We start from the raw sequence: 57671 nt of genomic DNA on the forward strand, positions 1-57671 counted from the left end.
TCATCTCTCCTTCAGTAAATCAAGACTCCCAAACTATTTTAGCAAAGGCTAGTTTTGATAATCGTCAAGGATTATTTAAAGATGGTCAATTTGTCCGGGCTGAAGTAGTTTGGAAACAAAAACTAAATGCCGTTGTAATTCCGATGACCGCCGTTCAATTTCAAGGTAATCAACGATTTGTATTTTTGGCAGAAGGAGAAGAAAAATTAACCGCCAAAAAACAACCGATTAAATTAGGTTTAATTCAAAAAGATCAGGCGGAAATTTTAGAAGGACTCAAACCAGGACAAAAATTGATTATCTCCGGTACACAAAAATTATCCGATGGTGCAGCTATTAATATTTTACCTGCTAATTCCGAGGGTAAACGTTAAGGACGGGTGTTGACTGCTGATTGAAGCCCGGTCGGGCTTACTACAATTATTAATTTAATATGTTTACTAATTTTTTCATTAAAAGACCTGTTTTTGCTTCGGTTTGTTCGTTGCTGATTATTATTTTAGGATTGGTGGGTTATACTCGCCTTCCGGTGCAGGAATATCCTAAGATTGATCCGCCAGTTGTGACCGTCAGTACCAGCTATCCGGGGGCTAGTCCCCAGGTCGTAGAAACAGAAGTTACAGAGATTTTAGAGGCACAACTGAACGGAATTGCTGGAATTAAAACCTTAACTTCCAATAGTAGAGAAGGGAGTAGTTCTATTTCGGTTGAATTTGAATTAGATCGGGATTTAGAAGTCGCGGCCCAAGAAGTTAGAACTCGGGTCGGAAGGGCGGCTAGAAGATTACCTGATGAAGTCGATGAACCAACCGTAGAAAAGCGCTCTGGAGATGATGAAAGAATTTTATGGGTGGGATTCTTTTCCGAGAATTTATCTCCTTTAGAGTTAAGCAATTATGCCGATCTTTATATTAAAAATACTTTAGAGACAGTTGATGGTGTAAATAGCATTTTTATTGGGGGAGAACGCCGTTATGCCATGCTCTTATGGTTAGACCCGGTGCAAATGACAGCCCGTCAAATTACCGCTTTAGATGTTGAACAAGCCCTAAGACGGCAAAATATTGAAATTCCCAGTGGTCGAATTGAAGGTAAAGAAACGGAATATCCCGTGAGAACATTAGGAAGATTACAAACCCCTCAAGATTATGAAGACCTAATTATTAAGCGCAATGATAATGGTTCCCAGGTTAAAATCCGAGATATTGGACGGGTAGAAATCGGAGCCAAAGATGATCGGATTGTGGCTCGTTTTAATGGCAAACCTGCGGTTTCTTTGGGAATTAGTAAACTTGCCGATGCTAATTTAATTGAAGTGGTTCAGGGAATTAAAGCTCAATTAGCAGAATTAGAAAAAAGTTTTCCTGAAGGACTCAGATATGAAATTGCGGTAGATTATTCTGAATTTGTCGAACTGGCGATTAAAGAAGTTTGGATTAGTCTGTTAATTTCGATTGGACTGGTGGTTTTAATTATCTTTTTATTCTTGAGAAATTGGAGAGCTACTTTAATTCCAGCAATTACGATTCCCATTTCTTTAATTGGGGCATTTAGTGTGATGTTTTTCATGGGATTTTCGATTAATACCTTAACCCTATTTGCCCTGACTTTAGCAACGGGTTTAGTCGTAGATGATACGATTGTGGTCTTAGAAAATATCATCCGTTATATGGAAGAAAAACGGCTAGATGCTTTTCCAGCTACTTATGCCGCCGTGGGAGAGGTGGTCTTTGCTGTAATTGCTACAACGGTGGTTTTAGTGGCGGTATTTGTTCCCGTCGCCTTTGCCGGGGGAGCAACGGGACGATTATTTAATGAATTTGCCTTAACTTTAGCGGGTTCAGTTGTTTTTTCTAGTATTGTGGCTTTAACCTTAGCTCCTCCCATGGCTGCCCGTTTATTGCGGCATGAAACCCAGCCCAGGGGATTGATGAAAATTTTCTCTTTCCCCCTAGATGTCTTTGAATGGGTTTTGAATAAAATTACTGCTATTTATGCTTGGACATTAAGCCTATTAATGGGAATTAAACCCGTTGTTATTTTAGGATTTATTGCTAGTTTAGGATTAACAGCTTGGTTATTTTTACAGTTACCCCAGGGATTTTTGCCTACCGAAGATCGAGGGCGCATTTTTGCCCCAATTACGGCGCCAGAGGGAGTGAGTATTAACTATACTAACCGGGTGGTTCAACAGGTGGAAAATATATTTAATCAAGTTCCCGAAATTGAAAATTATTTTGCGATCGCTGGTTCGAGTCGAGGAGTATCCCAGGGTAATAGAGGATTTTCTTTTGCCCGTTTAAAACCTTGGTCTGAACGCACCGAACCCGAACAGTCCCAACAATCTATTGTGAGGAAATTATTAGGTAAATTTTCAACAATTACTGATGCTTTAGTCTTCGCTACAAATCCAGGGGGATTACCCGGAGGCGGTCAAGGTCAACCCATACAATTTGTCTTACAAGGTAATGATTTAGAACAATTGGCACAAGTTTCTCAAGACTTTGTAATTCGCGCTAGGGATTTACCTGAATTAGTTAATATTGATACTAATTTGAAACTGAATAAACCGGAATTAACTATTAGTGTAGATCGTTCTCAAGCAGGAAATTTAGGAGTTTCTGTACAGGATATTGCCCGAACCTTACAAATTTTGGTTGGCGGTCAGGAAATTACTAATTTTAATCAGGGAAATCAACGCTATGAAGTTGTGGTTCGTGCTGAGGAAAAATATCGCTCAAATCCAGAGGATTTAAAGCAATTATATGTGCGTTCCCAACAGGGAGAAATGATTGCTTTGAGTAATTTAGTTACGATTTCTACCGCGACAACACCCCCTCAAATTAACCATTTTAATCGCTTTCGTTCTGCAACTTTAGAAGGAAGTCCGGCCCAGGGAGTTAGTTTAGGAGTCGCTTTAAATGCCTTAGAAAATTTAGCCAAAGATATTCTACCCCCTGAAATGCGAACCTCTTTTTCTGGGGAGTCTTTAGAATTTAAAGAAGCGGGTCAATCGACTAATTTTATTTTCGCCCTCGCCTTAGTTTTTATTTTTCTGACCTTAGCCGCCCAATTTGAAAGTTATATTGACCCGGTGATTATTCTATTAGCGGTTCCTCTGTCTTTATTAGGAGCATTTGGTGCTCTGTGGATAGCACAATTAGAGTTAAATGCTTTTAGTCGGATTGGGTTAATTATGTTGATAGGATTATCGACAAAAAACTCTATTTTAATTGTGGAATTTGCTAACCAATTACGAGAACAGGGATTATCAATTCAACAGGCGGCAATTGAAGCCTGTCGCTTACGATTTCGACCAATTATGATGACGGCATTATCTACTATTTTAGGGGTAATGCCTCTGGCTTTTGCGACGGGGGCAGGAGCCACAAGTCGGGTAGCAATTGGCATGGCGGTGATGGGTGGAATGTTTGTTTCTACATTTTTGAGTCTGTATATTATTCCGGTTTTTTATGTGATTGCCACCAGTATCCAGTCCCGTTTGATTGGGCATAATTCTCAACACCAAAATTTAGAAAATGTCGCGCCGAATACAGACAACGGATCTCATTATAATGGAAATATTCATAGTAATGGTAAGGAAACTGTGACATCCCATCGGGATCATCTGACCAAATCTTCACAAAGTTCTGATCAAACCCAGAATTTGTAAAGGAATCTTGTTGATTATTCTGGCAACTTATCTGCTTGTGGCAAATGGGATAATATGTGTATAATTTAGTTAACATAACTTAATTCATAAATTGTTAAGTTATGATGATTTGATAACATCACAAGATTAACGATTCTTGTCAGGGTTGCAGAGAGAACGGTCAGGATAAGTCTATCCAACGTCAGAAAGATAGATCACGTTCCCGATTTCTAATCGAGCTTTTGATTCCTACCCTCTCCCTTAACTGAAAAGCTAAAAACTTTCAAAATAGTCCTTTAAAACCTAACTTTAATAAAACATCATGCAAACCGTAAAATTGGCTGTAGATTCGATTAAGACTGAAATTTTGTGCGGTTATAAAAACCCCACTAAACAGGTGCAAATTCTGCGTATGGAAACTACAGTTCAGGGTTATTTTGAACGGGTTATTTTTCCAGGGGAATATTGCTTATTTGTCGGAGAATCTAATCAGGATTTGGAGGTTTATTCTAGTGGAGATCCCACCCGAATCGAACTAGAAAAAATCCCCTGTGATACATTAAAAGTTGAAGAAACCGAATAATTCCCTAACTTCGTAGTGAGGCGTTTACGCCTCAATTCTTACTCAAAGATAAAGAGGAGGCGTGAACGCCTCACTACGCGGAAATGGAGTTATATTACAACAGTTGGTATTTTGAACGAGCAAATTGATATAATTTTCGCCAGATTAAACGGTTGGTTAAGACTACTAATAATGACATCACAGCCGTAGAAGCAAACAACAGAGGATAGTTACCTGTTTCTGTTGCTTGAGAAATTAGTGATCCTAACCCTGGTGTGATTAAAGTTTGGTTTTGAAACTGAACATATTCGCTAACAATACTGGCATTCCACGCCCCACCAACGGCCGTAATCATCCCTGTAATTAAATAGGGAAAAATTCCGGGTAAAATCACAGTTTGCCATCGCAGCACTAACGAGAGTTTATAAATACTAGCTGCTTCAAATAACTCTGAGGGAATTGCCTGCGCCCCGGCAATTACATTAAATAAGATATACCACATTGTTCCTAACATCATCAGCGCCACAGAACCGATTTGTAAACCTCCTCCTAAACGCGCTAAAAATAGTAATAAGACGGGAAATAAAGCTGTTGCTGGAACTGATGCAGCAATTTGAACTAAGGGTTGTAAAGTTTGGGCTAGTCGAGGATTTCGGCCAATAGCAACTCCCACAGGTACAGTCCATAATAAGGATAAAAATAAGGCGATAATAACCCGTAAAGCGGTTAAAATAGCTCCGGTAATCACTTGTTTCCAGTCTTGAAAATCTAGTTTTTGTAATAATATAACTCCTTCCCAAGTTCCCCATAAAACCATAAATCCAAACCCAGTTAAAAATATCCGACTCCACCAATTTTGATCGGATTTTGATGGTAAAACTGGGGTGGAGGTGGGATTAGCTTTGACGATGCGCTGAGAAATTTTATCTGACCAAAGCTGCCCAAAACGTTCGGTTACAATTCGCCAAGTAGGAGAACGTCGCAGGAAATCTAATACAATTGATTGGGGAATATTTTGGGATTCAACGGTTTCTAACTTGAATTTTTCTGCCCAAGCAATTAATGGTTTCCAGACCAAAAAATCTAGAAGAATAATAATTCCAATTAAAACTGCTACTCCCCAAGCAATAGCAATAAAATCACCTTGATCAGAAGCCTGAGCTAAAAATGATCCTAAACCGGGAAGGCGAAAACTGCGATCGCCTAAGGTAAAGGATTCAATTGCCATCAAAAAAAACCATCCTCCGGCAACGGACATCACACTATTCCAAACTAATCCTAAGATTCCCGATGGTAATTCCACTGACCAAAACCGTTGCCAAGAATTGAGATGATAGACTTTTGCTACTTCCAATAATTCTTTAGGAATACTCGATAAAGATTGATAGAAACTAAAGACTAAATTCCAAGTCATTCCCGTAAAAATTAACAGAATAGCTGCCAGTTCAATTCCAATTCTTTGACCGGGAAACAGGGCAATTAAAGCGAGTACAACCCCAGGTAAAAATGATAAAACTGGAATGGATTGTAAAATATCTAATAAGGGAATTAAAACTTTAGCCGCCAAGGGAAAACGATAAGCAGAATAGGCATAAACTAAACTAAAAATTAAGGATAAAAAATAAGCTACTCCCATCCTTAATAATGTTTGGGCGGCATAACTTGGAAGTTGATCTAAATCAGTGGAGATGATGACATCGGGTTGATAGTCTCCGGTTAATTGGGAAGCCGTGCGAACAATTACTAAAAGTACAGTAATAACTGCTAGAATTAATAAGCCATCTTGCCATGTTAAACGAGAGCGATCTAAGGTTTGATTTTTAGGGGTAAGAGAACGAGTCATATAGTTTATACCTCCGGTGTTGTTGAACTAAAATCAGATGTTTCTAAAAAGATTTCTCCACTGGGTTCATCATAGGCATAAAGTTCTGCATAACGTCCCCAGTCAATGGCTGTATTTAACTGTCGTTGCGCTTCTTTAGGACTAAAATGATTATTCAGAACATCTAAGACTAAATCTTCGGGAATACGACGATTTTGTTTAGATTGACAAAGGGTATAGATTTGTTGAACTAGGCGAATATGACTCAGTAATTGTTGACGAATAATTTGTTTTCGCTGGTCAATATTTCCCTGAATAAACTCTAGGGCGATTGGTTTTAGGTTAAAATCTCCTTCTCGAATTTCGATTAAATCCATAAATTTTGCGGCTTCTAAAATGGGGAGTAAATCATCAACATCCAGTTGCAGTTCTTGCCCTAAACGATATAAATCAGGATTTTGTCGATCTTCTAAAAGTTCTAATAAACCCGCAATAGAACCAATGCGGACGTAGGGTAAAGATTGATATTTATTCAGAGTATTTTTAACGGTTGTTTGAGGTTCTATGGTTTCTAATTCTGGGTTGGTGAGAATTTTATAAACTTGATCGACTAAGGCTTGGAAACTTGCACTTTTGCGATCGCGATAATGACTTAATTTAATTGATAAATTTGCCCGAATTCGCCCAGGATTTCTACCTAAAACAATTACCCGATCTGCTAAGGTGATCGCTTCTTCAATCCCATGAGTTACAATTAAAATTGCTTGGGTAGGAATACGTTTTTCTAACCACAAATCTAACAGTTCAATTCGCAAGTTTTCTGCGGTTAAAACATCTAAAGCGGAGAAAGGTTCATCCATACATAATAATTCCGGTTCAACGGCTAAAGCCCTAGCAAATCCAACCCGTTGTCGCATTCCCCCTGATAGTTCTTTGGGATAAGCATTTTCAAATCCATCTAAACCAATAATATCGATCATTTTTAGGGCTTTTTGTTGTCGCCAGTCTACAGGAAATCCCCCGGCTTTTAATCCTAATTCGACATTTTCTAAAACCGTTAACCAAGGGTAAAGGGCAAAACTTTGGAAGACAATTGCTACCCCGGGATTAATTCCAATTAATGGTTTTCCATGACAGAGGACTTGTCCTTGGGTTGGATAAATTAACCCGGCAATTATTCGCATTAAGGTGGATTTTCCTGAACCAGAAGGCCCTAATAAAGCGATGATTTCGCCCCGGCGCAATTCTAAGTTAATGTTATTGAGAATCGGAATTTCTTGACCATTGGGCTGTTGATAGGATTTACCAACGCCTTTGAGGATCATTAAAGGTTCTGTTTTGGAATCACTCATAGTCGGTTCTCAATAATTCTTCTTCAATCTGCTTCTATTGTGCTATTTTTGTTAACCAGAGAGTCATTTTAACATGAATTATGACCCAGCAAAAATATATTTTTAAGTTAATAATAGGTTAAGTCCATTCGCTATTTTTGTTTGGCTATATGAATAATAAAAATTAGCAATAGATCGCTTATTCTTCTAAATCATAAGATTCTTCTAATTCTAAATCTAAAGACAACTGTGCTTCTAATGATTCTAATTTTACATCTTCTCGCTTTGAAACATAATCAACTAATTTAATCCAGTCGATCTGGTTATTTTTCATAAAATAACGCATAAATTCTTGCGTCATTTCGTTAATTTTAGCTGAATAAGTTGCTTTGAAAATTTCATCTTTTTTCTTTGCTTCTATATCAATGGGTACAATCATCTCTTGGTATAAATTATCATCTTCTGAGATAAAATTCCAAAAATCTTGGCCCGCATATTTAAAATATACTTTATCTGGATCTTGATTCGCTTTTAAAGGGTTTTTATCTTTTCCATACATACAACCATTCACAGCAACAATTTCCTGAGTTATTCCTCGTTCTCTTAAAATCATTCTGGCTTTTTTAAAGTTATCTTTCATTCGATTAATTTGATCGGAATTACCCCAGCTTATTCCTGATTTAATCCCAACAATATAATAAATTCCTCCTCTCTCAAATTCCAAATCAATACTATTAAGAGTTGATTTAACTCCTCCGTATAGTGTTTCTGAGATATATATAGCAAAACCTTCTAATAAATTTCCGAAAATTGTTTCTTCTTGGGAAGATAGAAAAGCATCGACAATACTCTTTACAAATTCTCCTGCCAATTCAATATTTTTAGCCTTAAACAAATAAGGATTTTTACGCTTAATAATATCTCTAATCTGAAGTTGTCTCAACTTTTCAAATCGTTTGTCATAGAAGGGGTTTAAAATATTCTCAATTAGATATTTAGAATAAATTTGATGATTCGATTCGCTCATGGCTATATTATTAACTTCTTGTGTTTGATTGATACAATTAAAACTTTGATTTTGACAATTAAATAGGGTTTTTTCTATATTAATTAAAGCCCCCTGATAATATTCTTCTTTAATCTCAATACCAATATAACGTCTACCTAACTCTTTCGCTACCATCGCAGTTGTTCCCGAACCCAAAAAGGGATCAAAAACCGTATCTCCTGGTTCTGTAAATAATTGAATAAACCATGAAGGCAGAGATTTAGGAAATGTAGCACTGTGACTTTTATTGCTGCATTCCGTTGCTAAATGTAAAACATTGGTAGGATAAACCATTGTCCGTCCCAACCAATTAGATACATTTTTGCCAAATCCACTTTCGACCTTAGAATTATCCCGTATTTGATCAATTTCACTCAAATTTTTTAAGCGAGTTTTAGCCCAATCTCCCATAGGAACCATAACCCTTTCTTGATACATTTTGAATTTTTTCTGCTTATTGAACTGTAGACAACGTTCCCAAGCATCACGAAAACGATTAGGCCATTTACCAGGATAGCTATTCTTTTTGTGCCAAATATATTCTTCTGTCCATAACCATCCTTGTTGTTGCATTTCTAAAATTAACTTAATAACGTAGTTATGCCTTTCTCCATTAACAACTTTTTCTTTGATATTAATAATAAATGTTCCATCTTCTTTTAAAACTCTGTACAGTTGTTTAGAAATGGGAAGAAACCATTGAACATAATCATCTGGATTAATCCCGCCATAGGTTTTCTTCCGGCTATCTGCATAGGGAGGAGATGTTACAATCAGATCTACTATATTAGAAGGAATTTTCTGCAAAACCTTCGAGCAATCACCTAAAATAATTGTGTTGTGCCAATTTTTTTCAGAGGTAATTATATCCTGCTGATTGGGATTTGATATTAGTTTGAATTCTAAAGGGTGAATACTCAATTTAACTTTCCTCGCAGGTTGGCTTTCTTCCAAAGAAGCGATCGCTTTTTCTAAATCAAACTCTATCAGTTGTGCTGATCTCGAATCAATTTGTTAAGAAAAGAAAGAAGGAGCCCGGTCGGGCTCACTACGGTTTAACGGCGTCTTCTGCTGCCACTTCCCGAGTATGAACGACTGCGGGAACCACTGCCGAAACTGGGTTTGCGTTGTTGGGTGGAACCTTTATTTGGGGAGGTGCGTAAATCCGTTGACCCGAACCCAGAACCCGTTGAACGGCTGGAATTGGGGGAGGTGGAACGCTTACCGGAGGAATTTGGGTTGGAGTTGCGAATATTTCCGGTGGTGCGGAGGGTGGTACTATTTTTTACCGCCGCTGGGGGGCTATTGTATCGAGTCCGATAGTCGTTGACGGCTTGATTATAATTGGAACCGTAACCGCCATATCCGGTCATCATACCGCCGGATTGATACATCGGAGGTACATAATAGCGGGGGGAAAATAAGCTATTAGCGATCGCACTTCCGGCGAAAGATGCGGCAAAAGGTGTCCAGAAACTCGATTCTTGTCGCACGACAACGGTTTGCGGTTGACCTGTGGCGGGGTTGGTTTGAGTTTCGGTAACGTTATGAACATATTCAATCCGAAAGTCTTCGGTTAAATACAAAACGGGTTGATCATTGGTAATATTTAAGGTACTTTTTTCTCCCGCTTTAATTTGTTCCTCGCTTAATTGCGCCATTTGTAAATCCGTTGTCCGGTAGGTGGCAGATTTCCCCGCCGGAGTATTTAATAACATTAGGGTGTACTCCCCATCGACGTCATTATATTGGGCTTGCTGAACGGGATATTTACCCTCAATAACTTGATTTTGGGGCGCCGACGTGGTGCGAGTGGATTGTTGGGTATTCGATGAAGTAGTTGCAGACCCACAAGCAACTGTTGTCCAACAAAATGTTACCGAAATCAACAGAATTAAGAATTTTTTCCACATAAACCAATTAACTTTTTTCAACATTTATATCTCCTATTCTAACAAGAAAAATCTGAATTGGTCACTGTTTTTTGATTTTAATATCAACCGATACTATTCCTTAAAGGGGAATCAGTTCGGGAAAGTTCTCTAATAATTGATCACGGGTTAATTCATCTCCTAAAACAGCCGGGGAAAAATGCACTTGAATCCCTCGGAGTCTGTGTTGATAATGCAGATTAATAATTGCTTTTAATCCATTATTCATCGCCTCCAAACTTGCTAAATCCGTTTCTAAATCGGGAACTTCTCCTTCACTTACTATTGTAATCATCACAATTAAATTGTGGGTAATTGGTATAGATAGGTATTGACTTTCATCCAGGGGTTGAGATAAATCCGGCTGGCTTAAATACCGTTGGCCTGAATCCGTGAACAGTTCGTTAAAGTAGTCCGCCGCTTCTCCCTCACTCCAGACCACATCCCCTTCGTTGGAGCCTGAGAGCCAATAGGTGTCATACTGAAGCAGACTTTCGCAGACTTCTACTAACGCCTCTCCTGTTACCTGCAAGTCTCCCTCTGCATCAATGGTATTTCTAGCTGCTCGGTTAAGTACCCCTAATAGCGGGGCGACCTGATCACCCCCTAAATGCAGAAACAAACGACTGACGACAAATCGGGTTTTCCCCATCATCCGATTAAAGCGATCGCCTAAAGCAGCCATAGTTTGACTTCTCCCTAATTATTTGTGATTCAATCAGCTTATCATTTTAAGATATCCTATTGTTAGCCATCGGGTTTTGATTTTAAGCTGACAATACTCTTTAATATTAATACAAATGAACTCAGATACTTCTCCAACTGTTTCTCCGCACCAAAAGCTAAATTTATCGACAAAATTAGCTTTTGGTGCGGGGGATTTAGGCCCAGCAATTACTGCTAATATTTCTGTATTTTTTGTTTTGGTTTTTCTGACTAATGTTGCGGGTTTATCTGCCGGATTAGCCGGAAGTGTATTAATGGTGGGAAAAATTTGGGATGCGATTAATGATCCGATTGTGGGAGTATTAAGCGATCGCACAGTTCACCCTTGGGGAAGGCGTTATCCTTGGATGGTTTTTGGTGCAGTTCCCTTTGGGATTCTGTTCTTTTTACAGTGGATTGTTCCGAGTAATAATCAATGGTTTTTATTTGGGTATTATGTGATTATTGGGATTTTATTTAATACCGCTTACACCGCCGTTAATTTACCTTATACTGCCCTAACTCCCGAATTAACATCAGATTATAACGAACGTACCAGTCTCAATAGTTTTCGCTTTTCTTTTTCTATCAGTGGTAGTATTTTTTCCTTGATTTTAGCACAAATTATTTTTAGTTTGTTTCCCGATTCTCCCTATCAAAAATATTTAATTTTAGGGGCAGTTTGTGCGATTATATCGGTTCTTCCTCTGTTTTGGTGTTTCTTGGGTACCAGAAAGCGAGTATTGTCGGGAAATTTAGTCGCAGACAATCAGGATAATTCCGATAGTATTCCCATTACTGAACAAATCAGAATTGCCTTGAGTAATCGACCATTTTTATTAGTGATTGGAATTTATCTTTGTTCCTGGTTAGGAGTTCAACTCACTGCTTCAATTTTACCCTATTTTGTAGTCAATTGGATGCAGATGCCGGAAGCAACTTTTCCCCAGGTGGCAATTGCAGTTCAAGGAACAGCTTTAGTAATGTTATTTGTCTGGAGTTCTATCAGTAAACGCTATGGGAAAAAGTCAGTTTATTTTATGGGAATGGGAGTATGGATTATTGCCCAAGCGGGTTTATTTTTCCTCCAACCTGGACAGGTTGGCTTAATGTATATTCTAGCAATTCTAGCCGGATGCGGGGTCTCAACAGCCTATTTAGTTCCCTGGTCAATGATTCCCGATGTCATTGATTTAGATGAATTAAATACTGGACAAAGACGGGAAGGAGTTTTCTATTCTTTCATGGTTTTATTACAAAAAATTGGGTTAGCCGTTGGCTTATTTTTAGTCGGACAAGCCTTAGATATTGCTGGATTTATTTCCACAGTTCCCGGTCAACCCGCCCCCATTCAACCGGACTCGGCTCTGTTAGCCGTGCGGTTTGCTATTGGCCCTTTACCAACTATTGTCCTAATTATTGGGATGATTTTTACTTTTTTATATCCGATCACAAAAGAGGTTCACACCGATATTTTACTACAACTTAGCGAGAAAAAACGGCAGGAAAATCTCCATTAAAACCTGGGTACAGATATTATAGCAACCGCCAAGGCAGTTAGGACACCAGACGGATCTTGGAACCCAGACGGTGAAGTATTTTCCCCCAGATCCGGCGTTCCCTCCCCCCTAGCCCCCCGTGCACCGGAGGTTTGGGGGGCTGTTCCGGTGTTCCCTGCTATAACTAAAATGTCTCTACTTACAATTTTTCAATTATCAGATAATGTGGTAATATAATAGATAAGTAATATTAATAAAGCCACTGAGTCCTAGCCATCACTAACCCCAGTTTAAAATCCATGCAACTGACTTCAACCTGCGATTATTTACAATTATCTCCCGCCGCCCTAGCATTAATGGCAGACTTTTTTAAAGTGTTATCAGAAGTAAGTCGCTTACAAATTATTTGCTGTTTAAAATCTGGAGCTAAAAATGTTACCCAAATTATTGAAGCCACCGGGTTAGGACAGGCAAATGTTTCTAAACATTTAAAACTTTTAGCCCAAGCTGGAATTGTGACTCGCACCCAACAAGGGGTTAGTGTTTATTATGAAATTGCTAATCCACTTTTATTTGAAGTTTGTGATTTAGTCTGTGAATCTCTAGTTGCTCAAATGCAGCAACAAAACCAACAGTTAGAGCAACTTCGAGCCATTAAATCTGCTGTTTAGTTTATTTTTTTAATCGGAATAAAGGATAATATTCATGTTCGGGATGGTTTTCTAAATGACGAAAAACCTTAATATAACGCCAATAACCAATTTTTTCCGATAAATAAACCGCGAAAATAATCCACTCCGGTTTAAAGAACGTATAAGTCCGGTTTTTAGTTAAATAGCCTAAATCTAAGGATAAATTAAAATCCGACATCGCCTTATTAATAAACCCCGCATGACGAGCTTCATCTCTAGCTAATAAATGAAACGCTTCTGATAATAAAGGGTTGCGATTTCTCCTGTTTTTAGTCTTAGGAAAAATTTAATCTTATTTATCCATAAAACCCATCCAAATATTAGCAAAATTTATTTCCCTGAACTCAACCACAAAGCTAATTTAGAGAAAGACTTAAACTTTTATTATGGAGAACATTGGCCAGATAATATTACCGCTTCTCCCGCCGCCCAAGCTTATGTTTCCCGACTTCGTGAACTTTCTTTAGAAATATTGCCTTTTTATTTGATACCCATACTCCAGCCCAACATAAACAAAGATTATCCCAGGCGATTTAATTGCTAGATTGTCCAGAATCCAGTAAGGTGGTTTATACCACCTTTATTGTTGAGGATTTTATTGGATCTATGACTTATTTTTGGTTTAAATCCTTTCATATCATCGGAATGGTTGTCTGGTTTGCGGGTTTATTTTATTTGGTGAGATTATTTGTTTATCACGCCGAAGCCGAAGACAAACCCGAGCCCGCCCGCAGCATTTTAAAAGAACAATATGAATTGATGGAAAAGCGTCTTTATGGGATTATTACAACCCCCGGAATGGTGGTAACGGTGGTGATGGCGATCGCCCTTTTAATTACACAACCCAGTCTTTTACAAGATATGTGGCTGCATATCAAATTAGGATTAGTTGCGGTTTTAGTCGCCTATCATTTTTATTGTGGTCGAATTATGCGACAATTAGCCACAAATAAAATTATATTCACCAGTCAACAATTCCGCAGTTTAAATGAAGTCCCAACGGTACTTTTATTGGTGATTGTTTTACTAGCAGTATTCAAAAATAATTTACCCATAAATACAGCTATTGCTGTGACGGGTAGTTTTATTGTAGGGATGATTGTTTTCTTTCAACTCTATGCCTTCCATAGACAAAAAAACACCCAGCAAGTTGTTAGTCAGTAAGCCGATAGTCAACTAAACTACCCACACTTCTCTACGAGTAAGTGTAGGTAGTTCAAAACCACAAAATCCCGAACACAAGCCAAATTCTCGCGTTCAGGATGAAATTAATTGAATCTTCCGTATTTTAACTGATTATTCGGCTGCGGTTGCTAACCCTTCCGTTGCCCCTTTTGTCCGGCGACGAGTTAAGGTATTGAATAACATTTGACCAATAGCTTTAACTAAATTCCCCTCTAATTCGTTGAACATTTTCATGTTCATCCCAAACGCATCATTGGCTTCATCAACAATGCAAGTTGCCATTTCTTGGTCAATATCAACGCTATCCATTTGTTGACGATAATTGACCTTAAACGCTTTTTCGTCGGGAATATCATTAAACTCGTAAAACTGAGTTCCTTGTCCATCCTGTAAGTTCATCGCATTTTGAGCAATTCCCTTAAGAATTTGCCCCCCGGACAAATCCCCTAAATAGCGAGTATACAGATGTGCAATTAACAATTCGGGTTCAGAATTGGAGATTTCTCGAATTCGAGCAACATAGGCTTTTGTTGTTTCAGAAGATTGTACTTCTTCTTTCCAATTTGCACCATGATAAAAGTATAAATCCTGCTCTAAACTTTGTTTGCGATTCAGTTCAGGAAAATACAATTTAGATAAAATTGGATGGTTACGGTGGCGCTCCATTTCTTCTTCCATTGCGGAGTAAACAAAATAGAGATTACCCACCAATTTCCGGTAAGACGTTTTTTCTACCGTACCCTTTAAAAAGCACTTGATAAAACCAACGTTTTCCGCCATTGTGTGAGACTTCTTCGTGCCTTCTCGCAGTTGGGTTGCTAAGTTAACGCTCATACTAAAATTTTAATCCCAAAGCTAAATTCAACAAATAGGCGTCTTACTAATCACAGCACCTAGAAAAACCACCTAATTTTTGATATTAAACTAATTTCATCATAAATGGTGTTAAGAATTGTCACATTCACCCATGATACCAACCAGCCGGTTAGATTTCTAACCTCTTTGTGTCTTTGAGTCTTTGTGGTTCAATTAATCTTGACCCCTCACCTACAATTTAATTAAACTCACAGCTATTTTACCACGAAAACACACTTCTACATCCGTTCCCACTTCATAAAGGCGATCACTATAATTTCCATGATAATGAAAATAATCCCCTTCTATTCTATAATTAATCGGCAAAGATTCAGTTCCTAATTTACAAAATACCATATCTGGGTCAGGGTCTTCCGGTTCCAAATAGGGAAAATTAACATTCCAAAAATACCCCTGTTGCGGAGGATGTTTCATTAATTCATTTAACACCAAACTTGCCCAACGGGTTGCCGTTTTCCAATTTACGGGTTTTCCTTTTTTACGATATTGGGATAAAGCTATCCCAGGAATTCCTTGAATTGCTGCTTCCCTAACTGCCGCCACCGTCCCAGAAATATAAACATCAACCCCCATATTTCCCCCCGAATTAATCCCCGAAATTACCCAACTTAAATCAGGACAAAGATGGGACACCGCTAACCGAATACAATCGGCGGGAGTTCCCCCAATTGCATATTCAATTTCTGAACGTTTTTCTACCTTAATTCCTTGATTGGTCGTCACTTGATGCCCACATTGAGAATATTCTTTTTCAGGAGCAATCCAGATTTTTTCCCCAGAAATTGCCTCCCCTAACGCTTTAATTCCGGGTGCATCAATACCATCATCATTTGTTAATACTATTTTCATTTTTTTTAAGGGAATAGGGAACACGGATTTAAGAGGATTTCACGGATTTTAATCTGTGTTAATCTGCGTAATCCGTTTAATCCGTGTTCAGATTTCACGGATTTTAATCTGTGTTAATCTGCGTAATCCGTTTAATCCGTGATAGGTAATGGGTAATAGAAAGAGTTTAGGTTAAAATGCTGCCTCCCATAATCTTAATATAACGACGATTTAATTCATCCCGCATTAAAGGTAAACCCTGTAACTTTGGATCTTTTTCTAATACCTTTTGGGCGGCATCCCTAGCTAATTGTAACACCTCCTGATCCTCGACTAAACTCGCTAAAGCAAAATCCGGTAAACCCGACTGACGAGTACCCAAAACCTGTCCTGGCCCCCGCAATTGTAAATCCATTTCTGCAATCAAAAACCCATCCTGAGATTGTTCCAAAACCTGTAACCGTTGTCGCGCTTCCGGGGTAGAACCTCCTAACATTAATAAACAATAGGATTTATCTTTTCCACGACCCACCCTACCCCGTAATTGATGCACCTGAGATAATCCAAATCGTTCTGCATTTTCAATTAACATCACCGTGGCATTGGGAACATCAACCCCCACTTCCACCACCGTTGTTGACACCAGAATTTGGGTTTCTCTATCCCGAAATAGAGTAATAGCTTGATCTTTTTCCGCGCTACTCATTCGACCATGGAGCAACCCAATTTTAAACTCAGGAAAAATCTTAGACTGTAATTTTTGATGTTCCTCCACCGCCGATTTAACATCTAATTTTTCCGATTCTTCAATTAACGGTAACACCACATAAACCTGTCTGCCTTTTGCTACCTCGCGCTGAATTAAATCATAGGCATCCCGTCGTTGTTTTCCGTTTAAAATTGTAGTTTGAATTGGTTGGCGACCGGGGGGAAGTTCATCAATTTGACTCACATCTAAATCCCCATGTAAGGTTAAGGCTAATGTTCGGGGAATGGGCGTTGCTGTCATGGTTAAAACGTGGGGAGATTCTCCTTTTTGTTGTAATCTAGCTCGTTGTTGAACTCCAAACCGATGTTGTTCATCTATCACTACTAACCCCAAACGATGAAAATTAACCTGATCTTGAATTAAGGCATGGGTTCCGACTAAAACAGGCAATTCTCCCGTTTCTAAATGGGCATGAATTTGACGTCGTTTGCCAGCTTTTGTTGAACCTGTTAATAATTCTACAGGTAGGTGCATTAAATTAAACCACTCGACTAATTTTCGATAATGTTGTTCGGCTAAAACTTCCGTCGGGGCCATTAATGCGGCTTGATATCCGGCTTGAATTGCCGCTAACATTGCCACCACCGCCACTACAGTTTTCCCTGCTCCTACATCCCCTTGAACTAATCTATTCATCGGTTCAGGAGAATATAAATCTTGGAGAATTTCTTGAATTACCCGATTTTGAGCATTGGTTAATTGAAAGGGTAACATCTGATGAAATTCATCAATTAATTTTCCCTTGGGTGCTAAAACTGCACTGGTTTCAACCTGTTTCTGCTGTTGTCTCCGGGTTAATAATCCTAACTGTAAATAGAAAAATTCATCAAACACTAACCGCCGTCTCGCCGCCGATAAACAATCTCGGTCTGGAGGAAAATGGATATTCTCAATGGCATTAGTTAACCCAATTAATTGATATTGATTTAATACTTCTTCGGGTAACGCATCTGCCAATTGTTTCGCCGCAGGTAAAGCTGCAATTACCGCTTTTCTAACTACATCCGCCCCGACTCCATCCGATAACGGATACACAGGCAAAAGTCGCCCGATTTTCATTGATTCAATTTGCCCCCCGGCATCATCTAAAACTTCTAATTCCGGGTTATCTAAGGTAATTCCATATTGATTTTTTTTGACTAAACCTGATGCTGCAATTAACGCCCCGGTTGCATAATTATTTTTTTGTTGATGTTGCCAACCTTTACTACTATATCTATTTCCAGCATAAAATCGACTAATTTTAAGCTGTCCGGTATTATCGCTTAATACTAATTCTAATATGGTTAATTTTTTATTCCGAGGACTACTAAAACAATTACACCGTTTTACCTGAGCAATTAAGGTGACGGTTTCCCCAGGTTCTAGTTCATTAATTTTGACCTGTCGGGCGTAGTCAATATGATCCCTGGGATAATAATACAGTAAATCAAATACGGTTAAAACCCCTAATTTTGCCACGCGATCGCTATTTCTAGGCCCGATAATTTTTTCTAAGGATTGTTCTAAGGATAGATTAACAACCTTTGCCTGTTCTGTAATCCCAGTTGTCTTTGCAACTGTTTGTTGATTTTGCTTTTGATCTTGTTCCGTTTCCCGAATTTTCGATACCTGATTCCGACAATCAAACAACCTTTGTAATTGCAGCAAAAACCGTCTCGTATCCGCAATTAAATGTTGGCGGTCTTCTAATTTTAATTCAGGATAACGCAAAAATTCCTCCGCCAAATCTTGACACCGTTGTTGGGTCTCCGGTGGTGCATTTTCAAACAATTCCTTTAAACTCACATAAAAAAATTCATGGAATTTATATTGACTACCCTGCAAATTTGTAAAACCCCGTTCTGCTTCAACGCACAACGCTTTACTAAATCTCCACCAGTCCGGTTGATAAGATTTCATCTTAATCTAACTTCCTAATTACCCTGTATTTGTGACTCACCACAACCTATTATAATATACAGTATTGTCAGCACCACAGAGATTTACTTAGCTTTTCTTTAACCTTCCTACTCAGCTTTTTAATAATAGGAATTAAATCAAATTTTTCCGGGGGTTGACAATAACAAATCCATTTTGCTATAATTTTAGCAAATGCTGTATGCAGAAGTATGTCTATACACTTGACTTTTTAGTCAATTAAAGATAAAACCCTTTATCTATAGGATTACAGACTTTGATGAATTTTCCGCCCCTGAGTTTTTGGGCAGAATTGAGGAAAATTTTAAACAAGGTTGACACGGATTAATTTTAGGTGCTATAACTTAGGTATGTGCTGGTGGGTGTCGTGCGTACCTACTCTTGATTTTTTAGTCAACTAAAAGCCATACAACCCAACCTATAAGCATTTCAGGCATTTCTCAATCCTCATACCAACTAGCTCGCCAAGCTGATTCTGCCTGAAGTATAGCCCTCTCGCGTAACTTTTTTTGATAGTCCCGACGGATATTAGTAAACTGTCCCGATAAATGGCGGAGTTGGTGACGTCGCGCCATCACATTAGCATCAGCAAACTCAATTTCCCCCAAGCGCAGATGAATAGCCGTTAACTTTGTCATGATCGAGGTTTGGGGCTCGTCATCATCCTCCGTCTCAATCATGATCTGGAGTAGATTCGCTGGCCCAGCCACCATATCGCTGGAAGCATCAGCCTTAGAAGCCACTTCCAGAATAGCTTGGGGTAATTTTTTCGGTAACAGTCCAAACCGTTGTAACTGCAAGTTGGCATCCTTAGATAGCAATTTCAACAGTCGGACAATTCCGGTTTCAATCCCATCTTGCCAAGAGAATAAACGCTCAGGGGTTAACGGTTTTGGAGTCTGAGAAACCTGCAAATTTTCCTCTGGCTGTTCCTCCTCCGGTTCAGAGGTAAAATCATCATCTAAATCCTCAAGTTCAAAATCAGCCGGAGCTTGCAGAGACTCGCATAAATCCGTCTGCATTTGTCGGGCTAAATTTCTTAGCCCCTGTTGTAATTTTTGTCGTTGTGAAACCGATAACTCTAAAAATACTTGAGGATAGATTTGAGTGCAGAGATGATAACTTGCCAAAATCAATTGTTGACGTACTCCTTGCCCCAGAGCAACCAAATACACCTCATAGGCGTGATGAAACTCTTGGGCAATTTTAGCGATCGCATCTTCCAAAGCAGCGATATCCTGATCAACGCGATTTATTGATCCAGCCATAAAGGAATTAGGAATTACGAATTAGGAATTAAAAATGAATGAACTCCGATCATAATTAAAATTTGATCTGATCGGAGTCTTAACTATTAATTAACTTCAGAAATAACCTAGGCTTTACCCATTTGTTCGGCGACTTCATCCGCAAAATTCTTTTCTTCCTTCTCCAAGCCTTCACCCAAAACAAAACGAGCAAAGCGACGAATTTTAATATTTTCGCCTAACAGAGAAATACTTTGTTTCACCAACTCCGCCACCGTAATATCTTGATTGCGAATGTAAGGTTGATCAACTAAGGATAGCTCTTGAAGACGCTTATCAATTCGTCCTTGAACAATTTTTTCCTTAATATTATCGGGTTTATTTCCTAAATCATCCCGCTTCATTTCAATCTCTTTTTCCTTAGCGGTAATGCTGGCGGGAATATCATCAATAGAAACATATTCCACATTAGGACAAGCCGCAATTTGCATGGCAATATTATTCACTAATGCCTTAAATTCCTCCCGACGCGCCACAAAGTCGGTTTCGCAGTTGACTTCCACAATTACCCCCACCCGTCCGCCAGTGTGAATATAACTTCCCACCAAGCCTTCGGTAGCACTGCGAGAGCTCTTTTTATCCGCAGAAGTAATACCCTTTTGACGTAACCATTCGATAGACTTCGTGATATCCCCATCATTTTGAATCAGGGCGTTCTTACAGTCCATCATCCCCGCGCCAGTTTTATCGCGCAGTTCCTTAACCACTTTTGCTGAGATTTCCGCCATCTTTTCCTCAGATTTGTTTTATGTTTACCTATCGCCATCACTCATCTGTTAAAAAAAATTATAACAAATGAATCTAAATGTTTTTCATGATTACTTCCCAGGAGTCCCCATCGGATAATTTAGCTTAAACCTGTCCTGAAAAAAGACTCCTGAGAAATATTTTAGGTCTTATTCTTCCGACTCCGAATCAGAATCTAAATCGCCGATATCTTCAACTTCTTCATCTTCTTCATATTCGGCTTCGTAATCATAATCTTCTTCAGCTATTTCTGCACCTTGACCATGACGCCCTTCATAAATTGCGTCGGCTAACTTACCAACAATCAACTTAATTGAACGAATAGCATCATCATTGGCGGGAATATGAATATCTGCCAAATCAGGATCACAATTAGTATCTAATAAAGATACAATCGGAATATCTAATTTCCGACATTCCATCACCGCATTATATTCCCGGCGTTGGTCAACTAAAATTACCACATCAGGAACACGACGCATGGCTTTAATTCCGCCTAAATACTTCCGTAATTTCGTCAATTCTCGACGTAAAACCGAAGCTTCTTTTTTAGGAAGATAATCAAAATAACCACTAGACTCGCGGTCTTCCAAAGTTTTCAGACGGTCAACCCGGGTTTTAATCGTCGCCCAGTTGGTCAGCATTCCCCCCAACCAACGTTGGTTGACATAATATCCACCACAACGGGCGGCTTCGCTGGCGATAATTCCAGCGGCTTGGCGTTTAGTTCCGACAAACAGAAACTTTTTCCCATCTTCGGAGGAACTTCTGACATAATCATAGGCCTCCTCCATCAGTTCTGCGGTTTGAACTAAATCAATAATATGAACCCCGTTACGCTCCGTGTAGATATAGGGAGACATTTTCGGATTCCAACGGCGGGTCTGATGTCCAAAGTGAACTCCAGACTCCAGCATTTCTGCCAAACTAATAACGGCCATTCGTCATAACTCCTATATTCGGGTTAATCCTCCATCCAGGCGTATCAGCTAAGGGTTTAAACCCTAGAAACACCCGAATCCCTGGATGTGTGATTTTTAGACAACCCTTCCACTATACCACGTCTTGAGTTATCTGTAGATTAGTTCACAGGTAATTCATTCCTAAAAATTCCAGTTGCAACTACTTGTTCAACTATATTTGGATAAAATTTCTGAGCAATTTCAGGAAATTTACCCGCAGCAAGATATCCACCCCAGCAATGAAGCAAGCAAATATCATGTTTCTGCTTCGGCATAGATTGTTGGAGCATAGATGAAGCTTTAAATTGGGACAATTCATGTATTTCAGAAAGTATCTCAACGGATTTATTCTCTATCCTCGATATAGCATCTATTGGGGAAATATTGTATATACAAGGAAGGCTTTGAACAGAGAATTGTGCCTTATTAATAGCTCTAATTAGAGCTAACTGATCTTGCTTTTTGAATTTTAGCCACTCCCGATTCCATAACTCAAATAAAGACTGAGTTTGGGTGGTGTTTCTCCAAAGAATTACTCCACTATTAAAGTGAGTTGTACTTTCTGGCAAATATTGTAAGGTGTAATTCTTCTCTTCTTCCGAAATATGATCGCACAATCCCAATGTTGGAACTAGGTCAACCACCATACACATATCTCCATAATCAAGATAATCCCACAGGTCGGAAATAGGTTTGAAGGGAAGAATATCCGCGTCCAGAAAAAGTGTTTCCTGATATGGACTAAAGGTTGATAGACGTGTCTTGATGTCCCTAGATGAAAATGAACCGCTATCATTTATCTCACTGAGATCAATAAATCTAGAACTAATTTCGTACTTTTCCAGAGGGAGAATTTTCAGTAATGGATGATCAGAGATGATAGTGATAGGTATCGTTGGTTCTATTTGACGAAGGACAATCGCACTGATTAAAGTTGCTTCCAGATATATAGCATTTCCTGTTGCACAATAGATAACTCCTCTATTTTTCATATAAAAACCTGTGAAAATTGTTGGTTAAATTTTGTTACTTTATGTTACTTGGTTTTCAGCTAATTTAGCAAAACAAAATATTAATTTTCATGTAAAGAAATATTTTCTAAAACACTCTTAGTAATACTTGTTTCTGCTCTTGTGTAAATATAGGTTTCTGGGTTGGTAATATTGTGAGTTTTGAATACTTTTTCTGCTCGTTGCCAAAAATCTGTATCTTCACCATAAGCAATATTATCAAATCCTTTTAATTCAAAAAATACTTTACGTTTACCGAAAAATGTGGGGCCTAAAACACATTCTTTTAAATTAATGGTTTTTCCGGGTTTATAATAATCAGCTACTATAATATCTTCCTCAGAAAAGAATCCGCCTTGTATTAAATCAATTTCAGGATGAGATTTTAGATAGTTAAAACGAGATTCTATATGATTAGCTGCATAGGTATCATCACTATCTAAAAATGTGATATAGGGGCTAAAGGAGGCTTGGATACCCACATTTTTAGAGTAGGCTAATTTGCGGTTTTTGTGTTTCAAATAACGAATATTTTGAGTTTTTTGTAAATAGGGATTGACTATTTCAAAAGTCTGATCATTGCTACCATCATCAACTACTAACAATTCCCAATTTTGAAAGGTTTGATCAATCACACTATCAAGACATTGACTTAAATATTTGGCTCGATTGTATGTACATAAAATAATACTAACTTCGGGTTGGATATCAAAATTAATCGGACTCATGGTAATTTATAAATGGTGAATTTAGATGGTGAATTTTATTTCTGGGCTACGATACAGGTAGCTACAGGATAATCTGGATGATATGCGTCTAATTCTGCGGTTGTTAGTTCTTCAGTGACGATGCCATGATAACTAGCAATAACAGTAATAGGATTACCATAAATATAGAGCTTTTGGTGAGAGAAATTTCTAAACATCCAAGCAAAAGCATCAGGTAAAGGCCGCCAATAGTCCATTGGTGTAGCATGAATTCTAATGGAACTGGGAACCATTGCAAAACATTTTCCTCCAGGTTTTAGCCAGGTATAGATATTTTCTACTACTTGCCAGGGTGCGTAACAATGTTCGAGAACATTAAATATTACGATGGAATCAAAGGACTCAGGTTTAATCATAGATGTATCGTGAGCATCACCCACTATATCTATTCCTAAACCGGGTTCTATATTCATAATTTGATAGGATGTACCAGGATTAACTTCATAGAAATCCTTATCTTTGGGGATGCCTCCTATTTCTAAGATATTCCCAGAAATTTGCGTTTGAATTTCCTGTAAATATTTGCTAAGATAATATCTATCTACGGGTGTACCCCTAGTTAAACCAAATGCTTGACAAATAGGAACAGCCTTTTTTAAATCACCCCAATCTATAGAATTTGTAGCGGGAGATAGCAACCCCAGTTTTTCTAAATGTTCGACTAAATTACTAAATTCTTCTAGGGTATTAATGGATGCTAAATCATCTTTTAATTGATAGTTAGAAAATAATTGTGTCAGAACTTGGTAATTTTCTTGACTAATATCGCCAAGTTCAAATAACATTTCTTTTTCAATAAAGCTGCGAAATCCTTTACCAAAAATTGTAATTTTTCCATCGGCTAAAAATACTATGGCATTTTCAATCAGATGTTGATATTGCTCTAGCTCCTCAGTCAGTTTCTCTGCTACTGAAGCTGATTTAATTTGTTCAAATATTAGGTAAGCTTTTTCTAAAGAATGTTCGTGAACAAATATTTCTAATATTGTTAACCACGATTTAGCCGTAATAATTTCTGCTGTGCGCTGACTCCAAGCAAAAATAGCATACAGTTGGGAATCTTCTATTTTTAAAAAAGCATTACTTACATAAGTTTTAATCATACAATTTTTTTTGATTTTTAACTGAGATGAATCTGTAATCAAGACTGAAGTTATCATGCTAAGGTAATGGTGTCAAGTTGATCAAGAATATTGCTATCTACATCTATATCAAATTTTCGCGCAAAATGGCATGATGAGGCAAGAAGATGGGGCAAATCTTCCATAACCATTGTTTTGGGATGAGCCCCTTGTGTTGACCAGTCTACATAGCGGTAATCATCGTTTTTTAGATTAAGGTGTGGTGCATTAGCCAGGATAGTTTGAAAATATGATTCATCTACAAACATTCGATGATAATAGTGTGATGCTAAGGCATTTTTTTGATTGTGAAACTCAATAATATATTCTGCCGCTCGTTGATTTGCACAAAACCATAGACCTCCAGCAAAGCAGCGAAATTTATTAGAAAATGGCAGAAAGGGTTTAGTTAATAATGGATGTTCCAGACGAATTGTGAAATTTTTGAAGAAGGGAACTGAAAATAATTCGTAACTACAATATCGCTGATAGGCTAGTATTTGCCAGATAACGCTCATTTTGACATTTTGTTTATAAACTTTATATATAATTTCTTCATGGTGTATATAAGCATCATATTCAGTTGAATTGAAATCGTCTAATATCTGTTTAGCAGTTTTGATGGGATAGTCTGCTCCACTGAGTAGTATAAACCAATCTGGCGGATTTACAGACTCATATATTAGTTTAATGGCTTTAATTATAGCTTCTACTGCGGAAAATTCACCCCATGCAGTTTTTACATGAGGACGGACAAAGGAGACGTTTTTCGGTAGGGTATCCACAGACAAATCACATTTAGAAAAATCATGATGACAGACAATGGTTGGATAATTGAACATTCTGTTTAAATGAGCTATTAGTCTGTAAATTTGCTCTGGGTTTCTGTGGGTAAGTAAAATAAAACCTATGGATAATGACATTCTGCTCCTAATTTTTTTATGAGAACAACAACTAACAGCACAGGATATTCAAGATTTTTATCCAAAATAGACGAATCCATGTTAACATAATGGAAGCTTTAATCAAAGCTTGTCGCCAAAATTGTCATAAAATTACCGATTTAGGTTTTTTGTATACAATTAAGCAATTATTTGTGATCTAATGATCCCATGAATTAATGAATTTTGATAATCATCAGTTAAATCTTAATTGGGCTTGGCGGATTGGGGAAGAAGGATTCCTAAAAATTGTTGACTTGATCAATGAGAAAGTTAATTTGCCAAATTATATTTTAGAATTTGGTAGCGGTGCAAGTTCCGTCCGTCTAGTTTTAAGTTTTCCTCAAACCAAAATAATCTCAATAGATGCAGATTTAGACTGTTATCATCAAACTCAAGAGCTTGCTAAAGAATTTCTTCAACCAGAATCCCTCTTTGAGTTACAATATCAGCCTTTGAGTTTTCAAGAATATGGTTTGGGTACGATTTTTGCTTATACTCAAGATAATTCCTTAAACAACCTTAGTTTTGACTGCGTAATTATAGATGGGCCACCATTCTATACCTTAAGAGGAAGAGAAGCCTGTTTATATCAAGTCTATAACCAACTCCGTATTGGTGGTATTGTTATTTTGGATGATTTCAATCGAGAAAGTGAAAAGATTATTTTAAAAAATTGGTTGTCAGTATATCCCGATAGTTTTGATATAGAAATTATTGAATCAGGACATCACCTGGCTATTCTTCAGAAAAAACAGTCAGTAGAACCTGATTTCCTTAATGAATATAGACACAATGATGCCATGGAGATTAACCAAAAATACAGGAAACTTCGGGCTGCATTCTTAAACCTAAAAGATGCCGATTTTATTAAAATACTTGAATCTTTACCCAGCAATGTAATTATCCCGGCACTCAAAGATAAAGATGACTTGGATAATTTTCTTAAACTAATATTGACAATTCAAACAACATATCAAAGTGCTTCTGATCAAGTTAATTTTATTTATGAGTCTCAATCAAATTTGACGGCTGAAGAAATTTTTCAGCAACAAACTGAAATTTTCTGTTCTTGTTTAGACTTGTTAAATTTAACCCAATCAAACCTATAATTTTCCTCTCTCCAAGAATCACGGAGGAGAGTTAAATATACTTTTAACCTAGGAAAAAATGCAGTATTCCGATGACATTTGGCTAAATTAGTTTATTTACTACTTGCTTAATTCGGAAAGTGACAAAAGCTGAATCAATTTAATTCCTCCATAATCAAGGATGAATTTGTTTGAGAATCACCCGCAAGCGATCATAATCATCTTTTAATAAAATGCTCAGGGTTCGTCCCGCTTCAATTAACCAAGCTCGATCTAATGTTTTGAACTTATAAACTTCTCGAATTGCCGCAGCCACCAAAGAATCCACCGGAGCATTACCCACATCTAATAAAGTTCTTAAAAAATCTAATTCCTGACTAAAACTAACAATCTCATCCGGTTCACACTCATACACCGCTTGATGAATTTGAGGAGGACGGGGCGGAATATATTGATAAATCTTGCCCCGTTGCGGTTGAGAATTATTTCCCTCACCCACCAACTCAAACCCCACAATTGCCACCCGAAATTCCGTTTTTAACATCGCAAAAATTTGCGGTTGCTGTTCTCGCAATTCCTCTAAACTTAATCCTAGTGCCCTCGCCCGATGTACAGAATCAATCGGGCTAGTTGTGGCATGATAAACTACCCCATAAACTTTATTTCCCGACTCCTCATCCCTAGATTTAACCCAACTTCCAAACGCAGGCATCACCGGAAAACTTAAATCTTCCGGTTCCAAACATTGGGCTAAATATTCCGTTGTCGCCGTTTCAATTACCTCACCAATATGTTGTTGAGAACGGGCAGAAGTTGAAAATGCAGGAAAGGGAAGACGCATAAATCAGTTATCAGTTATCAGTTATCAGTTATCAGTTATCAGTGTAGAGACGCGCCATGGCACGTCTCTACTATCATTATTATTTTTTGCCTTTGCGTCCAGCAGTGGTATCAATAGCTTCTAGTTCAGAACGTCTGAAAGTAACCAGTTTATCCCAGTTTCCTCCTTCAAACAGAACAGCGACCTTCCCGTCACTGACTCGTTGAACTAGACCTTGGAAACCGTAATAAGTATCAATAGGGTTCGTGACTCGCACGGCGGAACCTGGCAAAATCATAATATTTTAAGGCTTAGGTGAACTCAATCTTAGTTTACCGCCCTAACCGTGGATTGTTAAGGGGGGTGGAATTATAGTCTTTCCGCAAAAGCCAAAAATTCCAATAGGAGAACGTTTGAGTCCCTCTGGAAAAAAAACTTTCCCAAAACCCTTGCGTAAATCAAAATAAAATGTTTAGATATAGAAATGTGAAAATTCAAAAGCGAATCAACACATAACCCAATCCGGGGGCGTGGCGGAATGGTAGACGCTACGGACTTAAAGATAAATTGAGCCTTGAGGCGAGAAATCTCTCAAGTGTAAGCTGTCAAATTCAGGGAAACCTAAATCTGTAAATTCAGACAAGGCAATCCTGAGCCAAGCCTAGGGGTATTAGAAATGAGGGAGTTTCCCCAATCTAAGATCAATACCTAGGAAGGTGCAGAGACTCGACGGGAGCTACCCTAACGTTAAGCCGAGGGTAAAGAGAGAGTCCAATTCTCAAAGCCAATTGGTAGTAGCGAAAGCTACGGGAGAATGAAAATCCGTTGACCCTTATAAGGTCGTGTGGGTTCAAGTCCCACCGCCCCCATACCTAAAAGTTAAATATAGCAGGCAATCAGCAAGAAAAGACTTCACTCTGTGATCTTATGTCCTAGTTTTCGCTTGAGACTGTTATATAAATTATCATTTTATCGGGTGCGTCTTACGCGCCTTTTTCGGTTATAAATTAATATAATAGACCCTAATCCTCTTAACTCTCAAATGAGGTATCAATGGTAAGCTCTAAACACCCTCAATTAAAATCAACAGAAAATTTAAGCCTGTATGAACAAGATTTTTACTTATGGATTGAAAATACGGTAAATCAGTTAAAAACAGGGCAATTATTAGAGGTTGATTTGGGAAATTTAATTGAAGAAATCGAATCTATGGGACGCAGTGAAAAACAAGCACTAGAAAGTGATTTAATTATTGTTTTACTACATCTATTGAAATATAAATATCAACCAGATAAACGTTCCAATAGTTGGTTATCTTCGATTTATGAACATCGTAGAAGACTGAGAAAAGCATTAAAAAGTAGTCCCAGCTTAAAACCTTACTATACAGAAGTGTTTGAGGAATGTTATCAAGATGCTAGACAAGAAGCAGCCTTAGAAACGGGTTTAACTTTAGAAGTATTTCCTGTGGTTTGCCCGTTTACACCAGAAGCTACCCTCGATAGTGAATTTCTACCGAATTAAATTAACAAAATCACTCAATCTAAATGATTTTCTAGTAGAGATATGTTATAGTAAATTGAGTATAGCAATTTTATATTATTATCAACCATAGGAGAAGATCATGACTCAAACTATTACTCAAGCAGAAGCTATTGTCGAGATGATTAACACCTTATCGCTTCAACAACAGGAGGAAGTAATTAATTTTATTGAATTTTTGCATTTTAAAGCCCAAAAACCAGAAATTCAACCTCCAGAAGTAGAACAACAACCGATTTCAGCCTATGAAGCAGCCAAACAGTGGGTAGGATGTGTGGAGAGTGGAATCGGTGATTTATCCTATAATAAAACCTATCTGGAGGGTGTTTCAGCAAAATGAAGCCATTAATTATTTTAGATACCAGTCCTTTAGTTGCTGTAATTGATAAAAGCGATCGCTTTCACGGTTGGTCGGTACAGATTTGGAAAACCCTAGTTCCTCCATTATTCACTTGTGAAGCGGTTATTTCTGAAGCGTGTTTTTTGCTTCATAGAACCTATGGAGGAGAGGAAGCTGTTATTGCTTTATTGAAATCGGGAGTGATTAAAATACCCTTTCATTTAACAGAAGAAATTGAAGCTATTGGAAATTTAATGCAGCGTTATCAGAATATACCGATGTCTTTAGCCGATGCTTGTTTAGTCAGAATGAGTGAATTAATTCCAGGGAGTTGTATATTAACCTTAGATAGTGATTTTAGAATTTATCGCAAAAATCAGCAGGAAATAATTGATTTAATAATTGCTGATGAAATATAAATAATATGGAAAAATTTTTACAAAAATATCAACAATTTGGGATTAATTTAGGTTTAGAACGGATTAAAAACCTACTAAAACGCTTAGGAAATCCTCACCTAAATGTTCCTATAATTCATGTAGCTGGAACTAATGGTAAAGGTTCGGTTTGTGCTTACCTATCTTCTATTTTATCACAAGCAGGTTATCGAGTTGGACGCTATATTTCCCCCCATTTAGTCGATTGGACAGAACGTTTATCAATTAATCAACAACCAATTTCACAATCGGATTTTTTAGAAGTTTTACAACAGGTAGAAAATGCCATTCTCCCCGATGAATTTCCCCCAACTTTATTTGAAGTAGTAACAGTTGCAGCTTGGTTATATTTTGCTCAACAAAAAGTAGATATAGCAGTCATGGAAGTGGGGTTAGGGGGACGTTTAGACGCCACTAATGTTTGTGATTATCCCTTGGTTAGTGTGATTACTTCCATTGGTTTAGACCATCAAGAATACCTGGGGTCAACAATAGCAGAAATTGCCTTTGAAAAGGCGGGAATTATTAAACCTAACTGTCCCGTGGTTGTCGGTATTTTACCCCCAGATGCTCAACAAGTTATTCAACAACGGGCAACGGAATTAAACGCCCCAGTAACGTGGGTTAAACCTGCGGTTTGGGTCAAACAAAATGGTATACAGCAAACAGCTAATTATCAAGGGTTAGAATACCCTTTACCCCTATTAGGAAATATACAATTAATTAATTCGGCGATCGCGATCGCTACTATCCAAATTCTACATCAACAAGGATGGAAAATTTCCGAAAATGCCCTAATTCAAGGCATAGAAAAAGCCCAATGGCCAGGACGCTTGCAATGGATTACCTGGAAACAGCATCGCCTATTAATTGATGGCGCCCATAACCCCGCCGCCGCCGTTGCTTTACGTGAATATGTGGATAGTTTAGAGGTTTCATCTATTAGTTGGGTGATGGGAATGTTATCGACAAAAGATCACACTAATATTTTTAAAGCCCTATTAAGACCCAGTGATCAATTATATTTAGTTCCTATTCCTAATCACCCTTATGCAGACCCCCAACAGTTAGCAACCCTAGCTAAAAGTTTATGTCCCGATTTAAAGAATTGTCAAACCTATCCCACATTAATTCCCGCGTTAGACGCTGCTATTAAAAATGAAAATACCTTACCAGTTATTTGTGGATCATTGTATTTATTAGGTTATTTTTTTGAACTTCTGCAAAAAACTTGAATCCCGTTATAACCCCTTTGTGCCTCCGTGTCTTTGTGGTTAAATAGAGTTAAATATAGAGAGTTAAATATAGAGAGACGAGCCATGGCACGTCTCTACGGACTATTACCGACACATAATCAAAGTATTGGCCGAGATATATCCCTCCTCGGGTTCACTAATTCCCACCCAATCGCGTTTTTCCCCATTCGGATCAGGAATTAACCTATAATTCTGCATCAGTCTAACTCGCGCTCCTGGAGCCAAACTCCCAACCCGGTCAGAAAATCGAGAGGGTTTTTCCCTGACCACAACCCCATTGGGGGCGGCGGCAAAATCGATTTGACGACATAAACTAACGGGTTGTGTTGTTGGAGGTTCGGGTTTTTGTACTTGACCCGAACAGTCTTGCAAATTCCCACTTCTATCAGGAAAACCATTAGAAATATAACCCTTAATTGGGGCGGAAATTTCTACCCAAGTCCGACCATCCGGGCCACGAGTCCCGCCGGAATTATTAGCTAAAGTCACTTCCGTTTTAAATCCCACACCCCCAACCACCGGAGAAGTGGGAGTCGGTCGAGAATGAACCGCTAACCCCTGTTGTTCCCCAATAATTCGGCACAAACTAGAACGGTTTTGAGCTATTTTTGTTTCAGAATTCGGGGTTGTTGGTTTAGTTTGTATCGTTGCTAAAGTGGGTAATTGACTCCCCATAACCGCTAATACAACTAATGCTAAAACCCGAAAATACTTACTCCTCAATCCCAAATTATTCATTAATTTCACTCCTCATTAACCACACTCAATTTTAACAATTAGAACTGACGTAAAAAGCGTAAATCACTGGCATAAACCCGCCGAATATCATCAATTTGATGTAAAACCATGGCAAACCGTTCTACACCAAAACCCGCCGCAAATCCTGTGTATTTTTCCGGGTCATAGCCAGCCGCTTTTAACACATTCGGATCAACCATGCCACATCCTAACACTTCTAGCCATTTTCCCTGCCATTGTAAATCCACTTCGGCCGAGGGTTCAGTAAAGGGGAAATAACTGGCCCGAAACCGCACGGGTAAATCCCCGAACATTTGGCGCAAAAACTCTTTAATTGTGCCTTTTAAATCGGTAAATTGTAGGCCTTCTTCAATGGCTAAAAGTTCAATTTGATGGAACACCGCCGCATGGGTAGCATCCACCGTATCCCGACGATAAACCCGACCCGGGGCGACAATGCGGATGGGGGGTTGGTGTTCTTCCATGTAGCGAATTTGCACCGAGGAGGTATGGGTTCTTAATAAGTTACCATCGGGTAAATAAAAAGTATCCTGCATATCCCGGGCTGGATGGTCGGGGGGAGTATTTAGGGCTTCAAAATTATAATAGTCCGTTTCCATTTCCGGGCCAGAAGCCACGGTATATCCTAACCCAACAAATATATCCAAAGCCCGATCAATAATGCCATTTAGGGGATGAATTCGGCCCTGGGAATGATAGACACCCGGCATGGTGACATCTAGGGTTTCCGACTGAAGTTGGGCTTTGAGTTGGGCGCGTTGGAGGGCGGTGCGTTTATCCTCTAAACCTGTTTCTAAGGCTTTTTTGACATCATTAGCTAAAGCTCCAATGCGGGGCCGTTCACTGGGGTCTAGTTTTCCCATTCCCCCTAAAACGACGGAAACTTTGCCTTTTTTGCCTAAGTAGTTAATTCGCAACTGTTCTAATTCATCTAGGGTTTGAGAAGTTGCGATCGCCGTTGTTCCTGCGGCGCGTAAGTCTTCCAGTTGAGTTTCTAATTCACTAAGTTGAGTTGCCATATTAGGATTAATAGACGATTGAAATTAGGTAGGGAGAAATTGTCCTGCCTTTGCTGAGTGTAGCTTAATTTGTTCCCCTTTACAGATCAGCTTTTTGCTAAAAATAAAAAATCTTTATTTATGTCCGAAACTGGATAATTGAATTGATTTCAAAATGGGTTATCGTAGAGTATCAAAAGCCGATTAATTGCTTCTATTTAACACATCTTTAGGGAAAAATGCTATAATACTAAAAATCTTCTATCCAAAATCTCATTACTAATGAAAAACCAGGAAAATCCATTCACCGAACTCCCAGTATAAAAAATATTTCCATTCATTCTCAATTCTAATTATCCTGAAAGTAAATTTTCTCTCTCTTAATCAATTTAACTCAATGAAACTATTAATTAGTAATGATGATGGGGTTTTTGCCCAAGGAATTCGCAGTTTAGCCAATGGTTTAGCCCAAGTCGGACATGAAGTAACTGTGGTTTGTCCCGATCAAGAACGTTCGGCAACGGGTCATGGTTTAACCTTACACCATCCCATTCGCGTTGAACAGGTAGAGGATATTTTTGCCCCCTCCGTAACCGCTTGGGCCTGTTCAGGAACCCCCGCCGACTCTGTAAAAGTGGGACTATTTGGGGTGATGGAAACCCCGCCGGATTTGGTTTTAGCCGGAATTAATCATGGGCCGAATGTGGCCACGGATATTCTGTACTCCGGTACGGTTTCAGCAGCCATGGAAGGGTTAATTCAAGGAATTCCCAGTATTGCTTTTAGTTTGGGGAGTTATTCTTCACGGGAGTTTCAAGGCGCGGTGGAATTTGCCCAACGGTTAATTCACACCTTAGAAAAACAGCCCCTACCCGAAGCGATGTTACTAAATGTTAATGTTCCCAGTGTCCCCCCCCAGGACATTCAGGGGGTGAAGATTACCCGTCAAGGAATTCGTCGTTATGTTGATATTTTGGAAAAACGTATCGACCCTAGGGGAAAAACCTATTATTGGTTAACTGGAGAATTAATGGAAGATGTAGAACTATTAAACGAACCCTCAGACTTGGATGAATGGATGACGGATGTTCATGCTTTACGTCAAAATCTGATCACCATCACCCCCCTACAATATAACCTTACCCATATTACAGAATTACAAAAGTTACAAACTTGGTCGCAGATGTTAAGTATTCACAATTAAAGTCCCCCTTGCTAACAAGGAGGATGGGAAGATTTCTAGTTTCGGCTGGTAATTAGAGATTGGGTGCTGAAGCTGACATCCCAAGGCAACCGAATCCTTAGAAGTCAGCCATTCAACACCTGAATTCTACTTTTTGGGTGAGAGCAACATCATCATGCTGCGTCCTTCTTGTTTGGGTTCCTGTTGCACCTCAGCCAATTCTTGTAACTCAGAGGCCATACGTTCCAGGAGGCTTTTGGCGAGGTGGCTGTGTTGAATTTCCCGACCACGGAACATAATGGTGGCTTTAACTTTATCCCCTGATTGCAGGAAGCGTTTGGCTTGATTGACGCGCACTTTGTAATCGTGCTCGTCAATGATGTAGCGCATTTTGACTTCCTTGACATCAACGGTGTGTTGTTTTTTCTTGGCTTCTCGAACTTTCTTTTCCTGTTCGTACTTGTATTTGCCATAGTCCATAATCCGACACACCGGGGGGTCGGCTTTGTCGCTAACCAATACCAAGTCGAGTTCCTTTTCCTCCGCCATGCGCGAGGCTTCCCGGGGGGTGAGAATCCCTAATTGAGAGCCATCTGCATCTATGACCCGGATTTTAGGAAACCGGATATTTTCGTTAATTGGAGGCAAATTGCGATTGATTTTTTTATCGGTCACAGGCATTAAAGAAGTTTGCAAGCGATTCAATATGATGGTGATATGGTTCTACAGTTTCCTATTGTACTCATTCCCATCGATATTCTGTTCCAAATTTAACCTAAATTCCATAAACGTTAAGATTATCAATATAAAGTTATGTTGTGATCGGAGGATATTTGATTAGTTCCGCAAGCTGGCAAGACCAAGTAGGTGATCAACGGGATTGGATTTGGCGGGGTTGGCGGATTCGTTACGCCTATAGTCGGCCCGGTTTGTCCCTATCTTCTAGTCCCAGTTACCCGATGTTATTTTTACATGGATTTGGGGCTTCTATTGGACATTGGCGATACAATTTGGCTGTGTTGAGTCAAACGAGTATGGTTTATGCTTTGGATTTATTGGGTTTTGGCGGTTCGGAAAAAGCGATCGCCCCCTACAATATTCAATTATGGGTAGATTTAGTCTATGATTTTTGGAAAACGTTTATCCGAGAACCTGTAATTTTAGTCGGCAATTCTATCGGGTCTTTGGTTAGTTTAATGGTGGCATCCCAAAACCCTAAATTAGCAAAGGGATTAGTTTTAATTAGTCTTCCTGACCCCGGATTACAATTAGAAATTTTACCGCCTTGGTCAATTCCTGTGGTAGAAACTGTGCAAAATATTGTGGCTTCTCCTCCAGTTTTAAGGCTATTTTTTGCCTTAGCTCGTCGTCCGAGTTTTATCCGGCGTTGGGTACAGTTAGCCTATAATAATCCCGATGCGATTACCGATGAATTAGTTGATATTTTAGTAACTCCGGCTCTGGAAAGAGGTGCAGCCCGGGCTTTTTGTTCGATTATTAAAATGATGGGAAATCCTCGTCTGGGCCCAACAGTTAAAAGTCTATTTCCCCAATTAACGGCTCCTATTTTGTTACTTTGTGGCTTACAAGATCGTTTAATTCCAGTTAAATTTGCTAACCCTCGTCAATATTTACAATATTACTCTCAATTAAAATTAGTGGAATTGGAAAATGCCGGACATTGCGCCCATGATGAATGTCCAGACAGGGTAAATAGGGAAATTGTAAACTGGATGATTGAAAATTTCGATGACTAAGCTACTATAGCAATCCTATTTGAGTTGTGTTTAAAATCCCTGATCAAAAGGGAACACCGGAACAGCCCCCCCAAACCCCCCGTGCACGGGGGGCTAGGGGGGGAGGGATCTGGGGTAATACTTCTGGCCGTTTCATATCAGTATTGAAATGTTACAACCTATTTAGGATTGCTATATAGTCGATTAGATCAAGGTGACTCCACCCTCAACAGGTAAAATCACCCCGGTCATATAGGGATTAGTCATCAAACTTAATACCGCCTGCGCTAGTGCCTCTGGTTGCCCCAGATGGGCCACAGGTAAGGCTGCGATCGCCCACTTACTGAGGTCTGAACGTTCAGACTCGCTTTGACTGCTCCAGATGCTAGTATCCTCTATCAGTCCAGGAGCAATCACATTGACCCGAATTGGTGCGATTTCTAATGCCAGCGATCGGCCAAATGCGGCCACGGCACTATTGGCAGCGGCGATCACGGAAATCCCTCCCAGTTTTGAAGATTTAAACATAGAAACACTGGAGGTTAGGGTAATGGAGCCATCGGTGGCTATGGTTTTCAACCCGGCACGCACAGCAAAAAACGTTCCCCAGAACTTGTCCATGGCACCTTGAGCCGTTTCTGTGGTCATTTCTGCTAATAGCGATCGGGGCATATTTCTGTCTCCGATAGCAGTTACGACTAAATGATCAAAGTTTCCCACTTCCTCAAAAAAAGTATTAACTGAATCTTCATCCAAAATGTTAACAGTTTTAGCTTCAATCTCGACCGAAATTAATCCGATCGCCTGATTTAATTTTTCTGGAGATGGGTGAGAAAGTACAACTTTTGCCCCCAATTCTAATATCTTATTGGCGATCGCCAGGTCAACTCCCGAATTCATGCCAATAATAACTACCTTTTTTCCTGATAGCGACTCAAACATTATTTTCTCCCTGGTATCACAATATAAAACTACTTTAACTTAATATTTAAACAAAAATAGGGAGTAGTTTTTAGTTATTGAATAACTGCTACTCCCTTAATTTTCGATCAAGATGGCTCTGGTCTACTTAACTATCTTCCCAATCGGAAGGCCACTTCAAAGTCCAGATCGTGGGGATATCGGTAGAAGTAGAATCACCAGTTTCTGTGTCTTGCTCTGACAAGAAACGAGCAAAGAAGGGGACTGCTGATCCGGTCGATACTTTGATATTTTTAGACATAGTAGTTTACTTTTCAGAAAGCTAATTGTTGGGATTCTATCACGAATCAATCAGGATATGTCAAGGGAAATCCAGAACAAATGATTAACTTTTATTAAAAAAGTATCCTGAATCACTAAGATGGTTTCTGGTTTCTAGGAGTAAGCAGAATTTCAGCGATCGCCTGGGAAATAGGGAAATAGGGAGCAAATAATTCCAACCAGAAAAACTCGCCAACGGGATTGATTTCTAGGAAAACGTGCCGACCATCGGGGGTGACAATAATATCAATAGCTCCATAGTTTAAGCCAAAATAAGCCGTCAGTTGCAGTAGTTTTTTCTCGATATCTTCGGGTAAATTATAGGCTTGCCATTTTTCATGTAAAGCCCTTCCTTCTTTTCGCCAATCATAGGTAGCTCCGTCTAATTGTTGAGAGTTAATGGCGGCAGTAAATACCTGTTTTCCGACAATAATTGTCCTTAATTCTAGGGCTTTAGGGACATTTTCTTGAAAAGTCATCGGACAAAAACTTAGCCCTTCCAAATTGTCTAAATCATCATCGGTTACAGGACTGGTAAACACAACATTTTCTTCTTTATTTTCACCATAAATTGCAAATTGAGAGAGCATTTTAGTAACAATTCCTTGCTCTTTACATTCCTGGGCAAATTGTTTGACAGCTTCGGGATTATTTGAGGTCAAAGTCCGGGGAATTAATAAACCTAATTGTCGGGCAATTTGTAATTGCAGTTGCTTATTATTAGCCCGATCAACGTTAATCATCGGATCAAAATGGAAACCTGGTAGACTAGCAATTAATCCTCGGACGGTAAGGCGACATTCTTTTAAAGACGCTTCCCGAAATTGCTGATCCATACTATCAGGAAGTTTAGCACCATATCTCATGCGCCGATACCAAACCGAGGAGACTTCACTTAAGTCTAATTTATGTTCTCCATCGGTAACTATTCCCCCCTCAAAATCACCCGAATAAATATCGAGTTTTACTTGCGTAGGAAAGCGATCAGTATCAAAACGAAAGGCTTTTTTACCCTTGGCTTCAATAGCTTTAATAACCAGAGGAATACTTTCATTATCGTTGCTGAAAGTAAAAATTAAAACCGTCATAAATTTCCTGAATAATAATGGTTAAATAGTAAATTTTAGGGAATCAAGGTATCGGCGATCGCTTGAGAAATCGGCAAATCCAAATCCCTTTCCAGCATTCCCCATTCGCCACCAGGATTAACTTCTAAAAAGACATAATCTCCCGACGGCGTGAGGATAAAATCAAAAGCTCCAAATAACAGCCCCAATTCACCCATAAAAGTTTGAAGACGACGGATCAATTCTTCGGGAAGTTGATGATTTTGCCAAGCACCCACCTCCATACCAGGAGCGCGCCAATCCACTGTAGAATCTTCATAAACAGAAGCATTTAACGCCCCCACAAATACCTGACCATTCACATAAATAACTCGCAATTCCTGTTGCTTAGAAATTTGTTCTTGGAAAACCATTGGACAATAACGTAATGACTCCGCATCTTGTAAATCTTCCTCTTTAACCAGGCTAGTATAAAGAAAAAAAGAAGTGCTTTCCATACTACGAGAAAGAGTAGTTAATAGCTTACTCACCATTTTGCCGTTAACTTGTTGAAAAAATTCCCGTGCGGCTTCGGCTTTATTTGTGATCAATGTTTGCGGAATAGTAAATCCTACTTCTGAGGCTAATCTTAATTGCAGTAGTTTATTACTCGCCGCCTCAATTCGTACTAAATGATCAACCCAATTAGCTTCTCTCAGACTGTCCCAAAGGCCGTTTAAAGTTGCCTTTGATTCCTTAGCACAAGCCTGTTGATATTGGGGGTCTAATTCCTGAAAATCAGGCTCCCAGATCCGTCGTAGCCAAACCGCTTGCACCTGTTTTGTGCTAATAGAATGACCATTATATTCCAGTTGATGATCGATTTTTGATTTGCCAAAATTGGCAGTTAATTGGACATTGAGAGGAAATTGATCCGTATCAAAACGAAAGGGTTGCACGCCTTTTTTTAATAGGGCTTCTATGACTCGATCAATGGTGAAAAAATCCCCACTATGAGTAATCAATAAAACAACATCACGAGACAAAGACATAGAACTATTTTCTCCATAGTTTCGATTTTGAATTTTGCTTAAAGCATAGCTTTAAAAGGGGAATTTTGAAACTAAGAAGAACGCGATAATTCCCAAACTAATACTTGACCATTGGATCGGGTTTCTGTGTGCTGCATTCCGATTTTTTCTAGCAATCTTTTGGAACCGATATTATCAGCATAGCAGCCGGCTGTCACTTTTTCCACAGAAGGTTGAGAGAATGCCCAGTCTAACACTGCTTTTGTCGCTTCAGATCCGTATCCCTGTCGTCGATAGGAGGGAGCGATTTGATAGCCAATTTCCAGTGCTCCTGTGGGGGAACCTGTGGGATCGGGGATATCTGGAATAATTTTAAGCATAACGTGACCAATTAGGGTATTTTCTGCTTGTTGAATCACTAAATTTCCCCATCCCCATTCTCCTTGTAATGGACTTTGAATCAGTATATTGGCAATTTCTGGCAAGTTATCATAAAATTCTTGATCAATCCAGTCAGATAAAACTGTAACACCTAGAACTTTTCCTAATTCAATATCGCCAATAATTGCTGCTTGTACAATTGGCAATTTAAAAGGCACTAAACGTAATCGTTTGGTAACAAGACCACCCATGTTATATATTAATCCTAATCGAGCGCAAAGAGGGTTGGGAGACCCAACCTATAGGATAAGATATTACAACCTATTGAGACTTATTATCTGGAAATTTAATATTTTTTAAGAAAATTGATCGCCGCGAATTTTTGCTGTTGGTAGTCTTCAACGCTCAAAAATTGCCAACGAGAATTTTCTGCAAGTTCTAGTACCCATTGATGATAATTAAATAGACTTTCACGATGTCCTACACTGATAAAAGTTGTCTGGGTTTGCTGTAATTGTTGATACAAACTTTCTTCATTAATTAAATCTAAAGCACTGGTGGCTTCATCTAATATGGCGAAACTGGGACGGGTAACTAACATTCGGGCAAAGGCTAGTCGCTGTTGTTCTCCTAATGATAAAATATTTTCCCAATTTACTTGTTTATCAAAAACATTAGTTTGAGTTAATAAATGTTGAAGGTTAACTTTTTCTAGGATTTTTTCAAGTTCTTGATCAGTAATTTGATCAGTGGTATGGGGATAAAGGAGTTGGTCACGCAGAGTGCCCAAAATAATATAAGGACGTTGGGGTAAAAATAACATTTCTTCGAGATCAGGACGCACTAAACGCCCGGTTCCTGCATTCCATAAACCTGCGATCGCTCGTAGCAAAGAACTTTTCCCGCGACCACTAGGGCCAACAATTAATAAACCTTTTCCCGATGGAACTGATAGGGATAAATTTTCAACAATTACTTTCTCATAATCTGGGGTTTGTAGAGTAAAATTCTCAAAAGCTAAACGGTTGTCTTCTACTGTTGTAATCCTACCGAGGTTTTTTGGTTCTAGGCTCACTGTTTTTAAGCCATCAGAAAAGGAGGCTAAACGCTCAATATAATTAGATAATTTTGCTGAAGTTCCCCACTCACTTACCAGTTGTCCCAAGGCATTAGAAAAGAGAAAACAGCATAAACTGGCTTGACTAATTTCTCCAAAATCAATTTTATCTTGAATGAACATTGGTGTCAGAATAAACATCGAAAAAACACTAATCGCAGACTGATAGCCACGATTAAAAAGATCCTGAAATCTCTCCCAATTAATTCTTTGTTCAGCATTTTTGATAATATTATTAAATCTGCGTTCGATGATTTTTTCTTCCTGTTCCTCCCCTCGAAAAAAAGCAATGGATTCCGCATGATCTCGGACATGGGTTAGGGCATAATTATATTCAGCCTTAGAGTTAAGTTCCGCCCGATTAATCTTATTTAACTCTTGGGTTAAATACACCGCAATAAAGTTACCAGAAATGGTATAGATAACTAGATAAATAGTAATCTCTTGGGAAATTGTCCAAAGAATAACCAGAAAAGTGATCATTTGCAGACTCTTTTCTAATAAGGTTGTTAAAAACCTCAAGGTTATGGTGGTAATCGGTTCAATTTCTTGGGATAAACGTTGGTCAGGATTTTCTAAACCCGATGTAAAACCAATTTTATAATAGGCGCGATCGCTCAAATATTGTTTTAAGGTGTTATTACTTAGCCACTTATACCAATCAAGAGCAACTTTTTTCCTAACAAATTGAGCCAGGGCGACTAAACAGGTGATCAGCACAATCAAAAAGCTAGACAGCCAGAGAGTCTCAAGATACTTAGAAAGGTCTCTTTGTTCAATCACAATATCTAGGACATGGCGATTCCAGAAGCTGGCAAAAGCATCGACACTCACTAGCAAAATTATGCTTAAAACCATTAGAGCCAACATTCCCCAGGAACAAATCACATCGGAAAATGCCCGTCCATTTAACTCTGTGGGATACCAGTAAGGTTGAGCAATAATTTTAACATCTTGCAAAAATCGAGTCAAAGATGAAAGGGGATTGGTGATAGTTTTGTCAGGGGGAACTTGAGTTTGCATATCCTAAAAAACTGGTAATTATTGACACCGGATAAGTTATAAATTATTTAACTTGACTAACTCTAAATGATTTCTTTGCTGCTACCAATAAATAAGTTATTGCTGAAGAACTTAATAAATTATCTATAGCATTAACATTAGCATTATAGGTTTCTTCGTCCATCTTTTCTGATTGAAATTCTTCTCCCAGCCAAGATTTTAGATGTCGAAAATGTCGGAACCAACATTCCTCCGTCGCCTCCACGAATTGTAACTGTTGAAATCCTAACTGTTGGTAAATATTTTGATATTCGGCAATATCTTTAACCGTATTAGCTTGGGGAACAGTCCAATCACCCAAATATTCTGTTGTGGCAAAACTCATATCCGAGAGAACTAAATTTCCCCCCGGTTTCAGCACCCGCCAAGCTTCTTTTAGAAACTTTTCTCTAGTATTAAAATAGAAAGCTGATTCTACACAAATAATATTATCAAAAAAATTATCCTCAAATTCAATATTGACCGCATCCATTAACAGGAATTTGCAGTCAGGAGCGTTCAAAATACTTCTTTCAATTTGTGTAGGCGAAATATTAATTCCCACAATTGCTGCCGAGGAATAATAATTGAGGAGGTAACTGGTTGTTGCGCCCAAACCGGAGCCAACATCGAGAATATTTCCCTGCTTTTCGGGAATAAATTCTAAAAGTTTTTCCATCAAATTAAAACAAGATTCCTCTTGATTTTGGGTATCTGATTGCCAGTAACCCACATTAAAAAACTCGTTTTGACCATAAATTTCCCGAGTTGAAGGATTGAGAATTAAACTATCAAATTTACTAATCCATTCATTTTTATCCATTTTTAATCTCCAGTTTTGATCTTTGATTGATTTATCTGTAAGGCTTTTTGCCACTCCACAATTATATGATCAGTACGCTACTGCAAATGTCTCCATATTCCTTGACAACGTTCTATAATTAGTCCTTGAAAAACTGACAAAGTTGATGGGTGAATGTCTATCTTGTACAGCGAGAAAATACCTGTAGGACTTTTCAGATTTAACTCCCTGCGGGTAATAGATAATGCTTGCGCTCGATGAAGTTCCACCGCTTGTAGTAAACCGGGATAACTCAAATTACGCAAAGCTAATTGACCATTTTTAGTAATATAAATGGCATCATTTTGAAAAAGATATTCTAAGCTAATCAAACTAGCATGAACATCCGTATCTTTTTCTACCCCACCTAAACGGTGAGCATCTAAACCAAAGCGAATGCAGAAATTAACCGCTACCAATTTCCCAGCTTCTTCAGCAGGTAAAGTGCAAGCGGCAAACTCAAATCCGAGACTATCCGATCGCCATTCTTCTACACCCGCGTATGTATAATTTTGAAAAAGGTTCTGGTTTGCCTTGAAATCAAATCCTAAACCGCTTGCATGGCCGGCTTCATGTACTTGAGTGTCAACGTGGCGATAGCGTTCACTATTGATTTCATCTTCTAAGGGGCCTAATAATAAATTAGCAGTTTCCGGTTCAAAAATTGTTTGGATACATTGGTGGCTGAAACCTAAAAAACGTCGTCGCTGTTCACTGGAATTGTTTAATGCTGGGCCATCAATACTATTAGGAAAAAGCCAGCCATTGGGAACAATGAAGGCTTCACCTTTTTCCCCACTAAGATGACCGCAACTGGCAATTTCGGTAAAGGAAAGGTTTCTAGGAACAGGTTGACCTAAAGTGCCAAATTTTTCCCGACTGAGATTTTCTAATTGTTCAATAGAGGGTTGAGAATTATCATGTATTTTTCCAGAAATCGCACTTAAAGTTACCTGACATTGGCATTGTCGATTAATTTTATAAGGGGCAATAATTAAGAAATAACCATTTTTACCAATAAAATCCATATTGATAAAATCTTCCGCCAAAATACTCCAGTTGTTATTTTCTAAAGCCTCTGCTGTTTTTAGTAGCCATTCGGGGGGAAGTTCACAAGAATTTTTAGCCTGTTGACGCAATTTTTTGGCAGCAATAGTAATTTTATTTTGCTGAATATCTTGAACTACTTGTTTGACTAAATTTTGTTCATCTACGAGGGCTATTGTCATTTTTTATCTGTCCTAAATTTTGATGCAAATTATATTTTGATTAACCGCTAAACCCTTAGCCACTTAGAGACCAGGGAATCTTTGTTATAGCGATAGGTAAAGCCGTCATTGCCAGTAATAGACTTACCAAGGCTGGCTTTACTTCTGATAGTGCCTATTGAGTAGTTGGTCAAGACCTCCATTTCTTTATGGGAAAATCCCTCAAATTTGTCAGTTAATACCGCTATTTCAGGTATGGGCTGAGTCGGGGATTCATTACTAGACAGATTGTCTATGGTGATTTGAGCATTGTCAAGGGGAATATTGATAATTTCTTTAGCTTTTTGCCGATGATAATCCTGTACGGTTAACAGTTACAGGACTTACGCAGGCACACTATATATAGTGTGCAGTAAGCCAGCGAACGCTGCCAATTGTTCAAGTATTTGCGCCAGCAATATAAAATTTAGACACAAAAATTATGCTGATTGACAGATATTTAACAGTCAATATTTATGCTAAACTGATTAAGTTAATTTGGGGTGAAAAATATGTCGTTTAGCCAACTAGATTACTGCCAATATCTATTGAGCAGCCCAAACAATTATACCTTAAATAACTTAGCCAAACACTTAGAAAATGTTAGCCATGATACCATAAATCGTTACTTAAACAAAGAAAATTTCACCTCGGAATCTTTGTGGCAAAATGTCAAAAAAGATATCCAAATCAGTGAAAATAGTGCGATCATTTTTGATGATACAGTATTGGATAAAAGGTTCGGGGAAAAAATTGAATTAGTCCGTCGTCAATATAGCGGAACAGAACATCGTGTACTGTCAGGTATTGGGCTGGTTAACTGTGTTTATGTTAATCCAGAACTGGGTTTATTTTGGGTAATTGATTATCGCATATATGATCCATATTGCTTGTGCCCTTTTAGTTTGGAATCAATTGAAAAGATTAGCTCATCTGACAAAGAAAACAGTCTATCAGTTAAAAGCTGAATCTTTGTCCAGTTATTTAATCAAAGAACTGAATTGTCCTTCGATAAAAATGGAACTTGTTTGATTCTTTTGGGTTTATTTTTAAATAAATAATCAGGACTTTTTAGGGTGATTGCTATTATCATTGGTATGCGATCGCCTACTTTTAGTACGCTATATATAGCGTGCTTGCGTAAGTCCTGAATATATTATTTAGCAACTTGAATCGGCCCATCAATACTACCACTAAAAAACTGTTTTACAATCGCGCTATCGGTGGTAAATGCTTCCTTAATTGTTCCTTGCCATTGCACTAAACCTTGATATAGAAAAACAATCCGATCGGCCGTGCGTCGAATGGTACTATCTTGATGGGTGACAATACTATAGGTACTGCAACCTTTTCCACTATGTTGTAAATCCCTAATTAAATCTTCAATAACCGTTGATGCAATCGGATCTAACCCGGCGGTAGGTTCGTCATATAAAATTACCTCTGGAGTCTCCCTAGGATTTTCTGGATTTGGCATAATTGCCCGGGCAAAACTGACTCGTTTTCGCATTCCTCCTGATAATTCGGCGGGATAGCGATCGCCAATATTAGGCAACCCGACCATCTCCAATTTCTCATTAACTAATTCCCTAATTTTTTTAGAAGGTAATTTTGTATGTTGATATAGTAAAAAACCAATATTTTCCGTCACCGTTAAAGAATCAAATAAAGCCGCCTGTTGAAATACCATAGCAATTCCAATCGGATCAGTAATATCATCGACCCATCCTTGCCGTTTTTTTCCTAATATATAAACTTCTCCTTCATCGGGGGGCAAAAGTCCGGCAATAATTCGCAAAATCGTTGATTTTCCCGTTCCTGAAGGGCCAATAATTCCCAATGCTTCTCCCCGATAAATCGTTAAATCAACCCGATCCAAAATCATTTGGGAACCAAAGGCTTTACTCACCCCTTTTAATTCAATTAAAGGTTCTAAAGATTCCGAGTGCTTTGATAAAACCAAGTTATCCTTAAAATCGACGGGTTCAACCTTAATCCTCGGAGTTTTTCCCTTGTTACCGTCTTTGATCATGTCGCTCAACCCTTCTTATCATTGTAACTTATACCCAATACAGTTGTTAAGCAAACGATTTAATCGTTATCATCACTTTGATCTCCCTCGTTAGGAAAAATTAAACACACCGATAGCCCGATGGGATTAACCTCTAGTCCGTTATTTTACGATCAGCACGACCTTCCTAGTCTAAATTGTCTGTAAAAGCCCGTATATCGAAGTAAAACACTATCTATGTCAACTGGTTCGTTCAAACACACCTTCCGCAGAATTATGAAACTCAGACTCCATCTTGGCCTATCGAATTATCGTTCTCCCCGGATGATTAACCAATGGTTTAAATGGTTATCCCCTGGGTTGTTTATCAAGCGGTGGATGGCGGTTAGTGCCACGGGAGTGTTAGTGGCTAGTTTAGGGTTGGCGATCTCGACGGGAATGACTCCGATTTATTACATCCTACAACTGCTGAAAAATTTATTAGGATGGATTACCACCGTTGTGCCAAATTATATCTCAGGGCCATTGATGATTGCCTTGGGGGTTGTGTTAGTTCTTTGGAGTCAAACCCGCAGTTTAAATTCAATTAGTGAAGCCTTTTATCCGGCAGGAGATGAACAATTAGTTGATCGTTTGTTGAGTCATCGCCGTTTATTGCGGGGGCCGAAAATTGTTGGGCTTGGGGGCGGTACTGGGTTATCAACTTTATTACGGGGATTGAAAGAATATAGCGCTAATATTACCGCCATTGTTACTGTGGCAGATGATGGCGGATCTTCAGGACGGTTAAGGCGAGAAATGGGAGTTTTACCACCTGGAGATATTAGGAATTGTATCGCCGCCTTAGCCGATGAAGAAAGATTATTAACGGAGTTATTTCAATATAGATTTACCGCCGGAGATGGATTAACCGGACATAGTTTCGGAAATTTATTCTTAACCGCAATGAGTGAAATTGAAGGAGATTTGGAACAGGCGATCGCCGCTAGTTCTAAGGTATTAGCTATTAGAGGTCAAGTCCTACCCGCCACATTAACAGATGTTAATTTATGGGCAAAATTAGCCGATGGTCGCCGAATTCATGGGGAATCTAGTATTACTGAAGCTAAGGGAAAAATTTTGACGATTGGTTGTATTCCCCCCAACCCTCCCGCCCTACCGAAAGCAGTACAAGCGATTTTAGAGGCAGATTTGATTATTATTGGCCCTGGTAGTTTATATACAAGTGTAATTCCTAATTTATTAGTTCCAGAAATTGCCGCGGCTATTGCTTCTCGAAATGTTCCCCGGATTTATATTTGTAATATTATGACCCAACCGGGGGAAACCAATGGTTATACGGTTTCTGATCATATTAAAGCTATTGATAAAGCCTGCGGTTATCAATTATTTGATGCGGTGTTAACTCAAGGAACAGTTCCCCCAGCTAATGCTTTAATTCGATATGCTCAAGAAGACTCTCATCCAGTTATTTTAGATCGAGATATGGTTAAACAATTGGGTCGAAGGATTGTGATGAGTAATATTATGGATGTTGATCCCGACACCGGATATTTACGCCATGATCCCTATCGGTTAGCCCAGGTATTATTAAGATGGTTTGGCAAAACTAACCCGTAGGTTAGAGAGTCCTTTAGGACTCACTACAGTGTAGTAAGCCCTGAAGGGCTCAATCTTTTCTAAACTATTCAGATAAAATTATGACTCAATTCCATTTACCCAACGCCCAAGCAACCAATAAATTAGGGAAACAATTTGGGCGATCGCTCCCAGCCAATAGTATTATATTATTAGAAGGGAATTTAGGAGCCGGAAAAACAACTTTTGTTCAAGGTTTAGCCGCAGGTTTAGATATTCCTGAATCCATTGAAAGTCCGACATTTACTTTAATTAATGAATATCTAAATGGCAGGATTCCTCTCTATCATTTAGACTTATATAGATTAGAAGCATCAGAAATTGAACACTTGAATTTAGAACAATATTGGGAAGGAATTGAAGTCGAACCCGGAATTATTGCCATTGAATGGGCCGATTGTTTGCCCTATAAACCGGAAAGTTATCTAAAAATAGAATTAACTTATACAGAAAAAGGTGATCGTCTTGCTACTTTATTTAATATCGGTCAGAATAATTTTAATCTGGATGTAGATCAGATTGAATTGCTAAATTGAGTATGATTTGGAGGCGATCGCCAAACAAAATAACTTTACAAAACTATTGAATTATGGGATAATTTAAACAGACTAATCCCAGTTTAACCTATTTCCCAAAATCCCCCAATGATTCAATCTACAAAACCCTTAATGTTTCTGACTTCTTTCCTTTTTGTCAGTATTTTTTCGGTTGCTGTTAATGTTCAAGCTCAAACCAAAAGCAAAATAACCCTGACTATTGATGGGTTAAAAAATAAAAATGGACAAATTTGTGCGAGTTTATTTGCGAGTAATAAAGGCTTCCCCAGTAATGGAGAGAATGCGATAAAAAGCGGTTGTGTCAGTATTACAGAAGTTCCTGTTGTCATGAGTTTTGATAATTTACAACCGGGTAGTTATGCGATTGCGGTTCTTCATGATGCAAATAATGATAAAATGGCTAACCGAAATGCTTTAGGAATTCCCACCGAAGGATTTGGTTTTTCTAAAAATCCCACCATTCTCACTGGGCCCCCAAAATTCAATGATGCTGCGGTTGTGCTGGCTGGAGAAAACACTAATATTAATATTAAATTAATGTATTTGTTAGGCGGTTAGGGGTAATTCATAAATTACCCCTACATATAGGGTTAAATCCCAAAATTTGCGTAAGTCCTAGTTAATAGACCTGAATCCAGGCCTTAACATCATATTCTGTCCAAATCCCATTTTGCCAATAGGGGTCAGACTCAATTAACTGACGCACGGTTGCTTCATCCTCCGCGTCATAAATCCCAAATATTTTAGTAACATCCTGAGTCGGGCCAATAGTTAATAAAACACCCGATTCTTTTTGTTGTTTTAATCGTTCTAAATGTTCCGCCCGATAGGGTTCTCGTTTCTCCAGAACGTTCTCACAATAGCTTCCGAACATGACATATTTTGGCATAATTGTTACTGATTGATTGTTGATTTTTGACTGGGATCTAACTTCTGAGACTGACGTTAAATTGTTGTACTAAAGCATCTCGGACTTTTTGTTGAAAGGGGTCAATATCGGTATCGGTTAAAGTGCGATCGCTAACCCGATAAACCAAACGAAAAGCCAAACTACGCTGACCTTCAGGCACATTTTTCCCCCGATATTCGTCGAAAACTTCCACCGATTCTAATAGATTCCCAGCGGCTTTGGTAATACAGCGTTGAATATCTGATACAGGTACTTCCACGGGGACGAAAAAGGCAATATCGCGATCGGAAGCGGGGAAAGTAGAAAAAGGTTTGAATTTACGAACTAAATTAGAGGGGCGATTCATCCCTTCTAATAATACCGATAACTCGAATTCAAAGGCATAAACTTGATTCGGTAAATCCTGTTTTTGACAGAGTTGCGGATGCAATTGTCCGAAAATTCCTAAGCGTTTTCCCTGTAACCATAAGGAAGCTGTGCGTCCGGGGTGTAACAATTCTATAGTAGATTCCGGTTTATATTCAACGGTTAAATTCAAGCGTTGAAATACTGCTTCTAAAATGCCTTTAGCTTCAAACCAAGTTAGGGGTTGTTCTTGACCACTACGAACCCAACGGCCAAAACTGCGATCGCCTCCCATAATACCAGCAATGGCATCTTGTTCTTTGTATTCGTCTCCTTCTTTCCAGAAAATTCTGCCGATTTCAAAGCCATTTAACGGCCTATTGCCATTTTCTAAATTATAAACAAAGGCGTCAATTAATCCGGTTAACATTTCGGTGCGTAAAGCCGAATATTCCACAAACAAAGGGTTATCTAAAACAACTTGATTATCCCCTTCTGTTTTAACTAAGGAATAGTGCATTAATTCCGTTAATCCTTCCCCGCGAAAAACCGCCCGAATTTGTCGAGTTGCGACCTGTTCTAAGGGAAGATAACCGGATACTCCTTGACTGGGCAATGTATCACGGAATTGATCATATCCGTAGAGACGGGCAACTTCTTCGATTAAGTCAATTTCTCGTTCTAAATCTCGATAACGATAGGGGGGAACAGTAACTTGCCAAATAACAGAATTATTCTGAGATTCCTTAACTAATTTACAACCTAAAGCAGTGAGAGTTTTTTCTACTTCTTCCGGCAATAAATAGGGGAATTCGGCTCGTTTCAGTTGTCCTAAAATAGCATTAATTCGATCTAACCTTAATGTAATTTCAGGAGTCTGAATTTTTATAGAACTGCGATCGCTTTCTTGACGAACAGGAACCCCAGAAGCCAACTCTTTTAACAATAAAATAGCCCGCCGACAAGCCAATTCTAATTCCGCCTGATTCACCCCGCGTTCATAACGGGTAGAAGACTCACTGCGTAGCCCTTGCGCCCGGGCAGAACGACGAATAGCGATGGGTGAAAAAATAGCTGCTTCTAACAATAGATTTTGAGTTTCTGCAAAAACTTCTGTTTCTTCACCTCCCATAACTCCCGCTAAAGCCACCGGATAATTATTGGCGGTAATTAACAGATTTTGCTCCTGTAATTTCCGAGTTTGACCATCTAAAGTTTTAAGGGATTCATCGGATTTAGCAAAGCGCACGCCCACGGTTAAATCTTGAGAGGAAGTTAACTGTTTTATCCGATCTAAATCAAAGGCATGAAGCGGTTGTCCCCATTCTAATAAAATGTAATTAGTGATGTCTACCACATTATTAATCGGACGCACTCCTGCGGCTTGTAAACGGCGTTGTAACCACTCAGGAGAAGGGGCAATTTTCACCCCTTGAATAATAGTACCAATATAGATCGTACAAGCGGTTTTATCGGCAATTTCAATCGCTAAAGATTCAGACTGATCTGGCTGTTCAATTAATAACTCTGGAGGTTGAGGAATTCTTAAATTTGCCCCGGTTAATGCGGCAATTTCACGGGCAATTCCCACCATACTTAAGCCATCGGCGCGGTTAGCAGTTGCCGTCACATCTAAAATAACATCATCTAACCCTAATAAGGGTCTAATATCACTGCCTAACGCCGGATTTTCCAGGTTAAAACTGTGGATTCCCGCCGAGTCTTTTTCTAATCCTAATTCAGCTAAAGAACAAATCATCCCCTCGGAGGGAACTCCCCGTAATTTTGTCTTTTTTAGTGTTAAATTAATTTTAGGAAGATGAGTTCCCAAAACTGCCACAGCCACCACCATTCCCGATGCCGCATTGGACGCCCCACAAACAATATTCAGAGGGTCAGAAGCACCAATATCAACTTGACAAACCCTTAATTTATCAGCATTGGGGTGTTGTTCGGCTTGAATAATTTTCCCCAGGACAACCCCATCGGCCCAGGAACGTAAATCTTCAATATCTTCCACCTCGAACCCCGCCATTGTGAGGATTTCAGACAACTCTTGGGGGGTGTTCTGGATATCTACCAGTTCTTGTAACCAATTTAGAGAAATACGCATCGTGATTCGCTTTCAATGTTCCTAATCCATTGTTGCACCAAGTCGGATGTTGAGCGTTTGTTATTGGTTGATTTTGAAGGTGTTGAAGCTCAATCACTGAAACTATGAGGATTTTGTGTTATAATTCTGGTGTCAACACGTTCAAATATTGCTACAAGGGCAAGATTATTGATTCTGGCTCCCATAAAACGTTTCATAGAAAACGAGTATTTATGCTTCAAGGGTGGCATAGTTGTTAAGAAATAAGTAGAAACACAAATCCAGTATTATATTATCAGTCCTGTGGGTTTTGCAAGTTCTCCGTTCACTGGTAAAAAGCAATCTCAAACATCATGAGCTACTGTGTTAATCCAGCCTGCCCTCAACCTGAGAATTTAGATGATGCCCTCAAGTGCAAGGCTTGTGGTTCAAAATTGCTGCTGAGAAATCGCTATCAGGTGATTCAACCTTTGGGTAAAGGCGGATTTGGGGCAACGTTTCTAGCTCAAGATATGTCCCTACCCGGACGTCCGAATTGTGTGGTCAAACAACTGCGACCCACGGCGACATCCGCTCGAATTTTAGAAATGGCAAGGGAGTTATTTCAACGGGAAGCAAAAACCCTGGGTAAAATTGGTGATCATCCCCAGATTCCTCGGCTCATTGATTATTTTATCGTGGGAAAACAATTTTATTTGGTACAAGAATATGTGGATGGCTATACTTTAAAACAAGAGGTCAAGGAAAAGGGTATTTTTGACGAGGCACAAGCCAAAAAATTTCTGCGGGAAATTATTCCCATATTAGATTATATTCACAGTCAAGAAGTGATTCATCGAGATATTAAACCTGCTAATATTTTACGTCGGCGAATTGATCAAAATTTAGTTTTAATTGATTTTGGAGCGGTAAAAGATCAAGTTAACCAAGCTACAATGATGGGCACTGGACAGACGGCTTTTACTAATTTTGCCATCGGGACATCGGGGTTTGCTCCCCCCGAACAAATGGCTTTACGTCCGGTTTATGCCAGTGATATTTATGCGGTGGGCATGACCTGTGTTTATTTGATGACTGGGAAGTCTCCTAATTCCTTTGAAAGTAATCAAATTACCGGGGAAATTTTGTGGCAACCCCATCTGGATGTGAGTGATTCTTTTTGCAGTATATTGCAACGAATGTTAGAATTTTCGGTGCAGTATCGCTATCAATCGGCGCAAGATGTTCTGCGAGCATTAGATTCTGAATCTAGTTATGAAGGTCTTTCAGGAAGCATGGTAATGCAGCAGAAGTCTAACTCAACTTCTAACTCCAAATTACCAACTCCTACGGATGAACCTACTGTTTTCAATGAAAATACCGGGTTGATGTTGACTTCAGAAAAAATAGGTGCACAAATTCGAGAAAGGAAACAACGGTTAGGGCAAAAAAAATCAGGAAAGATTGGAGGAGATCAGGATATTTATGATCAAACTGCTCTAGTGAGTGGTTTCGGTGCTAATCAAGGCGCTCCAGTTAGTATGATCTGTGATTCTGGTGCGAATAAAAAAGTTAATTCTGCTTCTGTCCCTGTAAATTCAGCCCCAAAATGGAATGAAAACACATTAAAAACTGCTTATGTAAAGGGTAGACGGGATTTTGCGGACTGTAAATTAAGTGGTTTAAATTTGGAAAATTTTGATTGGTCTGGGGCTAATTTTTATGAATCCCGTTTAAGTAATACGAATTTTCAAGGGGCCGATTTAACAGAAGTTAATTTTGGTCGGGCAAGATTAACGAATGTTAATTTCAGAAATGCTAAATTAGTTAAAGCCTATATGAGTAATGCTAATTTAGAACGGGCAGATCTTCGGGGTGCAAATTTGAGAAATGCCTGTTTAAATCGGGCTAATTTGCGAGGGGTGAATCTTTGTGGTGCTAATCTTACGGATGCCATTGTCACCGATGAACAATTAGCCATGGCTAAAATGAATGGGCGCACAATTAGACCAAATGGAAAACGAAAAAGTTGGTGGTGGTTCTGGTTTTAAAGCCGGGTAAGCTGCACAAATATTTCCTATTCCTATTCCCTATTTCCTAGTGCGTAGCACCATAAAACACAATGCAATACTATTTTACCGCATTTATCGTTATTTTCTTCATCGCCTGTTATGGTTACAGTTATTTTATTGTTAAACTAGCTAAACAAAAAGGAGAAGAATTTTTATTGTTTGGAATGTTATTCGGGTTATTTGGATTTATGGCATTTTGTGCCGCTTCTGTTCCCTTTTTACATTGGCTACTAGATTAATAACTTCATCAAGTTTTATGCCGTTTTTAAAACAAAAAAACTATTGTTTTCATTATACCAAAAACGGCAATATTAATCAACCTGTTATTTTATTTTTACATGGATTTCTAGGAAATAGTCAGGATTTTAATACCCGAATTTCTCCACTATTTTCCCAGTTTTGTTGTTTAACCCTTGACCTCCCTGGACACGGACAAACTCAAGTTTTAGGAGAAGACATTTGTTATCAAATGTCTGAAACAGCAATCGCATTAATAGAGTTATTAAACCATCTAAATATTGCCCAATGTTATTTAATGGGATATTCTATGGGGGGAAGATTAGGATTATATTTAACCTTAAATTTTCCCCAATATTTTCAAAAAGTAATATTAGAATCCACATACCCAGGACTCAAAACTGAATCAGAGCGGTTACAACGGTTGATTTCAGATATTCAAAAATCTCAACAACTACAAACCCTGGAATTTCCAATATTTTTAGACCAATGGTATAACCAACCACTATTTCAAACCTTAAAAAATCACCCTGAATTTGATCAAATTTTTGATCATCGTTTAAAGAATAATCCCATGGAGTTATCAAAATCCCTGCGGTATTTAGGAACCGGAAATCAACCGTCTCTCTGGGAAAAATTACCCAACAATCAAATACCCCTATTGCTGTTAGTTGGAGAATTGGATCATAAATTCAAACAAATTAACCAAGAAATAAACCAATTATGTCCCCTTTCCCAGTTGCAAATTATCCCGAATTGTGGTCATAATATTTTAATTGAAAATCCTCAACAGTGGATTAATAAAATAGTTAAGTTTTTATCGGAATGAATTATCAATTTCAGTTTCAACCCTATCAACGTCCGTTTAAAACTCCCCTCAAAACCGCCCACGGAATTTGGAATATTCGAGAAGGAATTATTTTAAATTTAACCAATAAACAGGGTAATATAGGATGGGGAGAAATTGCACCTTTAAGTTGGTTTGGGTCGGAAACCTTGGAAGATGCGATCGCCTTTTGTCAAAAACTTCCGAGTATCATTTCAACAGAAACAATTTTTACTATTTCTGACAGTTTACCCGCTTGTCAATTTGGGTTTGAATCTGCATTAATTGAGTTAAATTCTAACCCATTAGTTGATTTATCTAAACTTCAATATAGCGGATTATTACCTACTGGAGAAATAGTTTTAAATACTTGGAAAACCCTATTTCAGCAAGGATATCAAACCTTAAAATGGAAAATAGGTGTTGATGAAATTACAACAGAAATTAATATTTTTAAACAGTTAGTCAAGATCGTAATAGAAACTTTAAGCAGTCCTCAAAAAATCCGTCTTAGGTTAGATGCAAATGGCGGTTTAACCTTTGAGCAAGCAGAATATTGGTTAGAAACCTGTGATTTAATTAATGCCAATCAAGACTTGATTGAAATTGAATTTTTAGAACAACCTTTATCTATTTCTCAATTGGATTTAATGTTAGAATTATGCGATCGCTATTCCACTTCTCTAGCCTTAGATGAATCCGTTGCTAATTTACAACAATTAAACTCTTGTTATCAACAAGGATGGTTAGATATTTTTGTGATCAAACCTGCTATTTTTGGATCTCCAAGAAAACTCAAGAATTTTTGCCAAAAAAATAAAATTGATACCGTTTTTTCTTCAGTTTTTGAAACCGATATCGGTCAAAATTCCGCTTTAAAAATTGCCTCTGAACTATTATTATATAATCGTGCTGTTGGATTTGGAATTAATCATTGGTTTATTTCCTAAATTATATCCCCGGAATCCCAGGAGAGAAAAACTGATATAGCAACCGCCAAGGCAGTTAGGACACCAGACGGATCTTAGAACCCAAACGGTTAAGTATTTCCCCCCTGTTCCCTCCCCCCCTAGCCCCCGTGCACGGGGGCTAGGGGGGCTGTTCCCTTCTATAACTGTTAGAGACGCGCCAATAGCCTACGGCATCGCTGCGCTCGGACACGCCTCCGATAAATGATTTCACATAAATACCCGATGTTGCAGACTCGGCATTTGCCTCCGAACCTGTTCCAGACGGGCGGGATTAATTTCTGCGATCGCAATTCCTGGCCTATCACCTGCATCCGCTAAAACTGCCCCCCAAGGGTCAAGAATCATCGCATGACCGTGAGTATACCGACGCCCATAATGACATCCAGTTTGAGCAGGTGCGACCACATAACAGGTATTTTCAATCGCTCTAGCCTTGAGCAGAACTTCCCAATGATCCTTACCCGTATAAGCAGTAAAAGCTGCTGGAACAAAGAGAATTTCTGCTTCTTTTTCGGATAAATGGCGATAGAGTTCTGGAAATCGGACATCGTAACACACCGATAGTCCCAGGTTGCCCAACTCTGGATGATGATAAACCGGAGGTAAAACCGTCCCCGCCATCACCGTATTAGATTCCTGATAAGTATTGCCATCGGGCAAATTAACATCGAACAAATGAACTTTTTGATAACGGGCTAATTCTTGACCATTAGCATCAATTAACACCGCCGTATTATAAACTTTGCCATCACCCGAAGGAACTGGAAATCCTCCCGCTAATAGAGTAATTTGAAACTTTTGGGTAATGGTTTTAAGAAATTTTTCTGTAGTTTGAGCAATAGTTTCAGCTTGAGCCATTTTCTCGGCTTCCTCACCCATAAAGGGAAAATTCTCAGGTAAGCTGACTAATTCAGCCCCCTGACGAACTGCTAAATCAATCAATTCTTCTGCCTCTGCCAGATTTTTTTCTAGCCAAGGGGTACTGGTCATTTGAATAGCCGCAGCGAGATAGGATTTCATTGATAAAGAATATATTTACAAGTTAAAAGCGGGGCAGGGGAGCAGGGGAGGCAGGGGAGGTAAACTCTTGCTATTACTTATTCGTAATTCGTAATTCGTAATTCCCTGTTCCCTGTTCCCTGTTCCCTCTTTAGATCAAGGTTGAATTAAGAGAGGGGATGGAACAGTAAATCGGGGAAGAAACGATTAAATTCGATTAAAACCCCAGCCGTAAAAACCATCAAAGCGGCAGCTAAAACGGGTGCTGTTGAAATATATTTCAAGAAATACTGCATGAGTTTTTTTCTCCTAAGTTTGCAAATGTGAAAAACAATTAATCTGTTAAAAGAAACCAGAATTCACAAAGATTATTAGAACATAAACAAAGTTTGTTTATGGGATAATTAGGGAATATTTAGGTGATTAATTCAACTGAAATCTTCCCTAATCTCTGTTTAAGAATTCTGTAATTAACGAGGTGAAACGGTGATTTCGTCATCTTTGACGTACAGTTCACCGGTGGTGATTTCTTTCAACGCTGCTAAGGGCCACAGGAAACCACCGAGCATAAAGGTCAGAGCCACAGGAACATTGATGATAATTTCTTTTTCTGCGGGGTTTTCGCTCTTTCTTGCATATTGTAAATAAGACCGACCGACCCAACCAATCCATCCGGCAATATACAGGAACAGAACGCCAGGAATTAAGAAATCTCCCGCATGAGATAAGCTTCCATCCACAATTAAATGGGGTAAGCCATCTTCTTTTCCGCAGAGTTCTTGGGAATAGCGCTCAAAGCGTGCTTTTGCCTGTGCCGGGTTAGCCGCAACAGATATAGAGGTTTTTGCCCGTTGCTCAAACACGGAAGATTCAGAGCAAGGAACTAAGTTATAAGCTGAAGCTGCGGGAACAACGGTCATCCACAAGCCTAGGGCTAGAATAGCAGCTAACAATCGACGCATAGAAGTGTTTCCTTTTGTTACGTTTGTCATTATTAGGTTCAGTTGTTCACTGTACCCAAAAAATCTGCAATGATAAAGCTATTCAAAGTTAGCTCCGATCATTTCATAAAATTTATCAGTCAATGGCAACAGTTTTAGCAATTGAAACAAGTTGTGACGAAACCGGGGTCGCAATTGTAAAGAATCGTAAAGTTTTAAGTAATGTTGTGGCTTCTCAAATCCCCATTCATCAACAATATGGCGGGGTTGTCCCCGAAGTTGCCTCCCGTCATCATTTAGAAATGGTGAA

56 protein-coding genes and 2 pseudogenes (2 of these 58 only partly in view) are annotated in these 57671 nt (G+C 38.7%); 23 read left to right on the forward strand and 35 right to left on the reverse strand.

The annotated features are described in order from the left end of the window. The 3 genes from NMG88_RS18825 to NMG88_RS18835 form a co-directional block, all read left to right on the forward strand. Nucleotides 1-374: the 3' end of an efflux RND transporter periplasmic adaptor subunit gene (locus tag NMG88_RS18825; RefSeq protein ID WP_254035699.1), read on the forward strand. The gene continues 1210 nt to the left of window position 1, outside the view; 374 of the gene's 1584 nt are visible here — the last part of the coding sequence; the start codon falls outside the window, past its left edge; the stop codon is at nt 372-374. 59 nt (nt 375-433) lie between these two features. Further along, nucleotides 434-3673 (forward strand): efflux RND transporter permease subunit, encoded by a 3240-nt coding sequence (locus tag NMG88_RS18830; RefSeq protein WP_227398033.1) that lies wholly within the window; start codon nt 434-436, stop codon nt 3671-3673. A gap of 301 nt (nt 3674-3974) precedes the next feature. Continuing rightward, nucleotides 3975-4235, forward strand: coding sequence for a DUF1830 domain-containing protein (locus NMG88_RS18835; protein WP_042155985.1), 261 nt, complete (start codon nt 3975-3977; stop codon nt 4233-4235). A gap of 94 nt (nt 4236-4329) precedes the next feature. Here the strand turns inward: NMG88_RS18835 and NMG88_RS18840 are convergent, their stop codons facing one another. The 5 genes from NMG88_RS18840 to NMG88_RS18860 all read right to left on the reverse strand — a co-directional run bounded on the left by NMG88_RS18840 (nt 4330) and on the right by NMG88_RS18860 (nt 11031). Further along, nucleotides 4330-6057, reverse strand: a complete 1728-nt coding sequence (locus tag NMG88_RS18840; protein WP_227351145.1) for an ABC transporter permease — start codon at nt 6055-6057, stop codon at nt 4330-4332. Nucleotides 6058-6062: 5 nt separating this feature from the next. Continuing rightward, entirely contained in the window at nt 6063-7388 is a 1326-nt protein-coding gene (locus NMG88_RS18845) for an ABC transporter ATP-binding protein (RefSeq protein ID WP_042155986.1), read from the reverse strand. 178 nt (nt 7389-7566) lie between these two features. Beyond that, on the reverse strand, nt 7567-9222 hold the full coding sequence (locus NMG88_RS18850; protein WP_227351147.1) for a PmeII family type II restriction endonuclease: 1656 nt from the start codon (nt 9220-9222) through the stop codon (nt 7567-7569). Nucleotides 9223-9470: 248 nt separating this feature from the next. Beyond that, the gene (locus NMG88_RS18855; RefSeq protein ID WP_227351148.1) at nt 9471-10352 is read right to left on the reverse strand and encodes a hypothetical protein; all 882 of its coding nucleotides are present in this window, start codon (nt 10350-10352) and stop codon (nt 9471-9473) included. Nucleotides 10353-10428: 76 nt separating this feature from the next. Then, nucleotides 10429-11031, reverse strand: a complete 603-nt coding sequence (locus NMG88_RS18860; RefSeq protein WP_254035700.1) for a DUF1517 domain-containing protein — start codon at nt 11029-11031, stop codon at nt 10429-10431. 115 nt (nt 11032-11146) lie between these two features. Here NMG88_RS18860 and NMG88_RS18865 point away from each other — a divergent pair, with 115 nt between their 5' ends. Then, nucleotides 11147-12571 carry an MFS transporter gene (locus tag NMG88_RS18865; protein WP_042155990.1) on the forward strand — a complete coding sequence of 475 codons (1425 nt, stop codon included), beginning with the start codon at nt 11147-11149 and terminating at the stop codon, nt 12569-12571. A 278-nt stretch (nt 12572-12849) separates the two neighbouring features. Further along, nucleotides 12850-13221 carry an ArsR/SmtB family transcription factor gene (locus NMG88_RS18870; protein WP_042155991.1) on the forward strand — a complete coding sequence of 124 codons (372 nt, stop codon included), beginning with the start codon at nt 12850-12852 and terminating at the stop codon, nt 13219-13221. Nucleotides 13222-13234: 13 nt separating this feature from the next. Here the strand turns inward: NMG88_RS18870 and NMG88_RS18875 are convergent. Beyond that, nucleotides 13235-13498, reverse strand: a pseudogene (locus NMG88_RS18875) (ferritin family protein); the annotation flags it as partial. A 42-nt stretch (nt 13499-13540) separates the two neighbouring features. Between NMG88_RS18875 and NMG88_RS18880 the strand changes: the two are divergent. Together NMG88_RS18880 and hemJ are read left to right on the forward strand one after the other, a co-directional pair. After that, nucleotides 13541-13786, forward strand: a complete 246-nt coding sequence (locus NMG88_RS18880; RefSeq protein WP_278047064.1) for a biliverdin-producing heme oxygenase — start codon at nt 13541-13543, stop codon at nt 13784-13786. After that, entirely contained in the window at nt 13780-14406 is a 627-nt protein-coding gene (gene hemJ / locus NMG88_RS18885; RefSeq protein ID WP_320056766.1) for a protoporphyrinogen oxidase HemJ, read from the forward strand. Before NMG88_RS18880 ends, hemJ begins: the two co-directional genes overlap by 7 nt. Before the next feature lie 132 nt (nt 14407-14538). Here the strand turns inward: hemJ and NMG88_RS18890 are convergent, their stop codons facing one another. The 10 genes from NMG88_RS18890 to NMG88_RS18935 all read right to left on the reverse strand — a co-directional run bounded on the left by NMG88_RS18890 (nt 14539) and on the right by NMG88_RS18935 (nt 25657). Beyond that, nucleotides 14539-15261, reverse strand: a complete 723-nt coding sequence (locus tag NMG88_RS18890; RefSeq protein WP_042155994.1) for a biliverdin-producing heme oxygenase — start codon at nt 15259-15261, stop codon at nt 14539-14541. A gap of 213 nt (nt 15262-15474) precedes the next feature. After that, nucleotides 15475-16152 (reverse strand): 5'/3'-nucleotidase SurE, encoded by a 678-nt coding sequence (gene surE / locus NMG88_RS18895; protein WP_042157811.1) that lies wholly within the window; start codon nt 16150-16152, stop codon nt 15475-15477. A gap of 166 nt (nt 16153-16318) precedes the next feature. Beyond that, nucleotides 16319-18802 carry an ATP-dependent DNA helicase RecG gene (gene recG, locus NMG88_RS18900; protein WP_042155996.1) on the reverse strand — a complete coding sequence of 828 codons (2484 nt, stop codon included), beginning with the start codon at nt 18800-18802 and terminating at the stop codon, nt 16319-16321. Nucleotides 18803-19260: 458 nt separating this feature from the next. Next, complete coding sequence (locus NMG88_RS18905) at nt 19261-20088, reverse strand: hypothetical protein (protein ID WP_214560939.1); 828 nt, start codon at nt 20086-20088, stop codon at nt 19261-19263. Nucleotides 20089-20195: 107 nt separating this feature from the next. Next, on the reverse strand, nt 20196-20855 hold the full coding sequence (tsf, locus tag NMG88_RS18910; protein ID WP_042156000.1) for a translation elongation factor Ts: 660 nt from the start codon (nt 20853-20855) through the stop codon (nt 20196-20198). Nucleotides 20856-21023: 168 nt separating this feature from the next. Beyond that, complete coding sequence (rpsB, locus tag NMG88_RS18915; protein ID WP_026785796.1) at nt 21024-21815, reverse strand: 30S ribosomal protein S2; 792 nt, start codon at nt 21813-21815, stop codon at nt 21024-21026. A 140-nt stretch (nt 21816-21955) separates the two neighbouring features. Continuing rightward, nucleotides 21956-22828: a glycosyltransferase gene (locus tag NMG88_RS18920; RefSeq protein WP_254035701.1), complete on the reverse strand. Its 873-nt coding sequence runs from the start codon at nt 22826-22828 to the stop codon at nt 21956-21958. Nucleotides 22829-22908: 80 nt separating this feature from the next. After that, entirely contained in the window at nt 22909-23574 is a 666-nt protein-coding gene (locus NMG88_RS18925) for a glycosyltransferase family 2 protein (RefSeq protein ID WP_235751936.1), read from the reverse strand. Between the two features lie 35 nt (nt 23575-23609). Beyond that, nucleotides 23610-24716 (reverse strand): methyltransferase domain-containing protein, encoded by a 1107-nt coding sequence (locus NMG88_RS18930; RefSeq protein WP_235751937.1) that lies wholly within the window; start codon nt 24714-24716, stop codon nt 23610-23612. Between the two features lie 53 nt (nt 24717-24769). Beyond that, nucleotides 24770-25657 carry a beta-1,6-N-acetylglucosaminyltransferase gene (locus tag NMG88_RS18935; RefSeq protein WP_235766062.1) on the reverse strand — a complete coding sequence of 296 codons (888 nt, stop codon included), beginning with the start codon at nt 25655-25657 and terminating at the stop codon, nt 24770-24772. Between the two features lie 197 nt (nt 25658-25854). Here NMG88_RS18935 and NMG88_RS18940 point away from each other — a divergent pair, with 197 nt between their 5' ends. Continuing rightward, nucleotides 25855-26787 carry a class I SAM-dependent methyltransferase gene (locus NMG88_RS18940; protein WP_254030267.1) on the forward strand — a complete coding sequence of 311 codons (933 nt, stop codon included), beginning with the start codon at nt 25855-25857 and terminating at the stop codon, nt 26785-26787. Nucleotides 26788-26941: 154 nt separating this feature from the next. On the opposite strand, the gene NMG88_RS18945 is transcribed toward NMG88_RS18940, so the two are convergent. Continuing rightward, nucleotides 26942-27607 (reverse strand): HAS-barrel domain-containing protein, encoded by a 666-nt coding sequence (locus NMG88_RS18945; protein ID WP_042156007.1) that lies wholly within the window; start codon nt 27605-27607, stop codon nt 26942-26944. 79 nt (nt 27608-27686) lie between these two features. After that, entirely contained in the window at nt 27687-27884 is a 198-nt protein-coding gene (locus tag NMG88_RS18950; RefSeq protein ID WP_026795595.1) for an NAD(P)H dehydrogenase subunit NdhS, read from the reverse strand. Nucleotides 27885-28639: 755 nt separating this feature from the next. On the opposite strand from NMG88_RS18950, the gene NMG88_RS18955 reads away from it, so the two are divergent. The 4 genes from NMG88_RS18955 to NMG88_RS18970 all read left to right on the forward strand — a co-directional run bounded on the left by NMG88_RS18955 (nt 28640) and on the right by NMG88_RS18970 (nt 31140). Then, complete coding sequence (locus NMG88_RS18955) at nt 28640-29110, forward strand: DUF29 domain-containing protein (protein ID WP_026795596.1); 471 nt, start codon at nt 28640-28642, stop codon at nt 29108-29110. Nucleotides 29111-29210: 100 nt separating this feature from the next. Next, nucleotides 29211-29468 carry a hypothetical protein gene (locus NMG88_RS18960; protein WP_026795597.1) on the forward strand — a complete coding sequence of 86 codons (258 nt, stop codon included), beginning with the start codon at nt 29211-29213 and terminating at the stop codon, nt 29466-29468. Beyond that, nucleotides 29465-29887: a type II toxin-antitoxin system VapC family toxin gene (locus NMG88_RS18965; protein ID WP_235751939.1), complete on the forward strand. Its 423-nt coding sequence runs from the start codon at nt 29465-29467 to the stop codon at nt 29885-29887. Before NMG88_RS18960 ends, NMG88_RS18965 begins: the two co-directional genes overlap by 4 nt. 5 nt (nt 29888-29892) lie before the next feature. Then, nucleotides 29893-31140 (forward strand): bifunctional folylpolyglutamate synthase/dihydrofolate synthase, encoded by a 1248-nt coding sequence (locus tag NMG88_RS18970; RefSeq protein ID WP_214560931.1) that lies wholly within the window; start codon nt 29893-29895, stop codon nt 31138-31140. 105 nt (nt 31141-31245) lie between these two features. On the opposite strand, the gene NMG88_RS18975 is transcribed toward NMG88_RS18970, so the two are convergent. After that, nucleotides 31246-31899, reverse strand: a complete 654-nt coding sequence (locus NMG88_RS18975; RefSeq protein ID WP_042156012.1) for an SH3 domain-containing protein — start codon at nt 31897-31899, stop codon at nt 31246-31248. A gap of 38 nt (nt 31900-31937) precedes the next feature. After that, on the reverse strand, nt 31938-32939 hold the full coding sequence (gene pheS, locus NMG88_RS18980) for a phenylalanine--tRNA ligase subunit alpha (RefSeq protein ID WP_042156013.1): 1002 nt from the start codon (nt 32937-32939) through the stop codon (nt 31938-31940). A 376-nt stretch (nt 32940-33315) separates the two neighbouring features. Here pheS and surE (NMG88_RS18985) point away from each other — a divergent pair, with 376 nt between their 5' ends. Continuing rightward, nucleotides 33316-34122 carry a 5'/3'-nucleotidase SurE gene (surE, locus tag NMG88_RS18985; RefSeq protein ID WP_254033248.1) on the forward strand — a complete coding sequence of 269 codons (807 nt, stop codon included), beginning with the start codon at nt 33316-33318 and terminating at the stop codon, nt 34120-34122. A 126-nt stretch (nt 34123-34248) separates the two neighbouring features. Here surE (NMG88_RS18985) and infC read toward each other — a convergent pair whose 3' ends face one another. Beyond that, nucleotides 34249-34782 carry a translation initiation factor IF-3 gene (gene infC / locus NMG88_RS18990; RefSeq protein ID WP_026785810.1) on the reverse strand — a complete coding sequence of 178 codons (534 nt, stop codon included), beginning with the start codon at nt 34780-34782 and terminating at the stop codon, nt 34249-34251. Between the two features lie 152 nt (nt 34783-34934). On the opposite strand from infC, the gene NMG88_RS18995 reads away from it, so the two are divergent. Further along, nucleotides 34935-35858, forward strand: coding sequence for an alpha/beta fold hydrolase (locus tag NMG88_RS18995; protein ID WP_081846417.1), 924 nt, complete (start codon nt 34935-34937; stop codon nt 35856-35858). Between the two features lie 183 nt (nt 35859-36041). Here NMG88_RS18995 and NMG88_RS19000 read toward each other — a convergent pair whose 3' ends face one another. The 8 genes from NMG88_RS19000 to NMG88_RS19030 all read right to left on the reverse strand — a co-directional run bounded on the left by NMG88_RS19000 (nt 36042) and on the right by NMG88_RS19030 (nt 43765). After that, nucleotides 36042-36779: an SDR family oxidoreductase gene (locus NMG88_RS19000; RefSeq protein WP_227364883.1), complete on the reverse strand. Its 738-nt coding sequence runs from the start codon at nt 36777-36779 to the stop codon at nt 36042-36044. A gap of 127 nt (nt 36780-36906) precedes the next feature. Then, complete coding sequence (locus tag NMG88_RS22745) at nt 36907-37059, reverse strand: microviridin/marinostatin family tricyclic proteinase inhibitor (protein ID WP_081692420.1); 153 nt, start codon at nt 37057-37059, stop codon at nt 36907-36909. A gap of 115 nt (nt 37060-37174) precedes the next feature. Then, nucleotides 37175-38167 carry an MvdD family ATP-grasp ribosomal peptide maturase gene (locus NMG88_RS19005; protein ID WP_235751941.1) on the reverse strand — a complete coding sequence of 331 codons (993 nt, stop codon included), beginning with the start codon at nt 38165-38167 and terminating at the stop codon, nt 37175-37177. A gap of 35 nt (nt 38168-38202) precedes the next feature. Next, a complete protein-coding gene (locus NMG88_RS19010; protein ID WP_227398040.1) occupies nt 38203-39177 on the reverse strand; it encodes an MvdC family ATP-grasp ribosomal peptide maturase in 975 nt (324 codons plus the stop codon). A gap of 71 nt (nt 39178-39248) precedes the next feature. After that, complete coding sequence (locus NMG88_RS19015) at nt 39249-39788, reverse strand: GNAT family N-acetyltransferase (RefSeq protein ID WP_254035702.1); 540 nt, start codon at nt 39786-39788, stop codon at nt 39249-39251. Between the two features lie 95 nt (nt 39789-39883). Further along, entirely contained in the window at nt 39884-41677 is a 1794-nt protein-coding gene (locus NMG88_RS19020; RefSeq protein WP_235751942.1) for an ABC transporter ATP-binding protein/permease, read from the reverse strand. Between the two features lie 43 nt (nt 41678-41720). Continuing rightward, nucleotides 41721-42518, reverse strand: coding sequence for a class I SAM-dependent methyltransferase (locus NMG88_RS19025; protein WP_042156026.1), 798 nt, complete (start codon nt 42516-42518; stop codon nt 41721-41723). Nucleotides 42519-42595: 77 nt separating this feature from the next. Next, nucleotides 42596-43765, reverse strand: coding sequence for a DUF6014 family protein (locus NMG88_RS19030; protein WP_227351161.1), 1170 nt, complete (start codon nt 43763-43765; stop codon nt 42596-42598). A gap of 530 nt (nt 43766-44295) precedes the next feature. On the opposite strand from NMG88_RS19030, the pseudogene NMG88_RS19035 reads away from it, so the two are divergent. Continuing rightward, nucleotides 44296-44815, forward strand: a pseudogene (locus tag NMG88_RS19035) (transposase). Between the two features lie 124 nt (nt 44816-44939). On the opposite strand, the gene NMG88_RS19040 reads toward NMG88_RS19035, so the two are convergent. After that, the gene (locus tag NMG88_RS19040) at nt 44940-45668 is read right to left on the reverse strand and encodes an ABC transporter ATP-binding protein (RefSeq protein ID WP_043939411.1); all 729 of its coding nucleotides are present in this window, start codon (nt 45666-45668) and stop codon (nt 44940-44942) included. Between the two features lie 402 nt (nt 45669-46070). Here NMG88_RS19040 and NMG88_RS19045 point away from each other — a divergent pair, with 402 nt between their 5' ends. The 3 genes from NMG88_RS19045 (at nt 46071) to NMG88_RS19055 (ending at nt 48547) form a co-directional block, all read left to right on the forward strand. Continuing rightward, entirely contained in the window at nt 46071-47414 is a 1344-nt protein-coding gene (locus NMG88_RS19045) for a gluconeogenesis factor YvcK family protein (RefSeq protein ID WP_227381181.1), read from the forward strand. A gap of 80 nt (nt 47415-47494) precedes the next feature. After that, complete coding sequence (gene tsaE, locus NMG88_RS19050; RefSeq protein ID WP_042156275.1) at nt 47495-47968, forward strand: tRNA (adenosine(37)-N6)-threonylcarbamoyltransferase complex ATPase subunit type 1 TsaE; 474 nt, start codon at nt 47495-47497, stop codon at nt 47966-47968. Between the two features lie 108 nt (nt 47969-48076). Continuing rightward, on the forward strand, nt 48077-48547 hold the full coding sequence (locus NMG88_RS19055; protein ID WP_254035703.1) for a DUF2141 domain-containing protein: 471 nt from the start codon (nt 48077-48079) through the stop codon (nt 48545-48547). Nucleotides 48548-48608: 61 nt separating this feature from the next. On the opposite strand, the gene NMG88_RS19060 is transcribed toward NMG88_RS19055, so the two are convergent. Beyond that, a complete protein-coding gene (locus tag NMG88_RS19060) occupies nt 48609-48878 on the reverse strand; it encodes a YciI family protein (protein ID WP_042156271.1) in 270 nt (89 codons plus the stop codon). A 37-nt stretch (nt 48879-48915) separates the two neighbouring features. Further along, a complete protein-coding gene (pheT, locus tag NMG88_RS19065; RefSeq protein ID WP_254035704.1) occupies nt 48916-51357 on the reverse strand; it encodes a phenylalanine--tRNA ligase subunit beta in 2442 nt (813 codons plus the stop codon). Between the two features lie 332 nt (nt 51358-51689). On the opposite strand from pheT, the gene NMG88_RS19070 reads away from it, so the two are divergent. The 4 genes from NMG88_RS19070 (at nt 51690) to NMG88_RS19085 (ending at nt 55400) form a co-directional block, all read left to right on the forward strand. After that, a complete protein-coding gene (locus NMG88_RS19070) occupies nt 51690-53366 on the forward strand; it encodes a serine/threonine-protein kinase (protein ID WP_042156267.1) in 1677 nt (558 codons plus the stop codon). A gap of 71 nt (nt 53367-53437) precedes the next feature. Beyond that, complete coding sequence (locus tag NMG88_RS19075; protein ID WP_026796996.1) at nt 53438-53626, forward strand: hypothetical protein; 189 nt, start codon at nt 53438-53440, stop codon at nt 53624-53626. Nucleotides 53627-53643: 17 nt separating this feature from the next. Then, a complete protein-coding gene (menH, locus tag NMG88_RS19080; protein ID WP_026796995.1) occupies nt 53644-54453 on the forward strand; it encodes a 2-succinyl-6-hydroxy-2,4-cyclohexadiene-1-carboxylate synthase in 810 nt (269 codons plus the stop codon). Next, nucleotides 54450-55400 carry an o-succinylbenzoate synthase gene (locus NMG88_RS19085; protein ID WP_042156265.1) on the forward strand — a complete coding sequence of 317 codons (951 nt, stop codon included), beginning with the start codon at nt 54450-54452 and terminating at the stop codon, nt 55398-55400. Before menH ends, NMG88_RS19085 begins: the two co-directional genes overlap by 4 nt. A gap of 228 nt (nt 55401-55628) precedes the next feature. Here the strand turns inward: NMG88_RS19085 and NMG88_RS19090 are convergent, their stop codons facing one another. The 3 genes from NMG88_RS19090 to NMG88_RS19100 all read right to left on the reverse strand — a co-directional run bounded on the left by NMG88_RS19090 (nt 55629) and on the right by NMG88_RS19100 (nt 57382). Then, nucleotides 55629-56441, reverse strand: coding sequence for a carbon-nitrogen hydrolase family protein (locus NMG88_RS19090; protein ID WP_026795750.1), 813 nt, complete (start codon nt 56439-56441; stop codon nt 55629-55631). A 146-nt stretch (nt 56442-56587) separates the two neighbouring features. Then, complete coding sequence (psaJ, locus tag NMG88_RS19095) at nt 56588-56716, reverse strand: photosystem I reaction center subunit IX (RefSeq protein ID WP_254035705.1); 129 nt, start codon at nt 56714-56716, stop codon at nt 56588-56590. A 174-nt stretch (nt 56717-56890) separates the two neighbouring features. Then, complete coding sequence (locus NMG88_RS19100; RefSeq protein ID WP_042157871.1) at nt 56891-57382, reverse strand: photosystem I reaction center subunit III; 492 nt, start codon at nt 57380-57382, stop codon at nt 56891-56893. Nucleotides 57383-57504: 122 nt separating this feature from the next. Between NMG88_RS19100 and tsaD the strand changes: the two genes are divergently transcribed. After that, nucleotides 57505-57671 carry the start of a tRNA (adenosine(37)-N6)-threonylcarbamoyltransferase complex transferase subunit TsaD gene (tsaD, locus tag NMG88_RS19105; protein ID WP_026798128.1) on the forward strand. 880 nt of this gene lie beyond the right edge of the window, so 167 of the gene's 1047 nt are visible here — the first part of the coding sequence; its start codon is at nt 57505-57507; its stop codon lies beyond the right edge, outside the window.

The organism is Planktothrix agardhii, from assembly GCF_904830935.1.
Lineage (GTDB): Bacteria > Cyanobacteriota > Cyanobacteriia > Cyanobacteriales > Microcoleaceae > Planktothrix > Planktothrix agardhii.

Excerpts from the sequence above, each read along its gene's own strand:
- NMG88_RS18830 (WP_227398033.1), top strand. The coding sequence starts at position 434 with ATGTTTACTAATTTTTTCATTAAAAGACCTGTTTTTGCTTCGGTTTGT.
- NMG88_RS18835 (WP_042155985.1), top strand. The coding sequence starts at position 3,975 with ATGCAAACCGTAAAATTGGCTGTAGATTCGATTAAGACTGAAATTTTG.
- NMG88_RS18840 (WP_227351145.1), bottom strand. The coding sequence starts at position 6,057 with ATGACTCGTTCTCTTACCCCTAAAAATCAAACCTTAGATCGCTCTCGT.
- NMG88_RS18845 (WP_042155986.1), bottom strand. The coding sequence starts at position 7,388 with ATGAGTGATTCCAAAACAGAACCTTTAATGATCCTCAAAGGCGTTGGT.
- NMG88_RS18855 (WP_227351148.1), bottom strand. The coding sequence starts at position 10,352 with ATGTTGAAAAAAGTTAATTGGTTTATGTGGAAAAAATTCTTAATTCTG.
- NMG88_RS18860 (WP_254035700.1), bottom strand. The coding sequence starts at position 11,031 with ATGGCTGCTTTAGGCGATCGCTTTAATCGGATGATGGGGAAAACCCGA.
- NMG88_RS18865 (WP_042155990.1), top strand. The coding sequence starts at position 11,147 with ATGAACTCAGATACTTCTCCAACTGTTTCTCCGCACCAAAAGCTAAAT.
- NMG88_RS18870 (WP_042155991.1), top strand. The coding sequence starts at position 12,850 with ATGCAACTGACTTCAACCTGCGATTATTTACAATTATCTCCCGCCGCC.
- NMG88_RS18890 (WP_042155994.1), bottom strand. The coding sequence starts at position 15,261 with ATGAGCGTTAACTTAGCAACCCAACTGCGAGAAGGCACGAAGAAGTCT.
- surE (WP_042157811.1), bottom strand. The coding sequence starts at position 16,152 with ATGAAAATAGTATTAACAAATGATGATGGTATTGATGCACCCGGAATT.
- recG (WP_042155996.1), bottom strand. The coding sequence starts at position 18,802 with ATGAAATCTTATCAACCGGACTGGTGGAGATTTAGTAAAGCGTTGTGC.
- NMG88_RS18905 (WP_214560939.1), bottom strand. The coding sequence starts at position 20,088 with ATGGCTGGATCAATAAATCGCGTTGATCAGGATATCGCTGCTTTGGAA.
- tsf (WP_042156000.1), bottom strand. The coding sequence starts at position 20,855 with ATGGCGGAAATCTCAGCAAAAGTGGTTAAGGAACTGCGCGATAAAACT.
- rpsB (WP_026785796.1), bottom strand. The coding sequence starts at position 21,815 with ATGGCCGTTATTAGTTTGGCAGAAATGCTGGAGTCTGGAGTTCACTTT.
- NMG88_RS18920 (WP_254035701.1), bottom strand. The coding sequence starts at position 22,828 with ATGAAAAATAGAGGAGTTATCTATTGTGCAACAGGAAATGCTATATAT.
- NMG88_RS18925 (WP_235751936.1), bottom strand. The coding sequence starts at position 23,574 with ATGAGTCCGATTAATTTTGATATCCAACCCGAAGTTAGTATTATTTTA.
- NMG88_RS18930 (WP_235751937.1), bottom strand. The coding sequence starts at position 24,716 with ATGATTAAAACTTATGTAAGTAATGCTTTTTTAAAAATAGAAGATTCC.
- NMG88_RS18935 (WP_235766062.1), bottom strand. The coding sequence starts at position 25,657 with ATGTCATTATCCATAGGTTTTATTTTACTTACCCACAGAAACCCAGAG.
- NMG88_RS18940 (WP_254030267.1), top strand. The coding sequence starts at position 25,855 with ATGAATTTTGATAATCATCAGTTAAATCTTAATTGGGCTTGGCGGATT.
- NMG88_RS18945 (WP_042156007.1), bottom strand. The coding sequence starts at position 27,607 with ATGCGTCTTCCCTTTCCTGCATTTTCAACTTCTGCCCGTTCTCAACAA.
- NMG88_RS18950 (WP_026795595.1), bottom strand. The coding sequence starts at position 27,884 with ATGATTTTGCCAGGTTCCGCCGTGCGAGTCACGAACCCTATTGATACT.
- NMG88_RS18955 (WP_026795596.1), top strand. The coding sequence starts at position 28,640 with ATGGTAAGCTCTAAACACCCTCAATTAAAATCAACAGAAAATTTAAGC.
- NMG88_RS18960 (WP_026795597.1), top strand. The coding sequence starts at position 29,211 with ATGACTCAAACTATTACTCAAGCAGAAGCTATTGTCGAGATGATTAAC.
- NMG88_RS18965 (WP_235751939.1), top strand. The coding sequence starts at position 29,465 with ATGAAGCCATTAATTATTTTAGATACCAGTCCTTTAGTTGCTGTAATT.
- NMG88_RS18970 (WP_214560931.1), top strand. The coding sequence starts at position 29,893 with ATGGAAAAATTTTTACAAAAATATCAACAATTTGGGATTAATTTAGGT.
- NMG88_RS18975 (WP_042156012.1), bottom strand. The coding sequence starts at position 31,899 with ATGAATAATTTGGGATTGAGGAGTAAGTATTTTCGGGTTTTAGCATTA.
- pheS (WP_042156013.1), bottom strand. The coding sequence starts at position 32,939 with ATGGCAACTCAACTTAGTGAATTAGAAACTCAACTGGAAGACTTACGC.
- surE (WP_254033248.1), top strand. The coding sequence starts at position 33,316 with ATGAAACTATTAATTAGTAATGATGATGGGGTTTTTGCCCAAGGAATT.
- infC (WP_026785810.1), bottom strand. The coding sequence starts at position 34,782 with ATGCCTGTGACCGATAAAAAAATCAATCGCAATTTGCCTCCAATTAAC.
- NMG88_RS19000 (WP_227364883.1), bottom strand. The coding sequence starts at position 36,779 with ATGTTTGAGTCGCTATCAGGAAAAAAGGTAGTTATTATTGGCATGAAT.
- NMG88_RS22745 (WP_081692420.1), bottom strand. The coding sequence starts at position 37,059 with ATGTCTAAAAATATCAAAGTATCGACCGGATCAGCAGTCCCCTTCTTT.
- NMG88_RS19005 (WP_235751941.1), bottom strand. The coding sequence starts at position 38,167 with ATGACGGTTTTAATTTTTACTTTCAGCAACGATAATGAAAGTATTCCT.
- NMG88_RS19010 (WP_227398040.1), bottom strand. The coding sequence starts at position 39,177 with ATGTCTTTGTCTCGTGATGTTGTTTTATTGATTACTCATAGTGGGGAT.
- NMG88_RS19015 (WP_254035702.1), bottom strand. The coding sequence starts at position 39,788 with ATGGGTGGTCTTGTTACCAAACGATTACGTTTAGTGCCTTTTAAATTG.
- NMG88_RS19020 (WP_235751942.1), bottom strand. The coding sequence starts at position 41,677 with ATGCAAACTCAAGTTCCCCCTGACAAAACTATCACCAATCCCCTTTCA.
- NMG88_RS19025 (WP_042156026.1), bottom strand. The coding sequence starts at position 42,518 with ATGGATAAAAATGAATGGATTAGTAAATTTGATAGTTTAATTCTCAAT.
- NMG88_RS19030 (WP_227351161.1), bottom strand. The coding sequence starts at position 43,765 with ATGACAATAGCCCTCGTAGATGAACAAAATTTAGTCAAACAAGTAGTT.
- NMG88_RS19040 (WP_043939411.1), bottom strand. The coding sequence starts at position 45,668 with ATGATTTTGGATCGGGTTGATTTAACGATTTATCGGGGAGAAGCATTG.
- NMG88_RS19045 (WP_227381181.1), top strand. The coding sequence starts at position 46,071 with ATGAAACTCAGACTCCATCTTGGCCTATCGAATTATCGTTCTCCCCGG.
- tsaE (WP_042156275.1), top strand. The coding sequence starts at position 47,495 with ATGACTCAATTCCATTTACCCAACGCCCAAGCAACCAATAAATTAGGG.
- NMG88_RS19055 (WP_254035703.1), top strand. The coding sequence starts at position 48,077 with ATGATTCAATCTACAAAACCCTTAATGTTTCTGACTTCTTTCCTTTTT.
- NMG88_RS19060 (WP_042156271.1), bottom strand. The coding sequence starts at position 48,878 with ATGCCAAAATATGTCATGTTCGGAAGCTATTGTGAGAACGTTCTGGAG.
- pheT (WP_254035704.1), bottom strand. The coding sequence starts at position 51,357 with ATGCGTATTTCTCTAAATTGGTTACAAGAACTGGTAGATATCCAGAAC.
- NMG88_RS19070 (WP_042156267.1), top strand. The coding sequence starts at position 51,690 with ATGAGCTACTGTGTTAATCCAGCCTGCCCTCAACCTGAGAATTTAGAT.
- NMG88_RS19075 (WP_026796996.1), top strand. The coding sequence starts at position 53,438 with ATGCAATACTATTTTACCGCATTTATCGTTATTTTCTTCATCGCCTGT.
- menH (WP_026796995.1), top strand. The coding sequence starts at position 53,644 with ATGCCGTTTTTAAAACAAAAAAACTATTGTTTTCATTATACCAAAAAC.
- NMG88_RS19085 (WP_042156265.1), top strand. The coding sequence starts at position 54,450 with ATGAATTATCAATTTCAGTTTCAACCCTATCAACGTCCGTTTAAAACT.
- NMG88_RS19090 (WP_026795750.1), bottom strand. The coding sequence starts at position 56,441 with ATGAAATCCTATCTCGCTGCGGCTATTCAAATGACCAGTACCCCTTGG.
- psaJ (WP_254035705.1), bottom strand. The coding sequence starts at position 56,716 with ATGCAGTATTTCTTGAAATATATTTCAACAGCACCCGTTTTAGCTGCC.
- NMG88_RS19100 (WP_042157871.1), bottom strand. The coding sequence starts at position 57,382 with ATGCGTCGATTGTTAGCTGCTATTCTAGCCCTAGGCTTGTGGATGACC.